Here is a 56401-nt window from a genome sequence, read left to right as displayed (position 1 = left end):
TTTCAATCACCTCTGTGCCAGCAAATACTACATCACTGCTATTTCAATTTACTCACGTTTCATTGAACAAATGAAGAAGATTCCTTCATTCTAGATAACAGGCTACGAGCTATTCGATCGATTTCGTCCATTGTTCTCTCTTCCGGACTGCCGAGATCTATAGAATCAGTCTTCGAAAGTTTGTCCTGTATGATTATTATGTCTGTCGAGAGCCTCGCTGCCTCCGCAGGATCATGTGTAACCATTATCACACTGATTCCCCTCCTCATCCAGATTTTCTGGATGTCTTCCATCAGCCTGTCCTTAATTACAACATCTAGAGAACTGAACGGCTCGTCCAAAAGAATGATATCAGGGTTGAAGGCTAACGCCCTCGCTATATTGACTCTCCTGCGCATCCCTCCGCTTAGCTGAGAAGGATACTTGCTCTTATGCTTCTTCAGTCCAACAAATGAGAGAAACTCAACCGGGTCGCACCCAGGTGAGACAATCGAGATATTCTGGGCAGCCGTCAACCACGGGATTAACCTATCGTCCTGGAATACAAATCCCAAGCGTTTGCTGTCAAGTTCAACAGTTCCGCTATCGGGCTTCAGGATACCGCCGATGATTCTCAGTAGTGTGGTTTTACCGCAGCCGGAGCTGCCGAGGATCGTTAGGAAGAAATCACCGTCTATAGAGTAGCTGAAACCATCAATTATCTTCTCCCCGTCAAACTGCTTATGCAGATCTCTAATTCTTAAGTGCATAGCGGGCACTCCTTCCTATTAGCAGATCTAGAAGCTTCTCGGTAAGTATGCCGAGAATCACAAGGATCAGAGTGTAAGCGAAGACTCTGGTAGTGTTTATTGAGTACTTCGCATCGGACATTGCTCTTCCTATACCGGATGCCCCAACCATGAACTCAGCTACTGCGACTGATTTCCACATGATTCCAACCCCCACTCTCATTGACGACACTATGAAGGGAAAGGCAGAGGAAAGATAGATCTTCCTGAGAACAACCTTCCTGGAGAGCCTGTAAACTTTTGCCATCTCTACCAACTTCTTGTCTACGTTTCTGACTCCCTCTGCAATATTAATTGTGAAGATAGGAAATAGCGTAAGCAATACAATATATACTGGAGAAGAGAACCCTACCCCCCACCAGAAGATCGCCAGAGCAAGCCAGGATACGATAGGAATAGACTGGAGAATCACTACCAACGGTCTGAGCAATTCATACAATACATCGATCAGACCCATAAGAAACCCGGTCACCATGGCCATCCCCAGCGCGAGAAAAAGCCCAATAAAAGCCTTTGAGCATGTTTCGACAATATTCGACCAGCCTCTAGCGCTTGAGAGTATTTTCGTGAATTCCGCTATTGTTTCGCCTGGACCAGGCAATAGAAGGTTGCTTGAAACCAGCAGAGATGCGACAAACCACACCAGTAGAAGAAAACCTACCGAGAGAATTGGCGCAAGCTGTTTCCTTCTAGAAGAAGAGAGCATCTAGATCAATATCACCCGTCAGTTCCTGATCGAGTTCCCGCAGCTTTTCAATGTATATCGTTGTTTCTTCCCTGGCTTTTTCGGAGTCTGCAAATAGAAAGCCTGCTGTATCCATTGCCTTCTGCAGTACAGGAATGGGGAAGCCACCCATCTTTTCTGACACTATCTCCGCAGTCTTCTCCCTATTAGCGAGCGACAGGCTCATGGACTGCTGGTAAAGGAGAAGGAATGATTCGACAACACTTCTATCGAGAGAACCGCTTACGAATATCCCCGATGTAGGAATGTTGATTCTCCTATCGTTGAAGCTTTCCCATAGATCTTCAATCGGCATGGACCTTATTACACTCTGAACACGAGCCTCGGCAAGAGAAGCAAACGGTTCAGGTACAAGTATGAGCTTGGCTTTTCCGCTCGCAAGAAGCTGCACAGACTCGGCGCCGCCTACGTAGACTATCGACACATCTCTTCCGACTTCATATCCACGGGACTCAAGGGCGCCGCGAAGAATGGTGTCTGCTGTCTGACCGGGTGCCTGCAAGGTGTAGATCACCGTTCCTACCAGGTCTTTTATATCATCTATCGGCTTCTCTGTAGATATGAAATAGAAGCCATTCCACATGCTCACTGCCGCGAGCTTAATATCTACTCCAGAAGCTGCCAGCTTAACTCCGACGGTTACGGGAAGAAGGCTTATCTGTGCCCTCCCTGTAACCAGCATTGAAATCGCTTCGTCTACGCTTCTCCACAAATTGATTTCGAGACCCGGGACTTCATTAGAGATATCCGAGGAGAGTAACTCAGCAATTGGAATTAGAGTAGGACCAACTGGATTTATGTAATTGATGCCAAAAGATACGAGGGCTAGAGACACCACTAAAACTGTAATAATGAGTTTCTTCATATAGAACCACCTCCACTAGCAATTATACACTCAATTCGCCTGCCTGACGACGGCTTAACAGCTTTGAAGGCCAAATCGCGAGCCTGAAGCCGAATCAGAACTCTCAGGGCCGATTTCTTCCCGATGAAGGCTAGAATCGCCCTCTATAAGGAGTTTGGTAATTTGAGCTCTGAGTGGTAGAATAATAGCGACATCTCATGCGAAGGGGGGAACAGTATGAACAAAAAAGAACTCATCGCTGAAATCGCTGAGAAAACGGGTGTTACTAAGAAAGATGCTGGAAAGACCCTTGACACAGTGATCGAGATCATCGAAAAGACACTGTCTAAAGGTGATGTTGTGAGACTCGTTGGTTTTGGCACATTTATGGTAGCTTCAAGGAAGGCCAGAAAGGGTGTCAATCCGAGAACCAAGAAGCCCATTACGATACCGGGCGGAAAAGTTCCTAAATTCGTACCTGGAAAGGAACTGAAGGAAAAGGTAAAATAGTGTCGTAGACTCTGCGGCGGCCGGAGTTGCCGCCGCTTTTGTTTTGGAGTGAAAGACTTGAAAGGAATCTGGGTTCTCTTTGTTATCTTCATTATTATTGTGGCTTTGGGTGCTTTCTTGAACATCTACTTTCTCAGGCAGTTTGGCGATGAAATGGTTTCAAGTCTCAGTACAAGGGAAATAGAGAACAAACTTCAGACCATGTCCGAAAGAGTTTCCCAACTCAACCTGAATCTCGACTCACTCTCTTCTCTTGAAGTGAGACAGGATCTTTCGAAGATAATCACCGATTTTCAGGGGATTATTGCAAACCTGAACTCAGTCTCGGCTGCTGTTAGCAGTACTTCCGTTGGGGACTCGTTGACAAATCTCTCAAATGATATGCAAAACATTCGGAATCTTCTCACTTCACTGGATAGAAGAGAGACTCTAGACTACTCGACCCAGATAGAGGGAATAAGAGGAAAGATTGTCTCTCTTGAGTGGCAGCTGGAAGAGCTCAAGTCGCTTGTAGAATCCAGTATGGTTGATGTCAAAAACGCCGTTTCGGGAACTGTTGTCCCTTACAGTACTCGGAGTGAGTTTTACGAGGAAGAGGTTGGAAAAGGTGTACGAATAAGAATTGAATCTGGCTTCAAAGGAAGTAGCATTATCCATGACAGCGATATCCTTATGATTCTGAACGAAATATATGCCTTGAGGGCAACTAAGATCTCATTAAATGGGAAGAGAATAATGCCATATACTTACGTGCGTTGCGTAGGAGCAACTGTTATAATTGATGATGTACCTACTCAAATTTCGCCTATTGTTATTGAGGTGTTGGGCGATTATGATTATTTGGTTTCCGGTCTGGGTCTCTTGAAGGAGTTTTTCAAGGGCAGGGAGATTGAAATGACTTTTCTGCCTCTTGAGTTTATTACCATTCCCGCGGGAGGGGGTTGATTCAGTTGAAAAAGGTTACCCTTCTTACTCTTCTTATACCTGTTTTCGTGCTCTTCACGGGGTGTAACTCTCCGTTCATTACTAGAGATGATTTTCTTGCAAAGATGGATGCTATTGAAGGGAAGATTGACTCTATTGCTCTTAGTCAAAGGAAGATAGTTGAGCTTGAAGATGCTGTACAGGAGCTTGCCTTTCGCATAAACTTTGTTCAAGCAATAGAGCCCACCTATGCAGGCTATGATGAGCTTGAAGCGCTGAGAGCAGAACTTCAGATAATAAAGAATATGCTTGCTGAATCGGTTATAGACTCCGCCTCGTCTGCAGCAATCGTTAAGACGCTCTATGACAAGATCGACGGAGTATTGATCAGCTCGGTAGAAACCAACATAATGACGCGGGAGATCGACGATCTTAACAGAAAAGTCCAGGCCCTAGAATCTCTGAACTCTTCAAGATACACAGAGCTCGTCCAGAGAATCTCCGAAGTGGGTAGCTACGACAGCTCAATTGATGAGGCGAAATTCGAAGAGCTCCTCAGAAGAATAGAAGAGATAAAGAACACTGAAGTTGTTGTTGTTCAACAGGAGCCTGAGCGAGATGACGGGAAATACGAAGAACTCGTGCGAAAGATCGAGCAGCTTGCAGCAAGAACGGATACTTCAGCCATCGATAGCGCAAGATATGATTCGATTGCAAGGAGGCTTGCAGAACTTGAAGAGACTGTTGGATCGGCCGTTATAGATGCAGAGGTTTTCAACGAACTGGTATTGAGGATTGAGGAAATGGACTCCAGGACACGCGAGCTTGCGGTTAATCTGGAGGCTATTGAGCAACAGGAACAGCCTGAACAAAGGGATTATGTGACAATGACCACCTTTCTTGGAGAGATTTCCGATATTCGCAGCAGACTTGGCGCGGCAGCTTACGAGACCATAGAACCAATGTCTTACGTGTCATACATAGTCAAATCGGGCGACAGTCTGTGGAACATTGCACAGGCTTACGGTGTCACAGTAGATCAGCTGAAGGAAATGAATCCTCAGGTCAAGAACTGGGACCTAATATTCCGAGGGGATGAGATAAAGATACCTCTCTCACTGGATAATCTCATGGCTAAGGCATCAATCGCTACTCATTTCGGCTTGAATCTTGGGGTAGACTTTCTCGTTGATTCAATTGAATCGAACTTCGGAAGCTATGATTACGGCTATGCCAACCCGGGAATGGATCTGACCGTCCCGCCGAATTCCAGGATAACCGCCTTTCTTCCCGGTAAAGTTATTCTCTCGGAGCGTGTAAACGATCTTTACGGTGAGATGGTTGTTGTCGATCATGGGAACAACCTTAAGACTGTCTATGCACGCCTGGGAAGCCGAACGGTTATCAAGGGTGATTTTGTAAGGGTTGGAGACACCATTGGATTGGCATCAGATGCAAAGGGAAATCTCCACTTTGAATTCTGGAAGGCAGATGTCCCTGTGAATCCAGCCGATATAATCTTCGATAATGTGGGAACTTTTGAGGTTACAATGTACACTGAGTGGGATGATGCAAAGAATCCGACATCGCCTTCTTTCAAAATGACTGCAAGTGGGGATTTCGTGAAGGGATATCGAACGGTTGCCGCCGATCCCAGCGTAATTCCTCTTGGCTCGATTGTCTATATTCCGTTTTTCTCGTCCTCTCCAAACAAGGGATTCTTTGTTGTTGAGGACACCGGTAGTTCTATAAGGGGTAACAAGATCGATGTTTACACTCATGATTTCAATATCGCGTCGAGTTTCAAAGAAGATCTTCTGGTATATGTGGTGAAGCGCCCTTGAAAAGATCAATGATGCTCTTTCTTCTTTTCATCGTAATTCTTAAAGGTAATGTGCTCGGAACGATCACTTTCGGGCAAAGATATCCCCTTGGAGTTATGCCCTCGAGAATTGTTGAGGTCGAAAACAGCAGCGGAACGTACTACGTTACTCTTGTAAAAGGCGACTCTGAATTAGTTGTTTTCGACGCCAGTTTCAGGCCCATTACGATTTTCGATACTATGAGAAATGACGGAATTAATGATCTCATCTATAGAGATGGGAAACTGTACTGCTTTGGATTCTACAGCGGTAGGCTGGTTGTCGTGGATGCTTCTTTGCATCCGAGTAGATGGAAGAAGATTGATGAGATTCCAACATCGAGCAGACTGATTACGGGATCGTTCATTGATGGAAAAATCGGAATACTCACAAATGACTATGAGTTCCTAGTGCTTGATATTGCTAAGAGAGAGATAATCAAGAGGCACAAACTCCCGGTGATTGGACTCTCTGTGGCAGAGGATTCAGAGCATTTTTTCGTCTCGCTTTTTCACAATTACAATATGTTAACCCGGTCTCACGAAACCGAAAAGGGACTGCTGGTATTCGATGAATGGGGAAATCTGGTAAAGGAAGTGAATATCGGCAAGAGACCTTCATACATACATCTCGAAGGCGATAGGCTCTTTCTTATCTCCTACGTTGAGGAGAGTCTGAAGATACTTTCCAAAACTGATTTCAGCGAAATGCGCACAGTCTACCTTGGCAGGTACCCGAATTTTCCGATAGTCCATAATGGAAAGATATGGGTTGCTCTGACCGGTGAAGACCAGATAATGACTGTGGAACTTTCAAGTTACCGGACGGAGTATTATGACCTAATAGGTCGTGGCCCAATAAAAGTCTTTCATAACGGGGAAAGAATTTACGTTCTTGAGACCATTACTGGAACACTTGAGATTTTGGATAGCAGAGGAAATACGATAGAATATGTAGAGTTAGATGGCTATCCGGTAGATATTGTTTTCAACGGAAAGGAAATCGCTGTTTTGCTTCAGGAAGACTGGCAGACAGGAAAGAACACAGGAGCTCTGCTGGTTCTCAAAGCGCAATAAGTCGGAGGTTTGAATTGGGTTTTAAAAGATTCTGTGAATCGCTCTTTGCTTGTTGATCGTTCTGCTGGTTTCTTCTTCATGTCTGGTTCCCAGAGCTAGATTACTGAAGCAGATAGATCCTCAGGTTGTCACTGAGGGAGAAACTCTTGAATTATTGCTGGCCAGTTACATTTTGTCAGGGAACGCCGAAGATCTGAATTTCCAGGTTTTGGAAGGAGTTGGCGAGATCAAGGGAAGTTATTATCTTTACGCTCCCGGTTATGATGAAGCTGGAGAGTACTGGGTAAAACTACAAGCAAGTAACGGGAGTGATTCAGATTTCAGAAGGTTCAAGGTGACGGTTGTAGATAACAATAGAGCTCCTTCTATAGAAATCGGCGATCTTCAGATTTCAGTCGGCGAGGAAATGACCATAGACTTGAGTGAATAATCGACAGATCCAGACGGTGACTCTCTTACTTATGAGCTAGTAGGCCATTTTGGGCAGATAATTGGAACAGAACTGTTTTTCGACGCAAGAGAAATGCAAGTTGGAGTGTACCAGGTAGAAGTTCGGGTGTCGGACGGCAAAGGGGGCCAGGGGAGCTGCACTTTTCTGGTCACAGTGTTTGACTCGAATCAGCCTCCCAAAATAGTCATTCCTGATTTTACAATCAAAGAGAACGAGACCCTTTCTCTGGACCTTCTTGATTATGCATTTGATCCCGATGGGGATGGGATTACCTTCGCCTTAATCACCGGTGTGGGAATTATTGAAGGCATTCAATACGTCTTCGCTGCCGATTACGAGAGTTCAGGAACTTATGATGTTGAGATCGCTGTAAGCGATTCAGAAGGAGCGTCTTCTTCAGGAAGCTTCGAGATAACCGTAATTGATGTCAATAGACCACCTAGCACACCATTCGATCCTGTCCCCAAAATGGCCGAAACAAGTGTCCGGACAAACACTTCACTTAGCTGGTCATGCGAAGACCTTGATGGGGATCCTTTGTTGTACGATGTCTATCTCGGTAAGACTCCGAATCCTGTCCTTGTTGCTTCAGGAGTTTCCGGAGAGACTTATAAGCCGGTTCACCTTGAGGAGGGAACCCGCTACTACTGGAAGGTCGTTGCTTCAGACGGTGAAGACGATTCAGAGGGCCCTATATGGGAATTCACCACCGTAATCCCACCAGTGATTCTGGGAATTGTCTCCGACAAGGAGTTGATAGTTTCGCCCAAGGTTTCTATTAATGATCAAAACCTGAATATTCCATTGGATTATGTTGCTGAAAGGGATCAGACTCTAGTAGTTGAAATAGATGAACTTCAAGAGTTTGATTATAGAAAGCCTATCGGAGATGATGTTAGGGTCAGCTTTATCGAGTGGGACGACGGGGAGACTTCACCACATAGAGAAATCCTCATGGATCATTCTTTGAAATTAACTGCAAGATTTTCAGTGACCTATTACTTGAATATTGCGACATCTGCCCCAATATGGACAAGAAATACCTGGTGAAGGGTGGCATGATGAAGGGGCCACAGTTGTTGTTACCGCTCCGAAAATCGAGGGGTACACTTTCAGAGACTGGGATCTTAACGAGACTTATGGGATAGTGTGTGGGGAAGTAATCGTTGTCAAAATGGATTGTCCGGTGAATCTAGTAGCAAACTATACGCACGATTGCCCATAGGATCGATACTTCTAGGTCAGACTTAGGTATCTTTCATAAGTGTCCGGAGCAACTGTTGCGATTCTTCGAAAGCCCTTTTCGGCGAGTTTGAGAGCGCCGGCAACGTTGGCTCCGGACGATATTCCGACCATCAACCCCTCTTTTCTGTGAAGCCATTTCATCATAGAGAGAGCTTCTTCGTCCTCAACTGTTATTACTTCGTCCAGCACTGATAGGTCGAGGACATTCGGTCTGAAACCGGGGCCGATTCCTTGAATTTTGTGAGAGCCCGATCTCCCCTGTGAAATGAAAGGCGAACCTGCAGGTTCGATGCCAGCAATATGAATACGTTGAGCTTCCTTTTTGAGAAAGCGTCCAATCCCGGTCACTGTTCCTCCCGTTCCCATGCCGCAAATGAAAGCGTCAAGCTCTCGGTTGACCTGCCGAAAAATCTCAGGACCGGTAGTAGAGAAGTGAAAAAAGGGATTAGCCTCATTATTGAACTGATCAAGCATTATTGAACCGGGATTACTCCGGAGAAAGCTCTTGGCTTCGTCATATGAACCGGATATTCCTTTATCAGCGAGAGTTCTTATCACTTTTGCACCAAAGGCTTCCATAAGCTTAACTCTTTCAATACTTGCCGATTCGGGCATAAAGATAACCGACCCGTAACCTCTAGAAGCGGAAAGCATTGCGATGGCTATTCCCGTGTTGCCACTAGTTGGCTCCACTATGGTCATCCCGTTTTTGAGAGCGCCACTTCTCTCGGCTTCAAGAATCATTCCAAGCACCGTTCTATCCTTTATGCTTCCTCCGGGATTATTTTTCTCAATTTTAAGCATTATCGATGAAGCATCTCCGAGAGATCGAAGCCTAATGATCGGGGTGTTGCCTATTAAAGAATCAACAGTTTTCATTGTCGTGATCCCAGTCTTTCAGATATCCTATGGACTCTCCCCGGTATCCCGGTAACAAGAGAGTCTTGAGGGACGTGTTCAAGCACCACGCTGTTCGCTCCGACTTTAGAATTGTCTCCCACATATATCGGGCCAAGAATCTTCGCCCCCGCCCCAAGTACAACGTTTCGGCCAATATCCGGGTGACGCTTTCCCTTCATCACGTTCTTTGAGCCTAAAGTAACTCCGTGATATATCAGCGTTCCAGTTCCCACTGAAGCTGTCGAGCCTATAACAACGCCCACACCATGATCAATTACAACGCCGCCTTCTATTCGAGCTGAAGGGTGAATGTCCATTGAATAAAGTATCCTTGAAACGTAATGTAAGCCTCTGGCAAGGAACCCAAGCTTGTTTTTCCAGAAAAAAGTAGAAATCCTGTATAGCAAGAGGCCGTGAAAACCCGCAGAGAAGAGAATTATGTGCCATTTACCTGAAGCTGTCGGGTCCTTCTCAAGATAGGCGTCTATGTCCATAGAGATATCTATCATTGTTTGCTTTATGCGGTTCTTCCCTTTCACTGTATCACCCTCAATAGAAATTATTTATTTTAAGTATACCGTATTTATCGGCATTAGAGTTAACGCTTTGTGAAGCTAGTTCGTTTGTGAAACGCTGCAAATATCAACGAGAAGAAGATGGCAATCGCCATACCGGTTATTCCTGTAGCGTTGTACACTCTTACAATCCCAAATGTGCGAATGAGCACCCCGCCAAGTACGGAGCCAAGAAGATAGCTCAGTCCGGTAGTCGACATCCAGTAGATTGTGAGCGCCCTGGTGACTTTGCTGGCTTCAAATCTTGTGTGAATGTAATTCATGACAGAGTAATAGACTACGATGTAGTTTATGCCGTGAAGCATTTGAAGAAGTAGAAAGATGGGAAAAGAAGTCGCCATAGATGTCAAAAACCATCGAAGACCTGTTGCAAAGATTCCTATCACGAGAAGGCGCGTGTTACCCAGTCTCTCAACCAGATTTTCTGCGAAGAAAAGGAAGGGAACTTCCGAAAAAGCCATCAACGAAAACGCGAACCCTGCTGAGGAAACACTGAAGCCCCTTTCACTAGTTAAAACAGGCAGAAAAGTTGATCCGAAGGCTCCAATAGTAATTGATGCGACACCGGCCAGTACAAGCAGGTAAAACTGAAGTGGCAAAGATGATCGATCGGTCTCTTCATCTGTCCTTTTTAGCTTCCGGCCAGTCGGATAGGCTCTACTAACCAAGGCTACTGTAGAAAATGACACTGTGGCCATTATGAAGAAAAAGACAAATCCGTACTTCAATACGATTCCCGAGATAAGGGCGGTAATGGAATAGCCAACCGTTCCGAACAATCTCACGCGATCAAAGCGTTTGCCCTTGTTTCTCAAAGAAGGAACGACCACAGACTCAGCGATAGGTATTATGCTCACAACAAAGAATGAGAAGAAACACATTGCGATCAATGAAGTTTCAAAGGTTGGTGAGAAGAAAACTGCCCAGACAGAGACTGCCGAGACAATAGAGACCATTCCCATGACAGTTGGTCCGCCTGTCCTGCTTGATTGCCTGAACCAAAAAGGATTTGCAATAATTGAGAGGGTAGGAGTGACCGCCATCAGAATCCCGATCTCTATTGCTGAAAAGCCTTTGCCGTAAAAAAGCTGACTAAAGAGAGCGGTGATGCTGAGATTTGAATATATGAATACTTCGGTAAAGATCTCACGGATGCTGGAAGAGGTTCTAAAAAGAGAAACACGCACTGAATATCAAACCTCCTGGTGTAGAATTCTAGTGGGGGTGAATCTCTTGTCGAAAAAACATGCGCTGCTTTTGATGCTTATCATACCACTAGTGGCTCTTGGGAGCACTGGACTTCATGTGATTCTGTCACCATCACTGTCGATTAACAGCTTTCCTGCAGTCAGCAACAGCTACAAGCCAAGCCTTGAAGACCTCAATCGCTATTTGAGTGTTCCTGCAATCTTCTCGGGCGGCATGCAGATTTCCCTGGGGAAGTCAAGGCTGTATTTGAATATGGATCTGAGACAGGAGTTTTCCGATTACTTGATGGGCAACTGGTTCTCGAATCTCCCGCTGTCGACGACAAATTTCCTTCCTTCGGTAGACATGAATTTTCCCAGGCTCGGTTACTTCGAGAGAAGAGATGAGAATTCGCTGATCTCTTTGGGCAGGCGAAAACTGAGTCTTGGTGGTTCTACTTACAGTTTTGTTCTCTCAAATACTCTGCCGTATTTTGATCACCTGTGGATTGAGTTGAATGGAAAAGCCAAATCAGGGGAGTATCTTTATAATTTCTTTGTTATATCTTCCGACAGAACAGTTAGCGGGGGACCCAAGACACTCCTTGGTCACCGGTTCGGATATATGAACGACAATCTCAAGGTCACTTTTGGCGAAGAAAACCTCGTTTACGGTGTCTATCCTGATCTGCAGGATATTGGGCCATTTCTAATCTATCATCATACCTATCAGGATCATTCAAACGTAACTGCAACCATAGCGGCCGAGGTTAAGATTGACCGCGCTATTGCCTACGGTGAGTTTACACTTGATGATTTCAGACTTTCGACGGAGAGTCCTAATTCCAATCCCACGGCCTTTGGTTGGCTTGCAGGTTTTTCATGGAAAATATCTGATGGCTTGCCCTATTCCGGACTGAGATTCACTGAAGCGGAGAACGAAGTCAGAGATCAAACACTTCTGAATAGCGGCGGACTTAGAGTGCGGATGGAACACTACCACGCAACCACCTATCTCTACAATAGGGGTATAAGCATCGGCAAGTTCACTTATCAATACCGGTTCAATGTCTTGCATCTTGATTCTTGGCCAGTTATCACTGGTTTTTTTGGATTTCCTTTTGGACCTGACTCAACGTTGAGCCTTGTCGGCATCGGGTACGAGAGTCAGAATATATCTCTTAGCGTCAAGGCAGAGCTTCTCAGAACTGGCTCAGCCAATATCGATTCTCCTTATGAGCCACCTTTTGACCAGAACTGGTACGGTCCAAAGAAACCGATCAACAGATCTATGATTCTGTCTTTGGAGAGTTTCTTCGCTTACTGCCCAGATACAGCGCTCTTTGCTGGCGGTAAAGTAATTTTCGCCGATCACATTGATTTCTGGATTAACGTGGGTTTCATCAAAGGTTTTTCACTATTTTAGGGAGGTAATTCCGATGAAGAAGATTGTCTTGCTGTTTTTCTTGGTGTTGTCGGTGGCAATTCTTGCAAGCCAGGGTACGTTGATATTCAAGGGTACAGATCAATATGACTTATTTTTGGGCAGAAACTTGATTGAAGGAAAAACTCTCTTTACACCTAATACAGGGATTCCTGAGGGTTTTGCTTTAGTCCAGCTTAAGCAACCCGTTGTGAAGACTTCTCCAGGAACAGAAATCCACTTGAGAGTTACTCCTCAGTTCCTCATCCACAATTTCGAGCCTTTCAAGGAGAAGGGCTGGCTGAAATCCGTGGTTCCTCTTTACTTGAGATACCGTTATGATACTCTTAAGCCCTGGCTTGTACTGGGTTTTGAAAGTGAAGTATCCGACTATATCACAGGGTATATAAATCTAGATATTCCAAAAGACTATCGGAGTTACATTAGTCACGGTGATGATTTTGATTCTAAGCCCTACATGAATTTTCCAGTGGAGTTTTTTGAAGGAAAAATCGAGGCGCTAGATATGAGCTGGCCTACTTTCGGCTATGTATCCTACGCAAATGAAAGCTTCTACGCTTCTCTAGGTAGATATAAACTTACCTGGGGTCCGATGAGAAATGGACTTGCAATAAGCGATGCGTCATCTTATTACGATAATATCTCTTCTTCATATACTACTCCCCTCTGGAAAAACGGCCGGTTCACATATTCTTTTCTGGTCATTACCCCGACTTCTCTCCTGAACGATGAAGAATGGATAAAGCAGGGAAAGGTGTGGGATCTCAATCAAAGAAGACCATACACTGAAGGAGCGAAGACGATCATAGGGCATCGGTTCGATGTCCAGTTTGCAAGCTGGGGAAGGGTCGGGGTAGGCGAGATCAATGTTGTCGGTGGGAAGCACCCGGATTTGAACGACGCCAACCCATTCATCATCTTCCACAATACTTACGGTGAAGATTTCTCCAACGTCATGGCTTCGCTCGATTTTTCTCTAGCGCCGTTTAAGGGAATCGAGGTCTACGGAGAAATCGCCATCGATGACGTTTCGTTCGGTTCGACAGAAGCCGGAGCGCGGGGCAAACCAACGGCCCTGGCTTATGGTGGGGGTCTTAGATACGCGACGGATATAAAGGGAACGTTGCTTCTTGCCTCTGTGGAGCTCTATCATTCAGACACGTGGATGTACAATCGCTGGCAGCCGCTTCTCACATTTACAAACAGAATCTACACAAAGTCCGAACTTCCCGGAAGCAGGGATTTCACGGACTATCCGCTCGGCTTCAAATATGGCCCTGATCTGAACGGTTTTTCTCTTATGGCTAATGCGATAATGACGAACGGGCTTTCAATCTCCTTCGTTTATGATCATTTCAAACAGGGAGAGGTTACTCTTAAGACACCATACTTGAACATGGAAGAACCTGAAGACGACCCCGGTCAGTTTACGAATCCGGAAGATTGGAGTGGCCCCGTCGGTGAGACCGTAAATGCAAATATCATGACACTGAACATAATGATTCCTTACAGGGACTTCACTTTCGGAAGCGATTTCTCGATTTATTTCGGAGGTTATTTCAAGAAGAACGGTGGTTATGACAAACCGATTTTCGAAATAAGGCCTTATGTATCTTACGTTTTCTAGATGAAACTGTGTGCCCATGCGTTGACCGGTACTCAGAAGGGGCGACCAGCTAGCCGCCCCTTTTTTGTACTTGATCAAATAAAGCCAAAGACCAGGAACCCGATGATGAATCCAACTACTAAACCAACAATCAGTCCTTTTGTGAATTTGTCTGGTTTTCTTCCTGGAGTTGGGGATTCTCCTCTTTGACTTTCTTTGTACCAGTCTCTATCGTAGATTCCCAATTGTTTTCACCCCTTTCCTTGAGGACGAAGTCCATCCAGAATCTCTTGACGAATATCAGAATTGGAACGGCAAAAACCACTCCGAAGACACCTAGGAGTTCTCCAAATCCAATTATAGATACAAGAACTATGAACCAGTTGATCTTGACTATATTCGACAGGATTTTCGGAGAGAGAAACCAAATCTCTATCTGGTTTGCGAACACAAGCAGAACAATGGCTCCGACAACCCCCCAAAAACCCTTGCTGACGAAAGAAAGCACTATCATTGGAATGGATGTAAGTACTACTCCCAAATACGGGATGAAATTTGTTATTCCGGCGAGCAATCCGAGGAATATTGCGTTTGGGACTCCGATTATTGCAGATCCGATACCAATAATGGTCCCTACAAAAAGCGCAATGATCAGCTGGCCACCTATGTAGGTCTGAAAATCCTTGTAAAGTGAGTCAAAAAAACTGCCAACCTTATTCTGGTCGCAACCGGGAAAAAGTATTGGCGCGACTTTTTGAATCAAACCGGTTCTGCGAGCAATAACAAATCCCGCTATGATAAGCAGCACAACTCCGGTAATCCATGAAGTTATGTTTGATGCAACGTACTGTCCGATCGTGATCGCTGCATCACTCAGCCACTGAGACGCACTTTCAACGATATCGACTGTAATTTCGGTAACAAAAGGAGGAAGCTTCTCTAACCACTTGTCAAACGCTCCGTCATTGAACAATGAACCTAACTCGGTAGATAGGCTGCTCACTCCTCTTATGGTTATTGGAATAGCCCTGTATATTAGGAAGACCATGAATGTAAGAAGGGCAATACCTGTGATGATCTTGAGAGCTCCTTTAGGGATCTTTCTGCTGACGAACCGTGCCGGTGTATTGATTATTAGCGAGAATATAAATGCCAGGCCTAAGACTCGAGAAGTCATAGGAAAGAGAAAAAGAGTCATGAAGATTGCTATGAAATACCCAAGAACCCAGAATTTTGTTGTCTTCATATTGGCCCTCCGCCGGAGAATAATGGCAAATCTGTTGTATACTCATTATGTATATTTTGGAACTGAGGTGTCCTATGAGAAGAGTATATATTATAGTGATCGTGTTTTTTTTAATTTCTGTGATGTCATTTGGATCAACTCACTCTTCAAGAATACTGTCTCCCGGATCGGTGAAGGCTATGCTGGGTTTCAAAGATGTGGGATTGAGGATCGGCATACTTCCCTTTCTAGAGGCCGGTTGGTTCATCGATGAGGGTTCATACTTCACTCTTGGCTACGATGGCAACTTTCATGTCGCGTCCCGCGTCTCATTTTCTTCACTGGAGGAAGCGAGGGTGGTTGCAGAGTTAGGATATGACTTCAATGTTGTGTATCTGGAAGTTAGCGGCCTGTATGAGTATTCTGCGCCTGACGCATCCTTCCTTGGTGGGCAACTGAAAACAGAAGTATTCTTTGACAACTATTTGAGTACTGTCAGTGCCACTCTGGGAAGATTTCAGAAGGTAGCCGGCGAGACTGAAAAGAAAAGCTACACCTCTGTGGGGTTCTCAGCGAGGAGAAGACTGGATATTGACAAGAAGTTTTACTTTGTAAATATTGAAAGTATTGAACTGGTCGGCACACTGAAGTGGGAAATCAAAGACGATCTCGCCTCTTTCAACCCTTTTCCTGCTTACAGTTTCGTGGGGATACAGCTGAATCTAGGATTTCTTAACTGAGAAGCGAAGTCTTTTCCTGCTCCTTGACAGGAATGGCAATATATGTATCTGCTCCTGTGATGAATAATCCTCATACCGACAAGTTCATGAAAGGAGTTTTGCTATCTCATCTACTTCTTTTTCGTCGGACATCTCTCCATCGACGGACATCTCCATGACCTTACCCGCCATGTAGGTTAAGAGGCGATGGGATACCTTGGAAGCTCTCCTCATGGACATAGAAGCTCCTAGAGCCCTCTCGACTCTATCGTAGAAGTCGGCTCTTGCGTTGATTAGAATCTCTCTTACCCTTTTGTTCTTCATTCCATGAAGCCAAAGATAAACAAGAGAAACCATTATGTCAGATCTTTCGGAATAAAGCTTCAGCACCTCGGCATAGAGATCCCTGGCAATCTCAACGGGTTGCTTAGCTTGATCGATTAGTGGTTCGAGTCTTGGAAGTACGTAGTTGTTCAGAATGTGCCTGGATAGATCTATGAGCATTCCCTCTTTGGAGCGATGGTGATAGTGAATCGCAGCAAGATTGACTTCTGCGATGCTTGAAACCTTTCGGGTACTCAGTCCTTCAATTGTTTCCTCGGCGATCACCTGTATAGCTGCTTCCATAATTCTCTCTCTCGTTTCTTGTCCACGCACTGTCGTCACCCCTTTCAATCATTCGTATAACACATATTATATCACATTGTGTTAGAAAGTGAACGGCAAAGCCGGGAAATACCCGGCTTCTTTTTATGGAATAATCCTTGTGCCCGACTTTCCCCTAAGTGCCAGGTCGACCTTCTCCAGAGAGGTTATTATTGCTTCCTTTCCCGTTCTTGAAGCAAATTCAATTGCTGATTCTATTTTCGGAAGCATGCTTCCCTTTGCGAAGTGACCGGCATCGATCAACATTTTACCTTCTTCGACAGTAACTACCTTCAGTTCTCTTTGGTCTTTCTTTCCAAAGTTGATGTATGCGTGGTCGACACCGGTAAGAATTACTAAGGCATCGGCATCAATCAGTTTCGCAAGCAGTGCGGACGCTCTATCTTTATCGATGACCGCCTCTACACCTTTTATCATTCCCCTCTCATCTCTAGCAACCGGAATTCCTCCACCGCCTGCCGCAACAACAATTGTCCCATCGTTGATCATCTCTCGTATCGGTTCAATCTCCAGCACATCAAGTGGTATCGGAGAGGGAACTACACGACGAAAACCCCTACCCGCATCTTCTTTCACAGTCCAGCCTTTGGTTCTTTCAAGTTCCTTAGCGGTCTTCTCATCATAGAACGGTCCGACCGGCTTTGAAGGGTGCAGGAATCCCTCGTCTTCCTTATCTACTACGATTTGAGTCAGAACGCACGCAATGTCTCTTCTTTTGCCTCGCTTCAGAAGCTCATTGTTCAGAGTCTGAGTAATCAAGTAGCCAATAGATCCCTGAGTCATTGCATCGTTTACATCGATTGGAAAAGGAGGGAATACGTCTTTTGACATATCCTGTTGAACCAACAAGTTGCCCACCTGCGGGCCGTTTCCGTGTGTGATTATCAGTTCATAACCTTCCTCTACAAGATCTGCGAGATAAGAGGTAGTTGAGAGGAGGTTCTTCTCCATAATTTCTGCAGTTGGTTTTTCATTTGGTTTATTTAGAGCATTGCCACCTATTGCAACAACGATTCTCTTCATTTTTCCCCCTATAGCAGTGTGGCTATCATTACTGCCTTAATTGTGTGCTTTCTGTTCTCGGCTTCTTCAAAGACTCTTGATGCGGGACTCTCAAAGACATCTTCAGTCACTTCGTTTCCTTTGACTGCGGGGAGGCAGTGAAGGAAGATCGTCTCCGCCTTTCCAGTTTTTCTCATCATCTCGGCATTTACCTGATAGGGCTTCAAAAGGGCTATTCTTTCCTGCAGCTTTGCTTCTTCTCCCATAGATGCCCAAACATCGGTGTAAACCGCATCGGCATCCATCAGTGCCTTCTCCACGTCTTCAGTAACCTCAACTTTAGCTCCAGACTCTTTCGCAATCTCCCTGCACTTATCAACTATCGCCGGGTCTGTGTGAAGACTCTTCGGGCCGCATGCAACGAAATGCAAACCCATCTTCGCAGAACCTATCATAAGAGAGTTGGCCATGTTGTTCCTGGAATCGCCAACGAAGACAAGCTTTCGACCCTTAAGGCTGCCCAGGCTCTCCTCGATCGTCATGAAATCGGCGAGAATCTGAGTTGGATGGTACAGGTCAGTAAGACCGTTGTAGACAGGGACCCCTGACCACTGGGCAAGCACATCAACTGTCTCCTGTTTGAAGCCTCTGAATGCTATCGCATCAAACATTCTTCCCAGGACTCGTGCGGTATCCTTAAGGTCTTCTTTCACTCCCAGATGAATGTCGTCTTTCGAAAGAAAGACAGCATGCCCACCTTCTTCTCCGAAGGAAGTCTCGAATGCAGTTCTTGTTCGTGTGGAGCGCTTTTCAAAGACAATTGCCAGAGTCTTCCCTGCAAATCTGACGGTTGGTGTTCCAGCTCTCTTCTCGACCTTAACCTGTCTGGCTACATCCAGAAGATAACGAATCTCGTCGCTTGTGAAATCAAGTAGCGTCAAAAAGCTTCTCCCTTTTAAGTTTACGCCCATCTTAACCCTCCTTGTTTTGGTTATCTCTAATATAATACATATATAAGTGCCGGCTTTCAATTGCGTTTATTGGCGCGAGGAAACGTAGGCTAAACCATATCACAACAATGCGGTGTTATGCTTTTGTATGCTAAGGTATGTTACCCTAATTCGGAGGTGCCCGGTGTTCAAGGAGAAGTTGGAAAGTTCAGTAAAAAATGCAATTAGGGAGTTCGCCATTGAAGACGAGACGATTGACTTCAAGATCGAGATGCCTCCTGAGGGATTTGGGGATTTATCGACAAATGTTGCTTTCATGCTCTCAAAGACTCTCAAGAAAAGTCCGAGAGAAATTGCCGCGTTGATTTCGGAGAGTCTCAGCAAGGAGCTAGATTACAGCAGAGTTGAGGTAGCTGGTTCGGGGTTCATAAATGTTGATTTCTCTTCGAAATATGTTTCATCGGTCTTGGAGAACATTCTTCAAACTCCGGATTTCTGGAAAAAGACGGGCGAAACAAGCATTCAACTCGAATTCGCAAGTGCAAATCCAACCGGTCCCTTCACTGTTGGCCATGGTCGTCAGGCAGTATTCGGAGATGTTCTATACAGGGTCTTCTTTTCGAGAGGTTACAGGGTTCAAAGGGAAATGTACATCAACGATGCAGGTAGACAGATAGGGCTTCTCGGGCGCTCTCTTTGGGTAAGGTATAATCAACTCCTCGGTCTGGAAGAGGAGCTTCCTGAAGATGGCTACCAGGGAGGGTACCTAATTGACATTGCGCGAGATCTTGCAGGAGAAGTAGGTGAGCGCTTTAAAGGTGTCTGGAATGACGACTCTGAGAGTTACTTCAAGAAGTACGCTCTTGGGAAGATGCTTGAAGATATTCTTGGAACCTTGAGGACATTGAGAGTGGAATTTGACAACGTGTTTTTTGAGAGTTCGCTAATTGAAGACGGAACTGTGAAATCAGTCATTGAGATACTAGATCGAAAGGGGCTTACATATGAATCAGAAGGTGCAAAGTGGCTCAGAGTCTCGAGTTTTGTTGAAGATGACGATAAGGTTCTAGTCAGATCTAACGGGACAAACACGTACTTCATGACCGATATTGCATACCACTACAATAAGCATCAAAGGAATTTCGAGAAAGTTTTCGACATTTGGGGAGCGGATCACATGGGTCACATACCTAGAATGAAGGCCGCAATGAAAGCTCTCGGAATTGAAGACGATTTCCTCAATGTGATAATTCACCAGTATGTGAACCTGAAGAGAGAGGGCGAAGTTGTCAAGATGTCAACTAGAAGAGGTGAATTCACGACACTCGATGAACTTGTAGAAGCGGTCGGTGTCGATTCGACGAGGTATTTCTTTGCGATGTTTGATCCCGACACTCATATGCTGTTCGATATTGACCTGGCAAGACAGAAGTCCAATGACAACCCGGTATTCTATGTCCAGTACGCAAATGCAAGAATAAGCAACGTCTTCAGGACTGCACAGGAGAAGAGCGTAGCTGTCTCAGGCGATTCTCTAGAATTGCTTGACAGTCAGGATGACAGAAGAATTATAAAACTGCTGACCATCTTCCCTGAAATACTTGATTCAGTAGTTACCGATTACAGGACGAATCGCCTGACTTCCTATCTAGAGGATATATCAAGAGCTTTTCACGCATACTACAACAAAAACATAATTGTCGATCCCGCGAATCCGGCTTTGTCGGGGGCTCGATTAGCTTTGTGCAAGGCGCTTCAGAATATTCTCAAAGGCGGGCTGGAGCTTCTTGGCGTTGAGGCTCCCGACAGCATGTGATGGAAGAACTGAGGATCGAAAAGCTTATCACAGGTGGGTTCTCACTTGCCAGGACAAAAGACGGGAAGGTTGCCCTGCTTGATGCCGGTTATCCCGGAGAAGCTGTGCTTGCTAGCAGAAAGAAGGGAAAGAGCGATTTTCGCCTGATGAAAGTTGAGAAGATCATAACCCCTTCAAATTCAAGAAGAGAGAGACTCTGTAGAAGCTTTCCGATATGTGGGGGTTGTGATTGGCAGACTCTGGAATACCCGGAGCAGCTCTTATGGAAGAAGAAGATCATTGCGGAGCAGTTCGGCAGAGTTGGCAAGATCGATCTAGACGAGTTCGATATAGTCGCTTCACCAAAGGAGATCAATTACAGACTGAAAATGGAGTATGTTTGTTTTCAGGGGAAAAACGGACTCTCTCTTGGGCTTTACAGAAGAAAAAGCAAGTCACCGGTTAGCTGTCAAGGATGCGTATTGGGTCTTGAAGGTTTTGAAAAGGTTAGGGCCTTTATGGAAGGCATTTTGAGAAGAACCTCAGTCAGACCCTATAACCAGGCGAACGGCAAAGGCGAACTCAAGCACCTAATTCTCAGGGGTAATGGAAGCGAGATAATGGCAATACTGGTTACGAAGGGTGAGCATCTCCCTGATGAGAGCAGGTTGGTTCATGAGGTGAAGAATACACTTGGAGAGGTAACTACTCTTGTACATCTCATGAACGCAAATGACAGGGTTGTTATGCGTGGGGTTTCGAGAACGCTTTTTGGGGAAGGTCTCCTAGAACAGGGGCTTTTTGGAAAGAGATTCGAGGTTCCTCCTGCTGCATTCTTTCAGAATAATCTCCAAATAACAGAGTCGATTATTAGGCACATATCTTGCGAACTTGGGTCATCTCAAGGCGATTCACTTCTTGATCTATACAGCGGGATAGGAACCTTCTCCATCACTATTGGCAGCCAGATGAAGAACGTCACATCCGTAGAATCAAATCCAATTTCAGTAAAGGCTCTCAAAGCTAATTCGAACATCAATGGAATGTTCGGCGCTGACCTGATTATGAGCGATACCATTGAATACTTGAAGTCGATCGAGACCCACTTCTCGACGATAATCCTTGATCCTCCTAGGTCCGGAGTCGGCGATGATATTGTGTTGCTCCAAAAGGTTAATCCTTCTACGATATTCTATGTTTCCTGTGATCCGGCTACTCTTGCGAGAGATGTTTCCAGGTTAGTAGAAGCAGGATTCAAAATCTCTTCGATAAAGGCCTTTGACATGTTTCCTCAAACGTGGCATGTGGAGACTGTTGTCCGTCTCGAGAAAGGCTAGCGGCTTGAGGACCTGGTCTTCTTGCAGTTGATAGCCGAAAGAGGAGACTTTTGAGGAAAAGAAAGACGAGTATACTTGCAGAGATTCTCACCGCCCTGAAAATGAGGCACACAAAAAAACAACCATCTAGTTCAATTGGATATGCTTACGAGAATCAAGGTTGGTAGATTTCGAAAAAGAGCATCGCATCTCCAACTCACATTTCGGTACTCGATAGATTTGCCAATCGGATACTCGTTTCTTAGGGTACAATTATCGTTCCGTTCACCTATAATAGGCTGAGAGGTTCTCTGCTTGAAAGGAGATAAGAGATGAGTAAAAGGAGTGGGGGTTCTTCGAGCAGGAGTAGTGGTGGATCATCATCCAGCAGTAGAAGCAGTGGTGGAAGAAGCGGTGGCTCACTTAGCAGTAGTCGGAGTGGAGGTTCCACAAGAAGCAGTTCCAGTAGTAGCTCAGGAGGAAGCACTCCCAGCAGGACAAGCAACAAGAAGCCATCAATAGGGCTCGGCGGTTCTTCTGGAAAAAGGATATCTGCGTTTCCTTTCAGGGTTCCAACTTCAGGTGTAAGAAGACCTGTTTCAACTAGTTCAGGGTCTAGTGCGGCAGCCGGTTGCGCGGGGTGCGGGGGTTGTAGCGGTATCGGATTCGGGGTAATCATAGTCGCAGTTGTGTTAGTCATCCTTGTTTCTTCAGGTGCCTTCTCTTCGTGCGGAAGGACAAACACAAATGTGGAAATAACGAGATCGACTATTGCAAGAGAGCCTCTTCCAAAGGGCTCAGTAAATGAAACTCCATACTATACCGATGAGCTTGGCTGGATAAACAACCAAACGACCCTTCTTGATGAAATGAGGTATTTTTATCAGAAGACCGGAGTTCAACCCTATCTCTTCATTACAGATACGGTAAATGGATCGCACTTCCCCAGGGTTGAGGACCTAGCTGCTTTTGCTGAGAGCCTTTACGATGATCTTTTCACAGATGAGGCTCATTGTCTTCTAGTGTTTTTTGAATATGGTGATGCGTATATGGATCGGTATGTGTGCGGAAGTCAGGCCAAAACTGTAATCGACGATGAGGCTGCGGACATTCTGCTCGATTATATAGACAAGTACTATTACTACGAAGGACTTTCAGATGAGGAATTCTTCAGTAAAGCCTTTAGAGATGCGGCAGATCGAATAATGACTGTCACAAGGTCGCCATGGATTCCGGTGTTCATTATTATAGGAATAATTGCGCTCATCGCGTTGCTGCTTTTCTGGTGGAGCAACGTGAAGAAACAGAAGAATATCGAAGCGAAGCGAACTCAAGAGATTTTGAATACTCCTCTTGAGACATTTGGCGATAAGGAAGTCGATGATTTGGCCAAGAAGTATCAGGAAGATAAAGAAAGTTAGTGTTAGAACATCAGAAACAATAGCACGAGCCATAATGGCTTAATTACAGGAGGACAAAATGGAAATTCTCGACAGGTTCAACGACATCATTAAGTCAAATGTTAATGCTCTTCTCGACAAAATGGAGAATCCTTCGAAGATGATCGATCAGTATCTTCGAGAACTGACAGAAGATCTCTCGGAAGTGAAGCGAGGAACGGCTGGTGTAATTGCAGAAGAGACTAGAACAAAGCGCTTGGTTGACGAGAACATGGGAGAAGTCGCGAAATACTCGGATTTTGCTAAGAGAGCTTTACTAGCGAAAAACGATGAGGATGCCAAAGTCTTCATTGCCAAGAAGCAGGAACTGGAGAATGTCGGGGCGGGCCTGATGACTGCATATGCGTCGGCCCATGAAAACGCCGTGAAAATGCGGCAGCTTCACGACAAGCTGGTTTCGGATATCGAGTCTCTAAAATCGAAGCGAGCGATGATAAAGACGAAAGTAGCAGTAGCTAAGACACAGAAGAAGATCAATGAAGTCAGTTCTGCCGCAGGGAAAACCAAGGGCGTAGTGGACGCTGTGGGAAGAATGGAAGAAAAGGCTCAGAAGATGCTGGATGAAGCAAATGCCATGTCAGAACTCAATACTGAACCTATAGACAAAGCAAAATCACTCGAAGAAAAATACGCCGCCAAGAGTTCGTTCGCGGTTGATGAAGAGCTTGAACAGATGAAGAAGGAATTGGGACTTTAAAGTTTTGGCCTCTGTGCAAGGGATATGGCGGCGGCGAGAGTGTGTCATTTCTCTGAAGGTGTGGAGAAACTACTGGAGCTAACTAAGATTAGATTCATCAGTTGCTTGCATACGATGGTTCTGTTGTTCTCGTCTTTCATGAAGTGCTAGATGAGAGATGCAGCTCATGAATCTGCGCGATGAATAATGTTTTGAGAATCAGAGGCATAGAATATCCCGGGGCCGAACCCGGGACTTTTTTCAGAGTAAAGTCTGTGAGTGAAGCTTTCTTGATAAGAGACTGATGTATGAATTCTCACGGGGTGTCCCGAAGTGACTGAGCTGATTCCCACTCTTCCGGCAGTTTGGCGAGACGTTTCCCCCGTACTGGTGGAGGGTTACTTCTAGGTGTATATCTGGAATAGGAGGATGTGTACTTCTAGCCGCCGCCCTTCATAGAAGTTTGTTCTCAAGAATATGGTACAGTAAACCTGAGGTTTCTATGATTGAGATTCCAGAGGTTGTGGTACTGGCAGATCAGATCAATGAGAGCATGGCTGGTAAGAGAATCAAAGGTATTAAGATCCCGCAAGTCCTGGCAGGTTCTCTTTCTACCTTGGCGACCCCAACGATTACGATACTCTAATGCGCGATTCATACATCTGCGGGGGTAGGGCAATCGGTGGAATGGTTGAAATCATGGCTGACGACAAGCGGATTGTATTCTCCGATGGAGCCATTCCCAGGCTGTTTGATCGAAATGAAGAACCGAATCGGAAGTCACAACTAACAATTGAGTTCAGTGATGGTTCATTCTTGTGCGTAGGCATTCAGTTATACGGCGGACTGTGGTGTTTCAGCCAAGGAGGCTTTGACAACATCTACTATTCAGTTGCACAGGAAAAACCTTCTCCCCTGCACAGTGATTTCGATGAGAGCTACTATTTGAGACTCTTCGAGACTGAGAAGTCCGAGAAGCTCAGTCTAAAGGCATTTTTGGCAACCGAACAGCGAATACCGGGTCTTGGTAACGGCACTTTGCAGGATATCTTATGGACTGCGGAGCTTCATCCAAAGGCAAAGGTGGATTCGCTTTCTTCCGACGATAGGCAAAGGCTATTAAACTCAATAAAGAACGTGCTCAAGAACATGGCCGACAACGGTGGTAGGGAAACTGAAAGAGACCTGTTTGGAAAAGCTGGCGAATACACTATGAAAATCGGAAGAACTACCTATGATGGGCCCTGCCCTAGATGCGGCAGAAACATTGAGAGACAAGATTATTTGGGGGCAAGATCTACTTCTGTCCTAAATGTCAAAGGATATAACGCGTATACCTCTCGTTGGCTAGAGAGATAACTCCTTTCAGTACACGGTTTGCATAGAATTCTCAAATCATGAGCTATACTTATAACGAAAGTAGTAAAGGCGAGGAGGGTTTCAGTTGAGAGATTTTTCTGAGATGATTTCTTTGGCTAAAGCAAGGGGGCCACGAAAGGTAGTTCTTGTTGGTTCTGACGACCGCGAGGCCATCAGGGCTCTTAAACTTGCATCCGATGAAGGAATAGCGAAGCCTTTTCTGGTTGGAGAAAAAGAAAAGACTAGAGCTATTCTCAGTGAAGAGGGACTCTATGGTGAAGTAATCAATGCGTCAACTCCCGAAGAAGCCTGCGAGAAGGGTATTAGACTTGTGAGGTCAGGAGACGCCGACATTGTTATGAAAGGCCTTGTCAAGACATCGACACTGCTCAAGGCTGTTCTTAACAAGGATTGGGGTCTGAGATCGGGGAAAGTTCTGAGCCATGTTGCGGCTCTAGATGTTCCGGTACTTGATAGGGTGGTTTTTGTTACTGATGGCGGTATGGTGATCCGACCAGATTTGGCGACAAAAGTATCGATAATTGAGAACGCGGTCGCCTTTCTGAAGTCCATCGGGTACGAAAGACCAAGAGTGGCATTGGTTGCTGCTGTAGAAGTTGTAAATGAAGATATGCCGGAAACGCTTGATGCTGCGGTTATCTCGAAGATGTCTCAAAGAGGACAGCTCACCGGGTGCGATGTGGATGGACCTCTAGGAATGGATAACGCACTATCGATTATAGCAGCAGAGATTAAGAGGATATCTGGTCCAGTTGCAGGAAAGGCAGATCTGCTTGTTGTTCCGGATATCGTAAGCGGAAACATCTTGGGAAAATCGGCAGTATACCTTGCAGGCGGAACAATTGCGGGGCTGATTCTCGGAGCTGCGGCGCCCATCGTCATTGTTTCCAGAGCCGACTCCGCTCCTTCAAAACTTGCTTCGATAGCTTTGGCCAGTTATTCCATACTTTCTAGTAACAAAGATGACTGAGTCTACTTCTGGCAAGTCGGAAAGCATGAATGACTTAGGTCGCTGATCGGGCGAGAAAGAAGAATCTCGGCTGTTTAACCGTGCTGAAGAGATGAATTCACTTTGAAAGGGAGCGCCTCGAAGAACCGCTTTCCGCTGCACTCAAAGGACACAGCAAAAGATTCAGGTATGCTCTTCCGATCTCTTCACACCGATCTCAAAACGCTATTGAGACTTTTGAGGAGCGTTATCGTCCGCAGATAGCGACTCAAGAAATCTGTAAACAATGTCGTCTGGAATCTCTATGCCCAGCTCCAGATTCTTTTTGTGCTCTCCATGGTAGTCGCTGCCTCCCGATGCAAGCAACCCCAGATCTTCGGAAATCTGAAGAAGCTCGTTTCTTGTCTCTAGATCGTACACCTTGTAGAAAACCTCGATCCCTCTCAATCCGTAGAACATCATTCTCTTAATCATCTCCACTGTATCCTCTCGATTAAGCATCATGGAAATAGGATGAGCAAGGACCGGAATCCCCTTTGCCGAAAGGATAAGTTCAATCGCTGACTTTATTGACAGCCTCTCCTTCTCAACATAGGCAATTCCGTATTTGCCAATGAATCTTTCAAAGGCATCTTCATTTGATTCTGCGTAACCCTTCTTGACAATCAGGCTTGCAATGTGAGGCCTTCCAAGACTCTCGCCCGGAAACGAGCTTTCCAGCTCTTCATCAGTTATATCGATTCCAAGTGAACGCAACTTATAGAGAATCCTTGTATTTCTTAGGTTCCTCTTTAGTCGTATCTGTTCAAGATGTTTTTCGATTGAGTCTTCTGTAGAAACCATTCCGTAACCCAATATATCCAGAGTCTCGTGAAAATCACAACCAATCTCCACTCCTTTTACGTAAGCAATACCCATCTTCGAAGAAAGCTCTGCAGCATCTTTCTGACCGGAAAGCGTGTCGTGATCTGTGATAGAAAGAACAGATATAGCTTTTTCATGAGCCTTCTCAACTACTATCGTAACCGGGTCAGTTCCGTCCGAATGATCGGAATGACAGTGAAAATCAACTACCATTTGTCTACCGCCTTTTCTTGCAATGATGATATTATTCTACTAGAGGTGATCATAATAGAATACTACCTCGGCGAAGGGACGATTTTGAAGAAGCGCTACAGAGTGATCGAGCCATTGGGGAGGGGCGGGTTCGGGCTGACCTATTTGTGCTCGGATTTTCACATGGGAACTAAAGTGGCCGTGAAGGAGTTCTTTCCAAGAGGTGTTGAAAGAGAAAACAACAATGTAAAGCCAGTAGACAGTGATCTGAAGGATGTATATTATGAGAAACTTTCTTCTTTCTCAGAGGAGTTCACTATTCTGTCCAAAATCGAAGATGACAGGGTTGTGAAGGTTCTTGATCTTTTCACAGAAAACAACACCGCCTACTACGTTATGGAGTTCGTAAGCGGAAAGACCTTGAGAGATGCAGTGAGAGCAGATGGGGCAATGGAGGATTCGAGGGCTTATGAAGTAATCGATGAGATTCTGAAGGGAGTCGCATCTATTCACAATAGAGGCTATATTCACAGTGATCTAAAACCAACAAACGTGATGATGACGGACTACGGTAAAATCAAGGTGATGGATTTTGGTGCGGCCTGTCTGAAGGATGTCTACCTTATCAACTCTCTCTCGAAAGTGGTCTCCCTGAGTTATGCCTGTCCTGAGAAGTTCTTTTCGTCCTCGCGTCCCAGTTCTTCATGGGATGTCTATTCTGTAGGAGGGATTCTATACTTCCTTCTTTGTGGAAGAGATCCAGTTCCTTCGACAGATAGAATGAAAGGAATTCCGCTTGTATTTGATGAGTTCACAAGAAAAGCGAGGCGCATTCTAGACAAATCGATGTCTCTGGTTGCAGAGAAGAGATACTCAGACGCAAACGATTTCAGAAGAGCCTTGAAATCAAGGTTTCTTGGGTTTTAGCTTATCTTCTCGCGATGAGGTCGTAGATTTCCACCATCTCGCTCTTTAGATCTGTGAAGACGGATATTTCTTCTAGAAGCTTATGAAACATCCCTTCAACTCTTGACTGAGCACTTTCAATCGATTCAAATGAAAGAATGGTCAGTTTGTCTTGGATTCCGTCTTTTCCCGGAGTCTTTCCGAGTTCTCGCTCTGTGGAGGTTACGTCTTTTATGTCGTCCAAAAACTGAAATAGCTTACCGAATTTTAAGCCTAATCGATGCATCTCATTGAGCCTCTGTTCGCTCTCTACCACAAATGGAGCCGCGAAGCAGAAGCCGAAAAGGGCGCCGGTCTTTGCGGCATGAATTCTCTCCATCTGTTCTCTGGATCTTTCTTGGGGAAACACATCTTCAAATTCGCCTTCAACAACTTTCAGCGAAGTCTCATGCCATAGTTTGATCAAAGTCTGTTTGAAATCACAGTCGAGGTTCAGAGAAGAGAGGAGTCTTTGAGGTAACAACATAAGATAGTCCCCGGCAAGTATGGCTTTGCACTCGCCGAACTTCACATGACTAGAAGGCTGACCACGCCTAATACTGTCGTTGTCTATTTCAGGTAAGTCGTCGTGGATGAGGCTTCCGCTGTGGAAGAGTTCGACAGCCATGCCGGCTGTCATGGAGTTTTCATCTCCAAAAGCCGTAACCTTTGAGAGCTCCCAGATAAGATATGCTCTAAGTCTCTTTCCCCCTGATAGGGGAGTGTAAGAAACGACCTCTTTCAAGGGTCCGGCGACCGGCAACCCATCTAGAAACTGTTCAAGTCTTCGATTGAAGAATGGTATGAACTCAGCTAGTCTCATTATCCTGGTCTCTTCTGAAGTGTTTTTTCAGTTCTTCGATGTCAAGGTTCTCAACGAATTTCTTGAAGCTATCATTGTCTTCTTCTTGACCCTGGTGAAGAGCATCGGCCTGAAGACTGCTCAAATCAATAGAGCTTTCCATGAAAACGGCATCTTCCACGAATATCGGAAAGCCTTTCTTCACTGCAAGCACCAAACAGTCTGAAGGACGCGCATCAATAACATGCAGCTGACCGTTTCTGTCCTGTAAGTGCAAGGAAGCGTAGTATATGTTGTCTTTCACCTGGCCGATAACCGCCTTTTTGAAAGTCCCGCCAAGCTGTAAGACTGTATTCAAGAACAGATCATACGTCAACGGTCTGGGAAAGTCCTTTCCACTCACTGCAAGGGCAAGGGCCTCCGCTTCAAACGGACCTATCCATATTCCAAAGCCTTTGTTTGTCTTTTCGACTTCTAGTATGACTACCGGAGAATTGCTCTGATCAAGAGCCAGACCCCTAAGTCTTACCTGTAACATAAAACCCACCTCAATTTCTAAGTGATTCCAGTGACCCCTTAATTATATTATAGACTGCTTCACTGAACTCTTCCTCGGATTCGAAATCTTCGGGCAAGACCGGTTTACATATCGAAAGAGATATCCTTGACGGAGTTATTAGGAAGCTATTCTTCTTAAGGAGATTTCGTGTTCCGTCCAGGGCAACAGGCAGAACCCTTATTCCAAGCTTAAAGGGTATCGAAAGACTTCCCTCTTTGAATTCCCCAATCTCGCCGCCGGTGCTCCGCGTTCCTTCTGGAAAGAGCAGAATCGTTCCGTCTTCTTTCAGTATCCGGAATATCTTTCTCATTGCTCCTGCGGTCTGCGATTTGTTTCCCCTTTCGATGTACACTCCGTCGAGAGCGCTAACAAACCAATTGATTCCCGGAATCTTCGATAATTCCTTCTTCGCAATAAAAGAGATTTCTGCGTACACATAGCCGGGAATCAGAGGAATGTCGAATGCGCTCTGATGATTTGCTACTATCACCATAGAGCCTGTCTGCGGCACGTTTTCTTTGCCTACTACCTTAACTCTTGAACCTGAAAGAATAAAGGCCGCACGGCCAAACCTCGACACTTCGCGGGATATGAATGTCTTCCGCTCTTTCTTCCCCTTGAGCTTACCTATGAGATTTCCGATGAGAATAACGATTCCCCCGTAAACGTAGATATAAAGAACCCCGATTACGGCTATCCAGATCGTAACGAGCAGACTAAGAATCTTCTTGAGGAACCCCAATGACTCCTACCTCCAATACCTCTCCATTCTTCAACCTGTACATTCTCGACTTGTCAAGTGCTCTTGCACCTAAGTCTTCGAAGTCAAGACCGGCCTCAACCCGGTTGATATCGAATAATCTCGCTTTGGTAGCTGGATTTGAAGGAACAAACACAGTACAACAATCTTCATACGGCAGTATCGATGTACCGAATGTGCCAATTCTCTTCGCCAGTTCTATCGTCTCGATTTTATCGTAAGTAACGAGCGGTCTGAGTACGATCAGCCCTGTCTGTTCTTCTATGACCCTAAGGTTTTCCAGGGTCTGGCTGGCAACCTGCCCAAGGTTCTCTCCTGTTACGATAGCAACTATCCCATTATTCTCGGCAATCTTGCTGGCGATTCTCATCATGAGCCTTCTCTGGCATAGAAGGCTGTATCTCTCTTCAACGTGCTTATGGATAGCAATTTGAGCTTCGGTGAAGTGAACGGAATACATTCTGAACTCCCTGCCCCCGTTGTACAGAGAAAGCGTTCTTGCAAGAGAGAGAACTTTGTCAAAAGCTTTCTCTCCCGTGTAAGGTGGACTGGAGAAGTGAATGGCATCTAGATCCAACCCCCTTTTCTGAGCGAGCCACCCTGCCACAGGACTGTCTATACCTCCAGAAAGCATAAGCATTGCTCTGCCACTTACTCCAACCGGGAGACCTCCGCTCGCGGTTGTCTTTCCGCAAGAAACGAGAACTCCCTCATCTCTTATCTCGATCTCGATTTTGAAATCGGGGTTGTGAAGATCAACAGATGTCTCAGGGATTTTCTCAAGAATCCGCTCACCTACTAAAGGGTTCAGTTCAATGCTCTTAAGCGGGAATCTCTTGTCCAGTCTCCTTGTTTCAACCTTGAAGGTTCTTCTTCCTCTCATAATCTCTTCATGAGCGAGGTCAACGGAAGTTCGATAGATGTCCTCCAGATCATATGAAGTCCATGTGCCGACACTGAAGTTCTGAATTCCGAATGTTCTTGACGCAACTTCTGTAGCAGCTTTGAGTCTCTCGGAGGGTACCGAAACAATGATTCGGCCTCTGATTCTTTCTACTGTGGAGCTTCCAAGCTGTCTCTTAATGTTGTTCACCAGGGTTTTCTCAAACAACTTCCTGTTTCCTTGCTTAAGGGCGATTTCTCCATATCTAACCACTAGAAATTTATCCATCAGACTTCCTCCGGCATCTTTTGATCATGTAGTTATATAATATTCCTATCATACAATCTTCTTTGGGAGGTGTACCTTTACATGAAGAAACTGCTTACAGTTGTATTTTTGATCGTGTGTTCAGTCATGATCCTCGCTTCTGATTATGAGACTCTGTATTCTGAATTCGTTGGAATAAGAGCTTTAGAGAATGTAGAGATGATGTCAGCGTTCATAGGAAAGCTTGAGTTGGAGGACATGGGAAACATAGAGATTCTTACTTTGTTAGCTGATTCGCACAGAGAATACGCGAACTGGATCGAAGACAAGAAATCGAGAGAGACTCATTATAAGAAGGCAAGAGAGCTTGCCGAGAAGGCTATAGAGATGGATGCCTCTTACGGAATGGCGTATTACGTGAAAGGGGCGGCAATCGGTCAGCTGGCACAAATGGCGGGCATAATCCAGTCGATGTTCCTGATAACTGACTTCGACAAGAGTATTGACAAAGCTATGGAACTGATGCCCGACAGCCCGTTTCCGTTTATTGCTAAAGGCATGAGAGATAGGGATACTCCCTGGCCATACCGAAATTACGGAAAGTCGGAAGAACGATTCCTGAAGGCCATTGAAAATGATCCTGAATACATCAACAGCTACTACGAGCTGGCCGTTCTGTATGAAGTATGGAAGAAGAAAGATCTGGCGGCGCAGTACTACAAAAGGGTTGTTGAGTTGGATCTGCAACCGGCTTTTGTTGCTCAAGGACAGGAGTCGAAGGAAAAGGCCCAGAAGTGGCTTGAAGATAACGGTTACTGATGCTTTATAGGATACTTTTCTCGCTTGTTCCGCTTTTCCTGATGCCATTTCTCAATTACCAATTCTTAGACTCGGTGATAGCCGTGTTAGTAATCCTTCCGGGAATGATTCTCGGAAACAAGACGGATCGAGTGGCTAGAATACAGAATCTCACGATGATTCTTTTCTATGTGGTTCTCATATTCGGCTACTTTCATGATACAACCGGCACAATCTACAGAACCGAGGTCATGATTCTGGTTGCGGCTCAAGGTGTGTCTGGCTTTTACGGCTTACTTCACCAGAAAAGACGGCTGGCAGTGGTCTTCTCGCTGGGATACTGGATTCTGGTAGGAGTTGCTATGGGAAGAATAGCTTATTTTCGGCTGGGAAATAGTGGAATCGTTCTTACGGTAGTACTAATGCTGCTAGTTGCTGCGCAGGATGTCAGAAGGATTTTCAAACCTTTGGCTAAGAGCCCTTTTATGCAGGGTGGTGAAGACAGTAATGAGTAGTGCAGGTAAAGTAAGAATCGGAATCGTGCAGTTTAGAGCGTATAACGATGAACCTGGAGAAAACCTTGAGAGAGCGACTAACTACATAGAGAATCTAGTAGAAGAAGAAGTGGATCTAGTGCTCCTTCCCGAGATGTTCAATAGTGGATACGGAACGGACGAGACCACAGTGAACAACGCGATTGAGATGCAAGAAGAAACCGTGGAAGTTCTGTCTGCACTTGCGGATTATAACGATATCGCCATAGTAGGTGGGATGGTCAACAGAAAGGATGGGGCTGTTTTCAATTCCACGGTGATAATGTTGCCGTACCTCGAACCAATCTACTACAACAAGACTCATCTCTTTCGAGACGAGAAAAAGGTCTTCACTCCTGGAAGCGAATTCAGGTCATTCGAGTATTCTGGAGTCAGTTTCGGAGTGCTAATGTGCTACGAAGTAGGATTCCCCGAAATCTCAAGAAAACTCTGTCTGAATGGAGCAGAGATTCTATTGATTCCCTTCGCTTTTGGGAGAGAGAGAAGAACGATTTTCGATGTTGCAACGAGAGCTCGTGCGATAGAAAACGCATGTTTTGTCGTTGCTGCAAGCCAATGTGGAGTCGGTAGATCGATTAACTTCGTCGGAGAGAGCAGAATTGTGTCTCCCTCAGGCGAAATTCTTGTAGATTGCGGTGGTGCAGAAGGCTTCGCTTCTACCGATATTGATACCAAGCTTGTGAAGAAGTACCGGTACAGTGAAACCCGCGATTCACACGGGTATTTTTCTAACTTCAGGGATGACCTTTATCGTTGAAACCCGGTTGACAGGTTCATTCGCATGGGATACAATAAATACCGTCAGTGGGCCGTTAGCTCAGCAGGCAGAGCGATTGATTCTTAATCAATAGGTTGCAGGTTCGATCCCTGCACGGCTCACCAGAAAGTAGTATTAAGTGGAGATCTTCTCCCACCCCCGCCCAAAGGTTGAGGGGTCAATAGCTTGAAAACTGGTTATTGACATGGCGGGTTGTTCCGCCAATTTTTTTATGAGAGGTGATGTAGTATCGTAAGAGGTGATTCAACACCGAAAAACAACGAAATAATGACGAAGACTGTTAGACTCGTTGACATTGACGGAGAACAGCTTGGAGTAGTACAGACAACGGAGGCATTGAGAATCGCAAGAGAAAAAGGACTCGATCTGGTTCTTGTTGCTCCATCAGCAAATCCTCCTGTAGCAAGAATTATGGACTACGGTAAGTATAAATACGAAAAGGACAAGCGCAAGAAGGAAGCAAAGAAGAAGACGAAACAGTCTCAACTCAAAGAAATGAAATTCAGGATCAGGATCGATGAGCACGATTTCCAGACGAAGACGAACAGGATCAAAGAGTTTCTTGAAAAGGGAAGCAAAGTTAGGGTGGTCATAATGTTTAGAGGAAGGGAGATCGTCTTTTCAGATAAAGGGAGAGAGATTCTCGAAAGAGTTGCAGATCAGCTTCAACTAATTTCCGATATCGACCGTCCTCCAAAGTTGGAGGGAAGAGATATGTGGATGATTCTTAAGCCAAAGGCAGCTCCTCAAGGAGGTAAAGATAATGGGCAACAAAGTAAAGATGAAGCCTCATAAGGCAAGTGCCAAAAGATATAAGGTAACCGGTAGTGGAAAGATAATGAGAAACCAGTCTGGAACTGGTCATAATACCGGTAAGAAGAGCGAAAGCAGCCGCCGAGAGGCCCGAAAATGGAAATTGGTCGAAGGCGGATATGAGAAGAAAGTAAAGAAAAGCCTGGGCATTTGACCCTTCTGAGAGGTGAGATTTAGATGCGAGTAAAAGGTGGAGTGAACTCCAAAAAGAAAAAGCTGAAATACTTGAAGGCCGCGAAAGGCTATAGAGGTGCGTTGAGCAGAAGATACAGACTTGCAAAGCAGTATTACATAAGATCGGGAGTCTACGCATATGCTGGAAGGAAGATCAGAAAGAGAGATTTCCGAAAGCTATGGATAACCAGGATAAATGCTGGTGCTAGAATTGCCGGTACGAAGTACAACGATCTCATTCACGGTTTGAAATTGGCCGGTGTGAACATCAACAGAAAGATGCTGGCTGATCTTGCGGTCAATGATTTCGGCACATTCAAAGAGTATTGCGAGATTGCCAAATCGGCACTGAACGGTAACTGAAAGGGGCTTAGGCCCTTTTTTTTTGTGAGGGGATGAGACAATGGAATACTCTGCTAAGAGAATAGGGAAGATGGCCTTCTACGCGAAGACTCCTTCTGGCCATGATATACATATGGATGCAAAGGAAAGTTCCGGAGGCGATGGATCGGCACCGACTCCAATGGAGACGGTAATGGCTGCCTTGATGGGTTGCACTTCAATGGATGTTGTTTTGATTCTTTCCAAGATGAAGGTTACAGATTACGAGTACTGGATTTCTGCAAACTATGAGTATGCGAAGGAACATCCGAAGGTTTTCACGAGTATCGAACTCGTATATCACTTCTCGGGCAAAGATCTGCCGAAGGATAAGATTGAAAAGGCAGTTGTCCTTTCTCAGGAAAGATATTGCTCCGTCTCGGCAATGCTGAAGAATTCGGTAGATCTTACAATGAGGATTGAATATGGGGGCGAAAGAAATTGAATCCACAAGAGATGGCTGAGAGGATGGAAAGCATAAGAGAAAACGTTAAGTCAATAAAGAACAAAATACTAGTGATGTCAGGTAAAGGTGGAGTCGGCAAGTCGACGGTCGCGGTTAATCTGGCGCTGGCTCTTGCGGATGAAGGCTTCAAGACGGGTCTGATGGATATTGATCTTCATGGACCAAACGTTGCCAGGATGGTAGGTCTGAAAAAGCAGCCCGAAGTCGTAGAAGGACAGATTTTTCCTCCCGAAGTTCTACCAAATCTTAAGGTAATAAGCATTTCAAGCTTCGTTGAAGAAGATGCTCCGGTTATTTGGCGTGGTCCAATGAAGACAACGGCGATCTATCAGTTTCTTGGTGATGTTGCGTGGGGAGAGCTCGACTTCCTCGTAATTGACTCTCCTCCAGGTACCGGCGACGAGCCTTTGACAGTTCTTCAGACTCTTCCTGATATAATGGCGCTTATAGTTACTACACCTCAAGCCGTTGCAGTTCAGGATGTGAAGAGAGCGATCAATCTGGTAGAGACAATGCACAGGAACCCACTGGGAATTGTGGAAAACATGTCATATATGAGATGCCCGCACTGTGGAGAAATCACGAAGTTATTTGGAGAAGGTGGAGGGAAGAATCTCGAGACTCTCTTCAGCATCCCCCTTTTAGGGTCGCTCCCCTTCGATCCTACGCTAGTAGGTTTTTCGGACAACGGCAAAAGCATCGTTACTCACATGAGAGGGTCTGAACTTGAAGTCGCATACCGCTCAACGGTGAAAGAGATCGTTAAGAGGGTGAATATCTAGTGGGAAAGTTCAAGAGTATCACGCTTGAATGGAAAGAAGATCGACTGATACTAATAGACCAAAGAAAACTACCTTCAGTTGAAAAGTATGTTGAATGCCAGACCCACGAAGACGTGTATCATGCGATAAGGGATATGGTGATCCGAGGAGCCCCTGCGATAGGAGCAAGCGCGGCATTTGGTTATCTCCTTGGTGCTAAAGAGGTTCTGGCAAGCTCTAAGGAAGTGTTCTTCGACCATATGGATTTGGTGAAGAGAAGGCTCTCAGAAAGCAGACCTACGGCCGTAAATCTTTTCTGGGCTCTCAACAGAATGGAAAAGACACTCAACACCCATCGTGAATTAGATAGAAAAAGGTTAGCAGAGAGTCTTGAGAGCGAAGCGCTTGCAATTGCAGAGGAAGATATTGAGATCAATATGACGATTGGGAAAAACGGTGCAACTGTTGTGAGAGACGGTGACGGAATACTTACTCATTGCAACGCAGGAGCACTCGCGACTGTGGATTATGGAACGGCACTAGGTGTGATGAGGGCGGCCGTGGAGCAAGGCAAAAAGATATCGGTTTATGCCGATGAGACTCGACCGTATCTCCAAGGGGCTAGGCTGACGGCTTGGGAGCTTATGAAATCAGGAATCGATGTTACTCTTATCTGCGACAATATGGCAGGATGGGTTATGAAGAAGGGGTTAGTCGATCTAGTGTTGGTCGGGGCAGACAGGATCGCCGCTAACGGTGATACGGCAAACAAGATCGGAACCTATTCGGTTGCCATTCTTGCTCAAAAACACGGGATTCCCTTCTACATTGTTGCACCGCTGAGCACAGTGGATCTTCTGACCAAAAGTGGTGATGGGATTCCGATAGAGGAGAGAAGCCATCTTGAGATAACACAAATTGGGGATTATCAGATAGCCCCCGAGGGTGTCAAGTGTTTCAACCCTGCATTTGATATTACTCCATCAAGCCTTATAACCGGGATAATTACTGAAAAGGGAATTGCTCGTGCACCATACGATGTTTCGTTGAAGAAGATGTTCGAATAGAATCCTTTAGGAGGTTTTTTGCATGTGGGAATCTTTGGAGAGAACCGATAGACAAGTATTCGATATTATGGTCAAAGAGCTTGATAGACAAAGAAATGGGCTCGAACTGATCGCTTCTGAGAATTTCGTCTCTAAAGCCGTCATGGAGGCGATGGGATCAGTGATGACAAACAAATATGCGGAAGGTTACCCGTCCAAAAGATACTACGGAGGCTGTGTTTTTGTCGACGAGGTCGAGGAGCTTGCACGAGAGAGAGCCAAAAAGCTTTTCGATGCGGGGTTTTCAAACGTTCAGCCTCACTCGGGCTCCCAGGCAAACATGGCTGCCTATCTGGCTATTGCCAAACCGGGCGATACTATAATGGGAATGTCTCTTAGTCACGGGGGCCACCTCACCCACGGATCACCGGTAAACTTTTCTGGAAAGCTTTTCAACGTTGTCGCTTATGGAGTTGATGAGGAGAGTGAGGTAATCGATTACAAAGAAGTCAGAAGGATTGCCCTCGAGTCGAAGCCTTCAGTAATTGTGGCTGGCGGGAGTGCTTATTCTAGAATAATCGATTTCAAGAAGTTCAGGGAGATCGCCGATGAAGTCGGTGCAGTACTGATGGTTGACATGGCGCATTTTGCCGGCTTGGTTGCGGCAGGAATTCATCCCAACCCGCTTGATTTCGCCCATATAGTAACCACTACTACTCACAAGACATTGAGAGGACCTCGCGGTGGAATGATACTTACCAATAGTGAAGAAATCGCCAAAGCGGTTGACAAGATGGTGTTCCCGGGAACTCAGGGCGGTCCGCTGATGCATGTAATCGCCTCGAAAGCAGTATCATTTGGAGAGGCTCTCAGAGATGAATTCAAAGTCTATCAGCAGAGTATTGTCGAGAATACTCGTTATTTGGCGAAGTCTCTTGAAGAGAAAGGTCTAAGGATAGTCTCGGGAGGGACGGACACACATCTCTTCCTGGTAGATTTGACTCCAATAAATGTCACCGGTAAGTCTGCCGAGAAAGCACTTGAAAAGGCTGACATTACGGTTAATAAGAACACAATACCTAGGGAGACAAGATCTCCTTTCGTAACCAGTGGCATAAGAATTGGAACCCCTGCGGTTACTACAAGGGGAATGACTGAGAAGGAAATGCCAATTATTGCGGACTTGATAATCAGAGTCCTTAAGAGCATAGAAGGAGATAAGGGAGAGATATCTCAGACAAAGGTGAGAGAGATAAGCGAAGAGGTCAAGGCTTTGGCTGAGAAATTCCCGCTCTACCCGGATCTGGTCCACAGGAGTGATGCAGGTGTTTGATCAGCTCACGATAGTTAACCATCCGCTCATTCAGCACAAGCTAGGAATAATGAGAGATGATCAAACCGGTCCAAAGGAGTTTAGGGAACTCCTGAAAGAAATCACTCTGTTACTTACTTATGAGGCTACAAGGCATATCCCAACTTTTGAGAAAGAGATAACTACTCCACTCGTGAAGATGATCGGTCAAAGTATCGAAGATAAGAAGGTGGCTGTTGTCCCGATTCTTAGAGCTGGATTGGGCATGGTTGAGGGCGTTCTCTCCCTAATGCCTAACGCATCAGTCGGTTATATCGGCATATACAGAGATCCCGACACGATTCAACCCGTTGAGTATTACTCAAAACTGCCAAAGATCGACGAAACGACTCAGATATTTGTGCTGGATCCAATGCTGGCAACGGGTGTTTCGTCATCTTGGGCCCTTAAACTGGTCAAGAAAGCAGGAGGGAAACAGATCTCTTTGATGTGTTTGATTGCAGCTCCCGAAGGAGTTAGTTTCATACAGAAGAATCATCCCGATGTGAAGGTCTTTACCGCAGCTCTTGATGAAAAACTGAATGATCATGCCTATATCATTCCTGGATTAGGAGATGCAGGTGACAGACTCTACAGAACGAAGTAGGGCTCGGGCTCTTGTTGTCGGCGGATATCTAGAGGATATTGAGGTCTCAGGCAGTGGACACAATGCCAGAATAATCCAGGCTACTGGAGGATCGGGCTTCAATGTGGCAAACTGCCTTTCCTTGTTTGGTGTTGATGTCCTTTTTCTGAGCTGTTTTGGCCCTGGTGAATCGAGCCAATGGGAGTTCAAGTCTATCCCAATTAGATCAGAGTGTTCAAGAGGAAAGTTTCTTTTTAGGAAGAATGAAGTTCTCGCCGTGGAAAAGCCGTCGATAGTCGGTATTGAAGAAGAGCTGATCGGCATTTTGCTAAAAGAGGAGTTTGATCTTATTTACAGTACTCTAGAGATAGGCCAGTCGGCTGCTGCGACGGTGAGCGCCATTAAGTCTCGTTTAAAGGTGCTCGATCCTTCTCCTGGGCACGAATATAGGGGGAACGGAGGACTTTCGTTGTACGACCTTATTCTCGCCAATGATTATATGGCCTTTGACAAGAAAGACAAGAGAGTGATTACTAAGGCATCGTCAAAAGGAGCCTCTTACGGGGGACATGATTACAAACCCCGTAGAATCGGTGAGAGTCGTTTCGGCAGCGGAGATTTGTTTGGAGCGATCTTGTCGATCATGATTCTTGCAGGAAGGACCATCGATGGCGCCATAAGAGAGGCCGTTGAGATCAGCAGCGAGTTCTGCTATCAGGAACGATCGCTAGAGCAGTTCGTGCTTCATAAGAGAGCCGTCATTGATAACTCTATAAGGGGTTGAGCATATGTCTGGGAAACTAACAGTTGTTGCGGGACCAATGTATTCCGGGAAGACTTCGACACTTCTATCCATGATAGAGATATATACACTTGGAAGAAAGAGAATAAAGGTTTTCAAGCCGATAATTGATAACAGATACTCCTCTAATCATGTGGTTAGTCACTCGGGACAGATGGCAGAGGCCATTAACGTGGAAGACTCTTCAAAAATCCGAGAAATCGTTTCACTGGAAAAGGAGAAGCTCGACGCGATTTTCATAGATGAGACTAACTTTTTCGATCAAAGTCTGCTAGAGGTAGTGGAAGAGATAGTATTTAGCGGGATTGATGTCTTCTGTGTGGGGTTAGATCTCAGTTTCAAACACAGGCCTTTTACCGTCACTGCAAGTTTGATGGCGGCTGCAGATGAAGTCGTCAAAAAGAAGGCCGTATGCCACAGGTGTGGCGAGTACAATGCAACCGTTACGCACAGGATTTCGGGTTCGATAGATAGTGAGATAGATGTGGGTGGAATGGAGAAATATATAGCCGTCTGCAGGGATTGTTACAGAGAACTTAATTCATCTGACTAGATAGCACGCGCCGCTTCGATGCCATAATCTTCTTTAGAAGAATGTTTAGCCTCTTCGCCATTTGGCGGTTGATAGCATTGCTTAAGAAATTATTTGCAAGTATATAGGTGAATTAAGTATATTGATATTAGTGTGGTAATTAAAAATTAATATAAGTAGATGATAATCGCAGTTGTTGTTCAGATAAGTTCAACATTCTTGCGCCGGCCCGTTGTATACTTTTCAGGCTGCGGAGGTGTTTAGATGTTTGAGAATCTCCAGGACAAACTTGGCAGAGCATTTAAGCTGCTGAGTGGAAAAGGAAGGATCTCGGAAAAGAATATAGAAGACGCCGTTAAGCAAGTTAAGCTGTCGCTCCTAGAAGCCGATGTCAACTACAAGGTTGTCAAAGAGTTTATAGGAGGGGTAACAGAAAAGGCTCTTGGTGAAGAGGTGCTGAAGTCTTTCACACCGGATCAACAGTTCATAAAGATCGTTAGGGATGAGCTGATCAAGATGCTTGGTGAGAAGTCGGTTCCGTTGAGGCTTTCTAGTCAGCCTGCCATAATCATGATGGTAGGTCTTCAGGGCAGCGGAAAGACGACGACTACTGCCAAGCTCGGTGCTCTACTGAGAAAGGAAGGCAAGAAACCTCTCCTTGTTGCAGCAGATGTTTACAGACCGGCTGCTATTGATCAGCTTATTCAGCTCGGAAAGCAGATAGATTTGCCCGTTTTCACCGGCGAAAGAAAGAATCCGGTGAGAATTGCTAAGGAAGCGGTTCAGCAGGCAGTAAAGAATATTAACGATGTGGTAATTCTAGATACGGCCGGACGGCTTCATATAGATGAAACAATGATGAGTGAACTCAGAGAGATCGTTGCCACGGTCAAGCCCGACGAGATCCTAATGGTTGTTGACGCGATGACTGGTCAGGATGCAGTGAATTCTGCAAAGGCATTTAATGAAGCGCTTGAGCTGTCGGGGTTCGTTGTGACGAAGCTAGATGGAGATGCCAGAGGCGGAGTGATTCTATCGATACGGCATGTGACGGGCAAACCGGTCAAGTTCATAGGGATTTCCGAGAAGCCCGATGGGATTGAGACTTTCTATCCAGACAGAGTGACCGGTCGAATACTTGGCATGGGAGACGTACTATCACTAATAGATAAACTGCAGTTGAACATAGACGAGGAAAAGGCAAAAGAGATGGAAGAGAAGTTTCTCAAGAACAAGTTCGATCTTGAGGACTTTCTAAACCAGCTTAAGGAAGTGAAGAAGCTGGGTTCCATAGCAGACATCATGGAAATGATTCCCGGAGCACCCAAAGACGTGGATCTTGCGGGAAGCGAGAAAAGCATGAAGCGAACGGAAGCGATTATAAGCTCAATGACCTCGAAAGAGAGGAGAAACCCCAAGCTTCTGAACTACTCAAGAAAACAAAGGGTTGCAAGAGGCAGCGGTACGACTATCCAGGATGTGAACAAGCTCTTGAAGTCATATGATCAGATGAGAAGCATGATGAAGCAGTTTGGAAAGAAGGGAAAGCTGTTCAAAAGTATGAAAGGATTTCCATTTTAGATAGTAAAGAATCAGGAGGTGTACGCAAAGAATGGTAAGAATAAGGCTAACAAGAATGGGTAGAAGAAACAGGCCGTTTTACAGGCTTGTCGTGGTAGATTCTCAGAAACGTAGAGACGGAGCATATATTGACTCTCTAGGTTTCTATGATCCCATAAGGGATCCGGGAATCATGAGTGTTGATGTCGACAAGGCTGTAGAATGGATTATGAAGGGTGCGCAGCCAACGGAAACCGCGAGATCTATTCTCGCAAAGTTTGGAGTTATGAAGAAGGTTCATGAACTCAAACTCGTAAAAGAGTCAGGAGAGAAAACGGAGTAATGAAGGAAGTGCTTGAACATATTCTGAAGGGAATAGTTAGAAACCCTGATCAGATTGCCGTAGATCAGACAACTGACGAAAACGGAAACACGGTCTTTGAAATAAGTGCTGCAGAAGAAGATGTCGGCCAGATAATCGGAAAAGATGGCAGAACCATAAAGTCAGTGAATGTTCTTCTCAATGCTCTCGCAGGCTCGTCGAAGGAGAGTTTCATCCTAAAGGTGGTTCGATGAGCGATTTGAGAGGCGGCCTTTCTGAGGACATGATCCCTGTGGGAAGGATAGTCAAGCCACACGGTCTTCGGGGCGAGATGAAGGCCAAGATTTCTCTAGAAGACGAAGAAGTGTTCAGAGGTATCGAGGATGTCTTACTGTACAACGAGAAAACGGGATCTCAGCTTAGAGTATCTTTAGACGGAGTCAGGAAAGCAGCGAAGGGATGGATTGTACACTTTGACGGTGTTGACTCGATGGTTCAGGCAGAGAGGTTTGCGGGCTTCCACATATATATCGAAAGGCAGGCCTTGCCTGAACTTGGAGAAGGAGAGTATTACTACTTCCAGATTCTTGGTTGCAGTGTCTACGATGAAAAAGGTCGACTTATTGGTATGGTGAACGACATCATCGACACCGGCGCAAACGATGTTATGGTTGTTGTTCGAGATCAGAAGGACTTAACCGTGAAGGAAGAGCTGATACCTCTAATAAAGGATTACATTGTCGAGTTGAATGTAGATGGGAAGACTATAGTTGCGAAGACTATGGAATTTGAAGAGGTTAAGTCTGGATGAGAATCGACGTCTTGACGATCTTCCCACGGCTCTTTGAAACGGTTTTCAGCTGGGGAGTCATATCGCGAGCAATAGAAAGAGAGATTATATTCTTTAGAGCCATCGATATAAGAGATTTCACGGAGGATCGTCACAGGACCACCGACGACTACCCTTTTGGAGGGGGAAGCGGTCTAGTAATGAAGGCCGAACCAATTCTGAAGGCAGTTGAGAGTCTGTCCGACGAAGGAACCAAACCCTACGTAATCTATGCATCTCCTCAGGGTAAGGTCTTTGACAATAACAAGGCTCAGGAACTAAGTAGGTTAGAAAGTATTGCCTTCATCTGTGGTCGATATGAGGGAATAGACGAAAGAGTTATGAATGTAGTTGACGAAGAGCTTTCGGTGGGAGACTTCGTACTTAGCGGTGGAGAAGTTCCTGCAATGCTCATGATAGAGGCTATCTCAAGATTTGTGCCCGGTGTGGTGGGAGATATGGAGTCGGTGATAAACGATTCATTCTTCTCTGAACTCCTTGATCATCCTCATTACACAAGACCGAGAGAACTGAACGGTATGAAGGTGCCCGACGAGCTCCTTAGCGGGAATCATGAGATGATAGAGATTTACAGAAGGATCGAGAGTTTGAAGAGGACTATGGAGAGAAGACCGGATGTCTTTTTGAAGCATGATTTCGATTTGACGGATAAGAAGGCCTTGCTTGCGCTCTTCAAGGAGCTGAAAAGAGATGCTGAATAACATATACCTTGCTCTAATTCACTACCCAGTTTTGGGTAGGCATGGAAATATCGTTTCCAGCGCGGTTACTAATCTCGATGTGCACGATATTGCCCGAACATGTAGAACGTACAACATCAAGGGCTACTTCGTAGTGAGCAATCTTCCCGCGCAGAGAGAAATAGTAGATAATGTTCTTAATTACTGGCTTGAGGAGTTCGGAAGAGAGTACAATCCTAGTAGAAGTGAGGCCCTTACTGTTGTTAAGAGGGCGTCGTACATCGAAGACGTTATTGAAGAAATCGATAGGATTGAGGGTAAGAAACCGGTTCTTATATTCACTTCGGCCAAGAAGGGAATAGACAGACTAACTTATGAGGAAATGAGGAAGGTTATCATATCAAGTGAGAAACCTCATCTTCTTCTTTTTGGAACAAGTTGGGGCTTGCCCAAGGAAATTGAGAAGACTTGCGACTATTCGCTTGAGCCGCTGAGAGCAGATTCGGATTTCAATCATCTCTCGGTCAGGGCGGCGGTTGCGATAATATTAGACAGATTAATTCACGAGGATACAATAGAAGTTAGGAGGGATTAAGATGGATCAGTACATAAGATCTCTGGAAAACGAACATTTGAGAGAAGATCTTCCACAGATTGGCCCGGGCGATACTGTACGGGTAAGCGTAAGAATAAGAGAAGGGAACAAGGAAAGGATACAGGCCTTTGAAGGTATTGTTATGGGCATCAGGGGCAGTGGAACGGGCAAGTCGTTTACTGTTAGAAGAGTGGGGGCTGCAGGAGTTGGAGTAGAGAGGATTTTCCCATTTACAAGTCCTTCTCTTGAAAAGATTGAGGTTCTGAGAAGAGGAAAAGTTAGGAGAGCGAAGATCTACTACATTAGAGACGTGCAGGGTAAGGTAAAGATAAAAGAGAAAAGGGACTGAGGCCTAGTGTCTGCTAAGAAGTCGGAAAAGGCCTCTGACAAAAAAGGATCGCGCTTTCTCCACGAAGTGAAGGAGTGGGGAAAGGCGATTCTTTACGCGATTGTCTTTGGAACGATAATTCGTCTGTTTGTTTTTGAGACTATGCTAGTTCCGACGGGTTCTATGATACCTACCATAAATCCTCCCGCCAGGTTATTTGTGGAGAAGATTACATACGAATACAGACAGCCTGATTACGGAGATATCGTCGTATTCTGGACACCTTACGTAGACATCGAGTCTCAGAAGTATCTCAGGGCCTTCGACAAGTTTATGGATTTCTTCGCACCCGCAGAATACAGGGGCCACGTGAAATACGTGAAGCGGTTGGTTGGAAAGCCCGGTGATGTTCTTGAACTCAAGAGGGCTCCGGACTATACTGCGGCTAATCCAGTTTACCAGCTGTACGTTAATGGAGACATTCCTCCTTCGCTGGAGGAAAGGCGTTATGTCAGGGAAGGGGTCTTTTATGATCCGATGTTCTTCTTTGGGTTGGCTCACCCGGATGACCCTTCGGTGAGGTTTTCACCATATTACAGACTGTATCAGGCATACAAGGGGCTTATTGAGTACGCGGAGTTTTACGATACGGTGTTGGAACCACTCGGTCTGGAAAAGTATATTCGGCAAGATCCTGCAACGGGAGAAGTAAAGGTTATTGTTCCGGAAGGGTTTAGATTCATGATGGGGGATAACTCTACCAACAGCTTTGACAGCAGGTATTTCGGTTTTGTGCCAGAGGAAGCTATAATTGGGAGTCCTATGCTCACAATATGGCCATTATCTGATTTTGGGCCATTAAGAAAATAACCGGGGAATCCCCGGTTCTGGCGGAGGCGGTGGGACTCGAACCCACAAGGGGCGTCAACCCCACCGATTTTCAAGACCGGCTCCTTAGCCAATTAGGATACGCCTCCACTTAGCTGATTATACCTCTTCGAAAGAGCAGATTCAAGGGGTGTTGATCTTGAGAGACGTACAGAATGAGAGAGACAAGAGAAACATCAGAATCAACATGGTCGGGATAAAGTCAATTGAATATCCCATCGTGGTTTTGGATAGGGAATTTGGAACACAGCATACGGTAGGCAATTTCGATCTCTTTGTGGATCTCCCGACGGATTTTCGAGGCACACATATGTCGAGATTCGTTGAGGTTCTTGAAAGACATCACAAGAAAATCACGCCGAGAAACATGGAATCGATTCTGAACGACATTAGAGATTCACTTAGGGCAGATGTTGCGCACATCAAGGTGCAATTTCCATACTTCATAAGAAAGAAGGCGCCTATAAGCGGCAGTGAGAGTTTCAGCTCGTTTGGCTGTTCGTTTTCCACAACGAAGGATGGAGAGTTCGATTTTGTGCTCGGAGTTAAGGTTCCGGTGATGACTGTCTGTCCCTGTTCTAAAGAAATCAGCGATAGAGGAGCTCACAATCAGAGAGCCGAGGTGTTCGTTTCCGTTCGAATGAACTCGCTCGTATGGATAGAAGAGATAATCGAGTATGTCGAGAAATCTGCGAGCGCTCCGATCTTCTCTCTTCTCAAGAGAGAAGACGAGAAATACATTACCGAACACTCTTTCGATAACCCCCGATTTGTTGAAGACCTTTCTCGGGAGGTAGTTCTGTTTCTGCAAGAAGATGACCGCATCGATTGGTATAGAATCGAAGTAATAAGCCAGGAGTCAATTCATAATCACGAGGCTTACGCTTGCATAGAAAAGGAATAGCACATGTGTTTCCTGAATGAGCAGATCGACTCGCCTAGTCGCATCAAACTAACAAGGCTTCTGGAGCTAATAACATCTTCTCAACACAACCTTACGTCTGTTAGGGACTTCGAGAGAGCTACGATTGTACACGTGGAGGATTCTCTAAAACCATTCTGCGGTTCAACATTTAGGGGTCGCTTCGTGGATATTGGAAGTGGCGGCGGGATTCCCGGTCTTGTCTTGGCAATTGCCTTTCCAGAAGCGGAATGGGTGTTGGTAGACTCTATTGCGAAGAAGACAAAGGAGATAGAGAGATTTGCCCATGAGCTGGAACTGAAGAACGTCGTTGTGAAAACAGCAAGAGCGGAGGAATTGGCGCTGGAAGAAAGAGAGAAGTTCGATGCTGCGTTCATGAGAGCTGTCGCCAGATGTGATACTTCTTTGGAACTGGCAACTCCTCTTGTGAAAACCGGAGGCATCGTATATCTTTACAAAGGACCGGGATGGTGTGAGGAGAGGGTATTCTCGCGCGTTGCTGAAGAGAAACTAGGTCTTGGCCTGTTGCAGGAGAAGGAGTACTGTCTATCAGACGGATCTATCCGGTTCATGATAGTCTATGCAAAGAAGAGAGAGACCCCAGATGGGTTTCCGAGAAGGTGCGGAATGGCTTCAAAGTCTCCTTTGGGAGGTTCAAAGTGACTGCTGAAAAAGGGAAGCTTTGGATTGTGGGAACACCTATAGGAAATCTAGAGGATATGACCATAAGAGGAAAGAAAATTCTGGAAGAGGCAGACCTGATTCTCGCCGAAGACACTAGAAGGATGAGGTCTTTGCTTTCTTCTATGGGAATAGATAAGAAGGTTGTTCTGTCTCTGAACATGCATAATCAGGACGAGAGAGTTCCGTTAATAATTGATCGTCTGAGCAAGGGAGAGCAAATAGCGCTTTCAAGTGATGCCGGTATGCCTGTGATCTCGGACCCGGGAGCTCATGTCGTCAAAACTTGTCGTGAGAGAGGCTTCGAAGTGGATGTTGCGCCCGGCCCATGTGCTGTTTCATGTGGGCTCGCGATAAGCGGCTTTCCGGGGACTCACTTCACTTTTCTTGGGTTTCTGCCAAGAGGCAAGAATCGCAGAAGGGTTTTCAGGAAGATTGCTCAGGGTCTTTATGGAGACGGCGTCATCGTCTTCTTCGAGTCTCCATTTCGGCTCGTAGATACCTTAGGAGAGCTTCTTGAGATAGTTGGCGATAGGGAGGTCTTCGTTGGGAGAGAGATGACTAAACTCTTTCAAGAGAGTTATTTCGGCAGTCTTTCTGACGTAGTCGAGAGATTCAAGGCGACCGAGCCAAAAGGGGAGATAACCGTAGTTCTCTCTGGAAGGGAGAATAATGATGCTTGAGATGATGAGAAACTTCTTCAGCCTCACCCCTGCCATAGCGGTGGCCATAATCTCTCACGAGTACTCTCGTTTCATAACCGCGAAGAGATTCGACGCGGTGAAACCCGAATGGGGAGGACCCGGATTCATAAGAAGGATAGACCCTGTAGGTCTGCTCATGTACTACTTCTTCAAATTCGGCTGGTCTCGACCTTTCCCTGTGAACTACTGGAAGCTGAGAAAAGCCGGATATTTCAAGGGTATACTCACGGCGATTTCTGGTTCTATTGCCAATTTCTCGATCGGTCTTATTGCCGGTCTAGTTTTCTACCTTTCGGGTCTCCACCAGTACTCCACGTTTATGCCGGAAGCCGTCAATTCATTTCCATTGAGCTACATCGCCGATGTAGTGTACTGGATGATGGTAATTGATCTCAATACAGCCTTGTTCAACCTAATTCCAATTCCGCCTCTTGACGGAGCAAACATTGTTACAATGATTGTTCCGGAGAACCAGGTCAATTGGCTGGTGAAATATGAACTGTACGGAATACTTACACTTCTAGTGCTTTCACTTATGGGCATAATACAGCTAGTAATGTGGCCGATAACGCAGTTCATTCAGCTACTGGCGAGGCTGATTGCTTAAGTCCTTTCATTTTGCAGTCGAGAGTCAATCATTTGAACTGCTTCGGAAAGCGCGCTCTTAAGGTCACCTTCGTATTTGAGGGTGAAGCCGGAAGCTTTCTGGTGACCTCCACCGCCAAATGCAACGGCAATCTCACTGACATCGAAGTATTTCTTCGATCTAAGTGAAACGTGTGCCTCACCTGAACGGGCTTCTGAAGCAAAAAGAGCTACTTCTACGCTCTCTACTGATCTCAATTCTCCAACGAAACCCGTGAAATCATCGTCTGTAAGTGAATACTTTTCAAAATCAGCCAGTGTCAGATATGAGTAAGCAAATCTGTTGTTTGAAAGCAGCGTGATGTTATCAATAGCATCTCTTTCAAGAAACAGCTCCTCAATCTTTCGGGTCTCGAGAATCGCTGTTGCCACGAAATCGGGATCGGCTCCCAAACTAACAAGCTCAGCAGCAGCTTGAAATACCGAGCTGTCCACGTTTGAGTATCTGAAGAATCCCGTGTCTGTTGCAATCCCTAAGTAATTCATCAACGCAAGATCCCTGTCATATTCAATATCCATAAGCCTCAGAAGATCGAGAATCATTTGAGCTGTCGACGAGTATGAAGGGTCTACCCAGCATTCGTTTGCGAAGTATGTGTTTGTTGCATGGTGATCGATCACTATCGAAGGAACTCCCATTCTGAGGAAGTTTTCAAACCTTCCGATTCTGTCCGGTGATGATGCGTCAACCACGATAATCAAGTCTGGCTTAGGAATCTCCTCGTCAAAACCTTTGATCCTTTCTATCCAGGGAAAGACTTTGAAGTTCGGTGAAATTTTCCAATCAATTGCGGGTGTGGCTTTCTTCCCGAATCTTTCAATACCCACCGAAAGCGAGACCACGGAAGAAATGCAGTCTCCGTCGGGCATTATGTGGCCAGCTACAAGGATGTTTTCAGCTTTTTGGATACATGAGACAACACTGCTTGCTTTTCTGATCATCATTTGCTCTCCAACAATGATTCGATGGCGTATCGAACTATAGAACTGAACTTTGGTCTGATTCTTCTGGCCGTGCTAACAACATCGGCATGGGAGAGTTTCTCCTTCAGGATTCCCGATGCCATATTCGTAACGCAGGATAGAACAAGAAGCTTGATACCGCAGTGCCTGGCAGCGATTACTTCTGGTACTGTCGACATTCCAACGAGATCTGCTCCGAAAAACTCAAAGGCCCTTATCTCTGCCGGAGTCTCATAATTTGGACCAAGAGCCCAACAATAAGTTCCCTCCTTCAATTCTATCCCCGTGTTTTGAAGACGGGTTTTCAAGTCCGCCAGCCAGAGACTGTCTACGATTTCCGACATATCTGGAAATCTCACGCCATATTGCTCGTAATTGACTCCCCTGAGAGGATTTCGAAAGCCGAAATTCACTACATCAGTCACTGCGACGATATCTCCTGGAGAGAAGCTTCTATTTATGCCCCCCGCAGCATTCGTAATCAACAGATGTTCTATTCCGAGCTCCTTGAACAAATACACCGGAGAAGTGACATCTCTGATGTTATGACCCTCGTAGTAGTGAAATCGTCCCTCCATTGCTACAACGGGAAGACCATGAAAGTATCCGAAGACCAATCTTCCAGAATGACCTTCAACGGTTGTTTTAGGAAATCCCGGAATTTCAGAATACTCTATTGCTATTGGTTCGGAGAAGTGTTCCGTCAGATAGCCAAGGCCGGATCCGAGAATTAGTGCCGCCTTTGGAGTCATTTTGATTCGTTCAGTTACCTCTTCTTTCATCACTTCGAATATATTCATAGAAAACCTCCGAAAGTAAAGCCATTCAAATTATTATATAATAATGAATGCTTTTGGGAATCGAGAGCCGTTTGACTTTGAAGCTCTCGGTTAATATAATTGTTCCGATTTTCAGAATTCGAAGGGAGGAAATCCTTTGACGGCCGATGAAGTTTTCGACAGAGTGAAGAACATAATTTCCGAGAAACTTGGAGTCGAAGAAGATGAAATCGCTATGGATTCCAGTTTGACAGAGGATCTCGGAGCCGATTCTCTCGATCTGGTCGACCTGGTGATGGCATTTGAAGATGAATTCGATTTTAAGGTCGAAGATGAGCAGATTGAGAGCATCTCTACGGTGGGAGATATTGTGGAAAGTATCAGCAAAGGTCTGGGAGTTGAAGACTGAGTCTTTCAAGGGGGCTTAAGGCCCCCTTAATGTTGAGTGGAGTGGTATCGATAGATAGAGAATTCAGAGTATCAAAAGAAAACTTCTATGAGAGATTAGACAGGTTCTTGAGAAGGGAGCTCTCAGACCTGAAGTTGTCATCTATCTACAAGTTGCTGAGAAAGGGAAATGTGAAAGTCAATGAGAAGAAAGTCAAGGATGGCTCCTTCAGGCTTGAGATAGGAGATTTAGTTCGAGTAGCTTTTTCTGGAGATCCTTCAAGACTGAAGCGTCTTAGAGAATCGCGTGAACTGATTCCTCACGAGATTCCCCTTAAGATACTATTCGAAGACGATTCAATAATCGCGGTCGACAAACCGGCGGGGATATCCGTTCATCCCGGAAAAGGCATCCAGATTGTAACGTTGGTCGAGGGACTCATGGCATATGGAGAGGCAAGAGGTTTCTTGCCGCGGCCCGTCCACCGGCTCGATAAGCATACCTCAGGAGTGATAGTCTTCGCCAAATCTCCAGAGTCGGCTAGAGAGTTGTCATCACTGTTTAGGCTGCGAGGAATGGAAAAGGGTTACCACACGCTTGTGAAAGGAGTGCCGGAAGCTAAAGGAAGACTTGTTTCCGAGAGAGAGAAACACACTGAGTCATTGACGTTCAGAATTGAAAAGAGTTTTGCCTCGGTTTCACTATTGTGGATAGATCTTCACACAGGGAAGAAGCACCAGATACGTCGTCAGCTGAGCGAAGCCGGGTATCCAGTTGTTGGGGACGATGTCTATGGAGACAAATTGTTCAACAGGGAGTTCAAGAAAGAGACCGGGCTCAGAAGATACTTCTTGCACTGTTCGAGACTCTCCTTTATTTGGGAAGGTGGAAAGACGATCGAGATTCTTTCGGGACTTCCCGACGACCTTGAGAAGGTGTTGGTCAAACTCAAATGAAGTCAGCCCTTCTGCTTTTGACGGTCATTCTCATTTCGATCTACGCATTCAGTCAAGTGGAGATCAGGAGAGAGATTGAAGAAGCAAACGCTGAACTCTCACAGATATACGGCTTTTCGGTCAAGTATAATCTTACGATTCTCAAAGGCGAAGGCCATGAGCAGCCAGCAGCAATTGATGATAATGGAATCTACCAGATCTTTCTTTACACGACTTCCTATAGATCCGGAGTCGCAAGACATGAACTCGCACATGTCTATTTCTTTGAGTACCTTAGGAGCATCGGCTTCACTCCTAATGAGATTCCTGTATGGTACCATGAATTAATGGCGGAAGGCTTTCAGAGTCTTCATTCGAGGACGAGAATTCCGATACTCAGAGTTGCCTTCTATGATTTCACAGAGTTTGACAGAAGGTACCCTAATAAGGATGACCAATCTGTTTTCTATGGAGCTGTTTCGAGCTTCGCTGGATACATTCTGGAGAGGCATTCATATATTGATCTGACGAGCGTCGCAGAAGAGTTCTTACAAGAAGGGGATATGAGTGCAGCCTTTTCGAAGGTTTTTGGATCGAGTCTAGGGTCTATGATTCTAAAGTGGAGACTTATCTTCTTGCTTCCATATTCTCCATTTCTCATCGGTGTAGTATTATTTCTTTATCTTCTGATTGGGAGGAGAGACAAGTATTGGCGGAAGTTCCCGTTAGACCTAGAAAGCCTCAGAGAAGACGAAGAAACGAAAAACAGAAGAGCGCACTAAGACTCGGCAACGGTATAGTCGTTGTTGCCTTCATTTCCGGATTGCTTCTGTCTTTGTTCTACATTCCCTGGAGAGTTTCCCTGGATTTCAACTACAACGATGCTGTGATAATTACAGAGAAGGCGGTAGACGCAGTCCCTTCAAAGCAGCTGATTTACGTGGAAGATCTGGAGAACGTCTCGAATTTGGAGTCTTCGGTTATTCTGGTGGATCTGAGAGACGACTGGCATAGGCTGGAGGAGATATTGGCTCTGCAGATCCCGATGATCCTTACTGGAGTCTCCCCTTACACAGTCTCGGAGCTTGCATCGATTCTTGACAATCACTTCGCATACACGGGATACATGGAGTTTGACGAAAGAGGCCATTATGTCCTTGATGTGCTGAGGGCAAGGGAGAACAAATCTCTGGTGTTTCGAGTGCACAATCTGAAGAAGAAAGAGTATCCAAACTATGATGTTGACAAGGCAGTGACCAGGTACCTTAGAGCTGTCAGAGAAAGGAGCATTGATGCACTTCTCTTTTTGACTCCCGACAATGATTTTGACTATGATGAGCTGGTATCTCAAGTTTATGGAGTACTCGACGGCATGGGATTCGCTTCGACCGAATTAGTTTCTCCAAGGACTGGTTCATCCAGGTTCGCCTTGCTGGCATCCCTGTTTGTGTTTGTTCTCCTGTTATCTGTCAGTCCTTTGCTTGCAGCTGTTGTCACAGCGTTGTTCGTGTTGTTTCCAACTGTTGGTCTTCCCGCGGCCGCTGTCTTCGGTGAGTTTGCCATATATCGGAGGGTTTCTTCCTTGAAAACCGGGGTGATCAAGGGTCTCCTTCTTTTCTTTTCCTTCTCGATTTTCCTCGGAATAGCAATCAACGCCTCGATGGTAGGTGCCTCCTATCAGAATGGACTGGAGCTCTTCAGAGGCGTGAAGATCTCATTGGTAGCCCTCCCCTTCTGGCTTTTTGTCACTGGTTTTGGTAGAAGCGTTTCGAAAAAGGTTTCTAGGGGAGATATACTTGTCGTTCTTCTTGCAGGGCTGGTAGCCGTCTATTACATCCTTAGAAGCGGGAACTTCTCTTTTGTGCTTGATGTGGAAAGAACAATGCGAGACTATCTTGACAACGTCCTCATAGTCCGTCCGCGTTTCAAGGAATTGCTCGCATATCCGCTTCTGGCAGTGATGATTCACTTCTCTTTTGATCTCAAAGGGAAACTCGGACCGATAATTGCTGCAGGTGGATCACTTGTAACTGTATCTATAGTTAATACCTTCTGCCACGCTACTGTTCCTCTGTGGACAGGCCTGCTGAGAAGTGCGTATGGTTTAATCTTCGGTACAGTGCTTTCACTTCTAATAATCGTGATCATCAAAAAGTATAATAGATCAAGGGACATCGCTAACAACTTGTTGAACGTGTCTGATGAAGACAAGTCTAATTAGTATCTGATATGGGAGGGATAGTCTATGAAGAAAACAATACTGGTTATTCTCAGTTTTTTCTTGGCAGTATCACTATTTGGGATTGTAACTTATGACATGCAGAAGGTAATTATTGTACCGGAGCAGCCGCAGGGGGGGCTGGAGGTTTCCATTTGGCTTGACAGAGATAACGGTTCTCTTTACTATTCAGGCGAAGAGGTTAAGACTTACTTCAAAGTCAATAAAGATGCATATATAGCGATATACGATATCACACCAAATGGAGAAATCCAGCTGATATTCCCTAACGGTTATGATCGCAGCAATTTCGTCAAGGCTGGAGTGACCTACACTCTTCCAACGGAGAACGCCACGACGAGATACCGTCTTCAGTTGACGAGTGAGACAGGTGGAGGAAAGGAGATCTTTCAGATTGTTGCATCGACGTCTTCCCTTGGATTTCTTGACGATTTGATGGTGAGAGCTCTGGCAGGAGATATCTTCCCCAAGGCCAGTTCAGGGGCGGAGGACTTCGTAGTTTCAAAAGTAATACCTGTTATTGATAAGCAGGAGTATGCCGTTTCCACTGCTTGGTTCTATCTCGATGTGATGCCCAGCACAGGACGAGCGAGGATAACAACAACTCCTTCAAACGCAACAATTTATGTTGACGGTAAAATGATAGGTACCAGTCCGATAAACATTGACCTCGACGTGGGCAATCATATTGTTACTGCGTATATGAGCGGATACAGTAAAGAAACGAGGCAGTTCACTATCGAAAGTGGGAGAACGCTGGATGTAAGACTTGATTTGCAGAAGTTAGCAAAAGAGTATCAATTCTCTCTTGTCACAAATCCAAGCGATGCAACTGTGCATATTGATGGCAAGCTTGTAGGAAGAACACCCCTGAATGTCACCTTGGAAGAAGGCACGAAGAGTATCAGCGTTTCTAAGGCTGGATATCAGACATACACAGAGACTTTTGTCCTGAATCGTAACATTTCCAAGTCTATCACTCTGACTTCTATGGTTCAGAATTATCAACTGTCGGTAATAACGAGTCCTTCAGGGGCAGATATTTATGTGAATAACGCTTACATTGGGAGATCCCCGTTAAGTGTGACTCTGGAAGGCGGAACAAAGAACTTGAGAATTGAGAGATCGGGATACGAGACATACACTGAAAACTTCATTCTTGATCGCTCGATTTCGAAGTCCATTACCTTGACTCCTCAAGTGAAAGAGTACAGATTGAGCGTAACGAGTTCACCTTCCAACGCCCTTGTCTACATAAACGGAACATATCAAGGCAGAACCCCGCTTACTCTTACCTTGAGGGAGGGATCTTACGCCATCAGAGTAACCGCAGATGGCTATGAAGATTTCTCTACTAATGTAACACTTGCTAGTGATAGACAAGTAAGTGCCACTCTTTATGCAAAGAAGGCCAGACTGACAGTAGAAACAGAGCCGACAAATGCATCGGTTTTTGTAGATAACGTTTATGTGGGCAGATCTCCGCTATCCGTTGATCTTGATGCGGGGAGGCATACGATCAGAGTAGAGAAGTCTGGCTATATAACGGACAGCAAAGATGTCAATCTCGCTGCCGGAACCAGTTCATCGACGAAAATCACTCTGATTGAAGAAAGGCCGGTTGCCAGGATTACAATTTCCTCTGATCCGAGCAATGCGAGAATCTTCATTAACGGAAAAGATTATGGTAGATCAAACAGGGTAGTTGAACTTGATCCAGGATATTATGAAGTAGTGCTTGTTCTGGACGGATATCGCGTGTCGGTTACATATAGATACTTTGGCAAGGGAGATCACAATCTCTCCTTCAACCTTTCAAGAATCGACTGATATCTTCTCCTGTTACCCGAATAACCGGGACTCAAGTCCCGGTTATTCTTTTTCTGTCTGTCTCAGATAGGTATATCCACTTTCCGGGGCTCAATCGATCGGGAAGGTAATATGCGCCGATCCTGTTTCGGTGAAGGTTTCTCACCTTGTTTCCTACTGCCAGAACGAGTCTCTTGACTTCGTGATACCTGCCCTCCGTCAGTACAATTCTCAGATGAAAAGAATCTAGTTCTTCAACTGATACCGGCATAGAAAACTCTTCATCGCCTATTGAGACTCCTTGCGAGAGAAGTGAGATCTCATCTGAAGTAATCTCATTGACAGTCTCTACGAAATACTCCTTCTCGACCAGCTTGTTCGGCGAAATCACGTTGTGAATGAACTCGCCGTCGTTTGAGAGTATTACAAGTCCTGTTGTGTCTTTATCAAGCCTTCCGGCAATGGACAGTTCGGCAGAAAAGACTTCATCTATCAGGTCGAAGA

At 45.4% G+C, this 56401-nt stretch carries 66 protein-coding genes and 2 tRNA genes (2 of these 68 only partly in view); 48 read left to right on the top strand and 20 right to left on the bottom strand.

Going from position 1 to position 56401, the window contains the following annotated elements; translation table 11 throughout:
- The 4 genes in view from B3K91_RS07955 to B3K91_RS07940 are tightly spaced (at most 58 nt apart) and all read right to left on the bottom strand, a layout consistent with a single transcriptional unit that may run on beyond the window.
- On the bottom strand, position 1 holds a 1-nt sliver of the coding sequence (locus tag B3K91_RS07955) for a YceD family protein (protein ID WP_103133829.1). The gene continues 536 nt to the left of window position 1, outside the view; a 1-nt sliver of its 537-nt coding sequence is all that appears in the window; only part of the start codon is in view: it crosses the left edge, with 1 base visible at position 1; the stop codon falls past the left edge of the window.
- 58 nt (positions 2–59) lie between these two features.
- Positions 60–749, bottom strand: coding sequence for an ABC transporter ATP-binding protein (locus B3K91_RS07950; protein WP_099829061.1), 690 nt, complete (start codon positions 747–749; stop codon positions 60–62).
- A complete protein-coding gene (locus B3K91_RS07945) occupies positions 733–1494 on the bottom strand; it encodes an ABC transporter permease (protein ID WP_214078705.1) in 762 nt (253 codons plus the stop codon). Before B3K91_RS07945 ends, B3K91_RS07950 begins: the two co-directional genes overlap by 17 nt.
- A complete protein-coding gene (locus tag B3K91_RS07940; RefSeq protein ID WP_292588281.1) occupies positions 1478–2398 on the bottom strand; it encodes an ABC transporter substrate-binding protein in 921 nt (306 codons plus the stop codon). The genes B3K91_RS07945 and B3K91_RS07940 overlap by 17 nt, the downstream gene beginning before the upstream one ends.
- A gap of 216 nt (positions 2399–2614) precedes the next feature.
- On the opposite strand from B3K91_RS07940, the gene B3K91_RS07935 reads away from it, so the two are divergent.
- From B3K91_RS07935 to B3K91_RS07910, 6 genes are all read left to right on the top strand, one after another.
- Entirely contained in the window at positions 2615–2887 is a 273-nt protein-coding gene (locus tag B3K91_RS07935) for an HU family DNA-binding protein (RefSeq protein ID WP_103133832.1), read from the top strand.
- 48 nt (positions 2888–2935) lie between these two features.
- Positions 2936–3832, top strand: a complete 897-nt coding sequence (locus tag B3K91_RS07930) for a DUF881 domain-containing protein (protein ID WP_292588286.1) — start codon at positions 2936–2938, stop codon at positions 3830–3832.
- A 5-nt stretch (positions 3833–3837) separates the two neighbouring features.
- Complete coding sequence (locus B3K91_RS07925) at positions 3838–5655, top strand: peptidoglycan DD-metalloendopeptidase family protein (RefSeq protein ID WP_292588288.1); 1818 nt, start codon at positions 3838–3840, stop codon at positions 5653–5655.
- Positions 5652–6749: a hypothetical protein gene (locus tag B3K91_RS07920; RefSeq protein WP_292593117.1), complete on the top strand. Its 1098-nt coding sequence runs from the start codon at positions 5652–5654 to the stop codon at positions 6747–6749. The genes B3K91_RS07925 and B3K91_RS07920 overlap by 4 nt, the downstream gene beginning before the upstream one ends.
- 49 nt (positions 6750–6798) lie before the next feature.
- On the top strand, positions 6799–7179 hold the full coding sequence (locus B3K91_RS07915) for a hypothetical protein (RefSeq protein WP_292594537.1): 381 nt from the start codon (positions 6799–6801) through the stop codon (positions 7177–7179).
- A gap of 126 nt (positions 7180–7305) precedes the next feature.
- A complete protein-coding gene (locus B3K91_RS07910) occupies positions 7306–8250 on the top strand; it encodes an Ig-like domain-containing protein (protein WP_292594534.1) in 945 nt (314 codons plus the stop codon).
- Between the two features lie 186 nt (positions 8251–8436).
- Here the strand turns inward: B3K91_RS07910 and cysK are convergent, their stop codons facing one another.
- From cysK to B3K91_RS07895, 3 genes are all read right to left on the bottom strand, one after another.
- Positions 8437–9324, bottom strand: a complete 888-nt coding sequence (gene cysK, locus B3K91_RS07905; protein WP_292593122.1) for a cysteine synthase A — start codon at positions 9322–9324, stop codon at positions 8437–8439.
- On the bottom strand, positions 9321–9854 hold the full coding sequence (gene epsC / locus B3K91_RS07900; RefSeq protein ID WP_214060725.1) for a serine O-acetyltransferase EpsC: 534 nt from the start codon (positions 9852–9854) through the stop codon (positions 9321–9323). Before epsC ends, cysK begins: the two co-directional genes overlap by 4 nt.
- Positions 9855–9943: 89 nt before the next feature.
- Positions 9944–11107: an MFS transporter gene (locus tag B3K91_RS07895; protein WP_292593126.1), complete on the bottom strand. Its 1164-nt coding sequence runs from the start codon at positions 11105–11107 to the stop codon at positions 9944–9946.
- 46 nt (positions 11108–11153) lie between these two features.
- On the opposite strand from B3K91_RS07895, the gene B3K91_RS07890 reads away from it, so the two are divergent.
- On the top strand, positions 11154–12533 hold the full coding sequence (locus tag B3K91_RS07890; protein ID WP_292594531.1) for a hypothetical protein: 1380 nt from the start codon (positions 11154–11156) through the stop codon (positions 12531–12533).
- Positions 12534–12546: 13 nt separating this feature from the next.
- On the top strand, positions 12547–14178 hold the full coding sequence (locus B3K91_RS07885; RefSeq protein WP_292593130.1) for a capsule assembly Wzi family protein: 1632 nt from the start codon (positions 12547–12549) through the stop codon (positions 14176–14178).
- Between the two features lie 130 nt (positions 14179–14308).
- Here the strand turns inward: B3K91_RS07885 and B3K91_RS07880 are convergent, their stop codons facing one another.
- Positions 14309–15403, bottom strand: coding sequence for an AI-2E family transporter (locus tag B3K91_RS07880; protein WP_292593132.1), 1095 nt, complete (start codon positions 15401–15403; stop codon positions 14309–14311).
- A 74-nt stretch (positions 15404–15477) separates the two neighbouring features.
- On the opposite strand from B3K91_RS07880, the gene B3K91_RS07875 reads away from it, so the two are divergent.
- Entirely contained in the window at positions 15478–16122 is a 645-nt protein-coding gene (locus tag B3K91_RS07875) for a hypothetical protein (protein WP_292593134.1), read from the top strand.
- Positions 16123–16206: 84 nt separating this feature from the next.
- Here B3K91_RS07875 and B3K91_RS07870 read toward each other — a convergent pair whose 3' ends face one another.
- From B3K91_RS07870 to argF, 3 genes are all read right to left on the bottom strand, one after another.
- Positions 16207–16758, bottom strand: coding sequence for a TetR/AcrR family transcriptional regulator (locus B3K91_RS07870; RefSeq protein ID WP_099829074.1), 552 nt, complete (start codon positions 16756–16758; stop codon positions 16207–16209).
- Between the two features lie 93 nt (positions 16759–16851).
- Positions 16852–17790 carry a carbamate kinase gene (gene arcC, locus B3K91_RS07865; protein ID WP_214061357.1) on the bottom strand — a complete coding sequence of 313 codons (939 nt, stop codon included), beginning with the start codon at positions 17788–17790 and terminating at the stop codon, positions 16852–16854.
- 8 nt (positions 17791–17798) lie between these two features.
- A complete protein-coding gene (gene argF, locus B3K91_RS07860; protein WP_292594528.1) occupies positions 17799–18740 on the bottom strand; it encodes an ornithine carbamoyltransferase in 942 nt (313 codons plus the stop codon).
- Between the two features lie 163 nt (positions 18741–18903).
- Between argF and argS the strand changes: the two genes are divergently transcribed.
- The 7 genes from argS (at position 18904) to B3K91_RS07825 (ending at position 26316) form a co-directional block, all read left to right on the top strand.
- Positions 18904–20535 (top strand): arginine--tRNA ligase, encoded by a 1632-nt coding sequence (argS, locus tag B3K91_RS07855; protein WP_214061359.1) that lies wholly within the window; start codon positions 18904–18906, stop codon positions 20533–20535.
- Complete coding sequence (gene rlmD / locus B3K91_RS07850; protein WP_292594560.1) at positions 20535–21851, top strand: 23S rRNA (uracil(1939)-C(5))-methyltransferase RlmD; 1317 nt, start codon at positions 20535–20537, stop codon at positions 21849–21851. The genes argS and rlmD overlap by 1 nt, the downstream gene beginning before the upstream one ends.
- Before the next feature lie 311 nt (positions 21852–22162).
- Entirely contained in the window at positions 22163–23251 is a 1089-nt protein-coding gene (locus B3K91_RS07845; protein WP_292594526.1) for a hypothetical protein, read from the top strand.
- A gap of 58 nt (positions 23252–23309) precedes the next feature.
- Complete coding sequence (locus B3K91_RS07840; protein ID WP_292594523.1) at positions 23310–23987, top strand: PspA/IM30 family protein; 678 nt, start codon at positions 23310–23312, stop codon at positions 23985–23987.
- A gap of 481 nt (positions 23988–24468) precedes the next feature.
- Positions 24469–24612: a hypothetical protein gene (locus B3K91_RS07835; RefSeq protein WP_292588316.1), complete on the top strand. Its 144-nt coding sequence runs from the start codon at positions 24469–24471 to the stop codon at positions 24610–24612.
- A complete protein-coding gene (locus B3K91_RS07830; RefSeq protein WP_214060473.1) occupies positions 24612–25325 on the top strand; it encodes a hypothetical protein in 714 nt (237 codons plus the stop codon). Before B3K91_RS07835 ends, B3K91_RS07830 begins: the two co-directional genes overlap by 1 nt.
- 85 nt (positions 25326–25410) lie before the next feature.
- Complete coding sequence (locus tag B3K91_RS07825) at positions 25411–26316, top strand: bifunctional enoyl-CoA hydratase/phosphate acetyltransferase (protein ID WP_292588318.1); 906 nt, start codon at positions 25411–25413, stop codon at positions 26314–26316.
- A 204-nt stretch (positions 26317–26520) separates the two neighbouring features.
- Here B3K91_RS07825 and B3K91_RS07820 read toward each other — a convergent pair whose 3' ends face one another.
- A complete protein-coding gene (locus B3K91_RS07820; protein ID WP_292588319.1) occupies positions 26521–27372 on the bottom strand; it encodes a PHP domain-containing protein in 852 nt (283 codons plus the stop codon).
- 84 nt (positions 27373–27456) lie between these two features.
- Here B3K91_RS07820 and B3K91_RS07815 point away from each other — a divergent pair, with 84 nt between their 5' ends.
- Positions 27457–28278, top strand: a complete 822-nt coding sequence (locus B3K91_RS07815; protein ID WP_292594519.1) for a serine/threonine protein kinase — start codon at positions 27457–27459, stop codon at positions 28276–28278.
- 1 nt (position 28279) lies between these two features.
- Here B3K91_RS07815 and B3K91_RS07810 read toward each other — a convergent pair whose 3' ends face one another.
- The 4 genes from B3K91_RS07810 to thiI are packed head-to-tail and all read right to left on the bottom strand — an operon-like array spanning position 28280 to position 31588.
- Positions 28280–29119, bottom strand: coding sequence for a polyprenyl synthetase family protein (locus B3K91_RS07810; protein WP_292588323.1), 840 nt, complete (start codon positions 29117–29119; stop codon positions 28280–28282).
- On the bottom strand, positions 29106–29636 hold the full coding sequence (locus B3K91_RS07805; RefSeq protein ID WP_214061547.1) for a bifunctional nuclease family protein: 531 nt from the start codon (positions 29634–29636) through the stop codon (positions 29106–29108). Before B3K91_RS07805 ends, B3K91_RS07810 begins: the two co-directional genes overlap by 14 nt.
- A 10-nt stretch (positions 29637–29646) precedes the next feature.
- A complete protein-coding gene (locus B3K91_RS07800; protein ID WP_214078724.1) occupies positions 29647–30399 on the bottom strand; it encodes a lysophospholipid acyltransferase family protein in 753 nt (250 codons plus the stop codon).
- Positions 30374–31588 (bottom strand): tRNA uracil 4-sulfurtransferase ThiI, encoded by a 1215-nt coding sequence (gene thiI / locus B3K91_RS07795; RefSeq protein WP_292588328.1) that lies wholly within the window; start codon positions 31586–31588, stop codon positions 30374–30376. The genes B3K91_RS07800 and thiI overlap by 26 nt, the downstream gene beginning before the upstream one ends.
- 81 nt (positions 31589–31669) lie before the next feature.
- On the opposite strand from thiI, the gene B3K91_RS07790 reads away from it, so the two are divergent.
- The 22 genes from B3K91_RS07790 to lepB all read left to right on the top strand — a co-directional run bounded on the left by B3K91_RS07790 (position 31670) and on the right by lepB (position 45814).
- Positions 31670–32386, top strand: a complete 717-nt coding sequence (locus tag B3K91_RS07790) for a tetratricopeptide repeat protein (RefSeq protein WP_214059999.1) — start codon at positions 31670–31672, stop codon at positions 32384–32386.
- On the top strand, positions 32386–32880 hold the full coding sequence (locus B3K91_RS07785; protein WP_292588331.1) for a hypothetical protein: 495 nt from the start codon (positions 32386–32388) through the stop codon (positions 32878–32880). Before B3K91_RS07790 ends, B3K91_RS07785 begins: the two co-directional genes overlap by 1 nt.
- The gene (locus B3K91_RS07780) at positions 32873–33676 is read left to right on the top strand and encodes a carbon-nitrogen hydrolase family protein (RefSeq protein ID WP_214059997.1); all 804 of its coding nucleotides are present in this window, start codon (positions 32873–32875) and stop codon (positions 33674–33676) included. The genes B3K91_RS07785 and B3K91_RS07780 overlap by 8 nt, the downstream gene beginning before the upstream one ends.
- Before the next feature lie 49 nt (positions 33677–33725).
- Positions 33726–33801: transfer RNA gene (locus B3K91_RS07775), tRNA-Lys, on the top strand.
- A 124-nt stretch (positions 33802–33925) separates the two neighbouring features.
- Positions 33926–34492 carry a translation initiation factor IF-3 gene (gene infC, locus B3K91_RS07770; protein WP_292588531.1) on the top strand — a complete coding sequence of 189 codons (567 nt, stop codon included), beginning with the start codon at positions 33926–33928 and terminating at the stop codon, positions 34490–34492.
- Positions 34461–34664 carry a 50S ribosomal protein L35 gene (gene rpmI / locus B3K91_RS07765; protein ID WP_214059995.1) on the top strand — a complete coding sequence of 68 codons (204 nt, stop codon included), beginning with the start codon at positions 34461–34463 and terminating at the stop codon, positions 34662–34664. Before infC ends, rpmI begins: the two co-directional genes overlap by 32 nt.
- Before the next feature lie 23 nt (positions 34665–34687).
- Positions 34688–35047 carry a 50S ribosomal protein L20 gene (gene rplT / locus B3K91_RS07760; RefSeq protein WP_214059994.1) on the top strand — a complete coding sequence of 120 codons (360 nt, stop codon included), beginning with the start codon at positions 34688–34690 and terminating at the stop codon, positions 35045–35047.
- Positions 35048–35087: 40 nt separating this feature from the next.
- The gene (locus B3K91_RS07755; protein WP_292588335.1) at positions 35088–35510 is read left to right on the top strand and encodes an OsmC family protein; all 423 of its coding nucleotides are present in this window, start codon (positions 35088–35090) and stop codon (positions 35508–35510) included.
- Positions 35507–36313 carry an Mrp/NBP35 family ATP-binding protein gene (locus tag B3K91_RS07750; RefSeq protein ID WP_180979882.1) on the top strand — a complete coding sequence of 269 codons (807 nt, stop codon included), beginning with the start codon at positions 35507–35509 and terminating at the stop codon, positions 36311–36313. The genes B3K91_RS07755 and B3K91_RS07750 overlap by 4 nt, the downstream gene beginning before the upstream one ends.
- On the top strand, positions 36313–37359 hold the full coding sequence (gene mtnA / locus B3K91_RS07745; RefSeq protein ID WP_292588339.1) for an S-methyl-5-thioribose-1-phosphate isomerase: 1047 nt from the start codon (positions 36313–36315) through the stop codon (positions 37357–37359). Before B3K91_RS07750 ends, mtnA begins: the two co-directional genes overlap by 1 nt.
- Positions 37360–37381: 22 nt before the next feature.
- Positions 37382–38671, top strand: coding sequence for a serine hydroxymethyltransferase (gene glyA, locus B3K91_RS07740; RefSeq protein ID WP_103133856.1), 1290 nt, complete (start codon positions 37382–37384; stop codon positions 38669–38671).
- Between the two features lie 49 nt (positions 38672–38720).
- Complete coding sequence (gene upp / locus B3K91_RS07735; RefSeq protein ID WP_349682107.1) at positions 38721–39296, top strand: uracil phosphoribosyltransferase; 576 nt, start codon at positions 38721–38723, stop codon at positions 39294–39296.
- Positions 39265–40059 carry a carbohydrate kinase gene (locus tag B3K91_RS07730; RefSeq protein WP_292588345.1) on the top strand — a complete coding sequence of 265 codons (795 nt, stop codon included), beginning with the start codon at positions 39265–39267 and terminating at the stop codon, positions 40057–40059. Before upp ends, B3K91_RS07730 begins: the two co-directional genes overlap by 32 nt.
- A 4-nt stretch (positions 40060–40063) precedes the next feature.
- Positions 40064–40630, top strand: coding sequence for a thymidine kinase (locus tag B3K91_RS07725; protein ID WP_099829096.1), 567 nt, complete (start codon positions 40064–40066; stop codon positions 40628–40630).
- Positions 40631–40873: 243 nt separating this feature from the next.
- Positions 40874–42190 (top strand): signal recognition particle protein, encoded by a 1317-nt coding sequence (ffh, locus tag B3K91_RS07720; protein WP_214078733.1) that lies wholly within the window; start codon positions 40874–40876, stop codon positions 42188–42190.
- A gap of 31 nt (positions 42191–42221) precedes the next feature.
- Complete coding sequence (gene rpsP / locus B3K91_RS07715) at positions 42222–42512, top strand: 30S ribosomal protein S16 (protein WP_214078734.1); 291 nt, start codon at positions 42222–42224, stop codon at positions 42510–42512.
- Positions 42512–42745, top strand: a complete 234-nt coding sequence (locus B3K91_RS07710; RefSeq protein WP_099829099.1) for a KH domain-containing protein — start codon at positions 42512–42514, stop codon at positions 42743–42745. Before rpsP ends, B3K91_RS07710 begins: the two co-directional genes overlap by 1 nt.
- Positions 42742–43302: a ribosome maturation factor RimM gene (rimM, locus tag B3K91_RS07705; RefSeq protein WP_292588351.1), complete on the top strand. Its 561-nt coding sequence runs from the start codon at positions 42742–42744 to the stop codon at positions 43300–43302. The genes B3K91_RS07710 and rimM overlap by 4 nt, the downstream gene beginning before the upstream one ends.
- Positions 43299–44042 (top strand): tRNA (guanosine(37)-N1)-methyltransferase TrmD, encoded by a 744-nt coding sequence (trmD, locus tag B3K91_RS07700; RefSeq protein ID WP_292588353.1) that lies wholly within the window; start codon positions 43299–43301, stop codon positions 44040–44042. The genes rimM and trmD overlap by 4 nt, the downstream gene beginning before the upstream one ends.
- Positions 44032–44616, top strand: coding sequence for an RNA methyltransferase (locus B3K91_RS07695; protein ID WP_214060766.1), 585 nt, complete (start codon positions 44032–44034; stop codon positions 44614–44616). Before trmD ends, B3K91_RS07695 begins: the two co-directional genes overlap by 11 nt.
- Position 44617: 1 nt before the next feature.
- Complete coding sequence (gene rplS / locus B3K91_RS07690; protein ID WP_099829103.1) at positions 44618–44965, top strand: 50S ribosomal protein L19; 348 nt, start codon at positions 44618–44620, stop codon at positions 44963–44965.
- 6 nt (positions 44966–44971) lie between these two features.
- A complete protein-coding gene (gene lepB / locus B3K91_RS07685) occupies positions 44972–45814 on the top strand; it encodes a signal peptidase I (protein ID WP_214060765.1) in 843 nt (280 codons plus the stop codon).
- 18 nt (positions 45815–45832) lie between these two features.
- On the opposite strand, the gene B3K91_RS07680 is transcribed toward lepB, so the two are convergent.
- A tRNA-Ser gene (locus B3K91_RS07680) sits at positions 45833–45921 on the bottom strand.
- 50 nt (positions 45922–45971) lie between these two features.
- Between B3K91_RS07680 and folE2 the strand changes: the two genes are divergently transcribed.
- The 4 genes from folE2 to B3K91_RS07660 are packed head-to-tail and all read left to right on the top strand — an operon-like array spanning position 45972 to position 48746.
- Positions 45972–46736 carry a GTP cyclohydrolase FolE2 gene (gene folE2, locus B3K91_RS07675; RefSeq protein ID WP_300980214.1) on the top strand — a complete coding sequence of 255 codons (765 nt, stop codon included), beginning with the start codon at positions 45972–45974 and terminating at the stop codon, positions 46734–46736.
- A 3-nt stretch (positions 46737–46739) separates the two neighbouring features.
- Positions 46740–47417, top strand: coding sequence for a 16S rRNA (guanine(527)-N(7))-methyltransferase RsmG (gene rsmG, locus B3K91_RS07670; protein WP_214060763.1), 678 nt, complete (start codon positions 46740–46742; stop codon positions 47415–47417).
- Complete coding sequence (gene rsmI, locus B3K91_RS07665; protein ID WP_214060762.1) at positions 47414–48118, top strand: 16S rRNA (cytidine(1402)-2'-O)-methyltransferase; 705 nt, start codon at positions 47414–47416, stop codon at positions 48116–48118. Before rsmG ends, rsmI begins: the two co-directional genes overlap by 4 nt.
- Positions 48108–48746 carry a site-2 protease family protein gene (locus B3K91_RS07660; RefSeq protein ID WP_292588360.1) on the top strand — a complete coding sequence of 213 codons (639 nt, stop codon included), beginning with the start codon at positions 48108–48110 and terminating at the stop codon, positions 48744–48746. Before rsmI ends, B3K91_RS07660 begins: the two co-directional genes overlap by 11 nt.
- Here B3K91_RS07660 and B3K91_RS07655 read toward each other — a convergent pair.
- A complete protein-coding gene (locus tag B3K91_RS07655; RefSeq protein ID WP_214060761.1) occupies positions 48743–49726 on the bottom strand; it encodes a DHH family phosphoesterase in 984 nt (327 codons plus the stop codon). The two genes, B3K91_RS07660 and B3K91_RS07655, sit on opposite strands and share 4 nt — an antisense overlap.
- Positions 49726–50547 (bottom strand): purine-nucleoside phosphorylase, encoded by an 822-nt coding sequence (locus tag B3K91_RS07650; RefSeq protein WP_214060760.1) that lies wholly within the window; start codon positions 50545–50547, stop codon positions 49726–49728. Before B3K91_RS07650 ends, B3K91_RS07655 begins: the two co-directional genes overlap by 1 nt.
- Before the next feature lie 136 nt (positions 50548–50683).
- Between B3K91_RS07650 and acpP the strand changes: the two genes are divergently transcribed.
- The 5 genes from acpP to B3K91_RS07625 are packed head-to-tail and all read left to right on the top strand — an operon-like array spanning position 50684 to position 55918.
- Positions 50684–50935, top strand: coding sequence for an acyl carrier protein (acpP, locus tag B3K91_RS07645; RefSeq protein ID WP_099829110.1), 252 nt, complete (start codon positions 50684–50686; stop codon positions 50933–50935).
- A gap of 29 nt (positions 50936–50964) precedes the next feature.
- On the top strand, positions 50965–51870 hold the full coding sequence (locus tag B3K91_RS07640; protein ID WP_292592157.1) for an RluA family pseudouridine synthase: 906 nt from the start codon (positions 50965–50967) through the stop codon (positions 51868–51870).
- Positions 51867–52631: a hypothetical protein gene (locus B3K91_RS07635; RefSeq protein WP_292592156.1), complete on the top strand. Its 765-nt coding sequence runs from the start codon at positions 51867–51869 to the stop codon at positions 52629–52631. Before B3K91_RS07640 ends, B3K91_RS07635 begins: the two co-directional genes overlap by 4 nt.
- Positions 52559–54070: a DUF5693 family protein gene (locus B3K91_RS07630; RefSeq protein WP_292592155.1), complete on the top strand. Its 1512-nt coding sequence runs from the start codon at positions 52559–52561 to the stop codon at positions 54068–54070. Before B3K91_RS07635 ends, B3K91_RS07630 begins: the two co-directional genes overlap by 73 nt.
- Positions 54071–54094: 24 nt before the next feature.
- On the top strand, positions 54095–55918 hold the full coding sequence (locus B3K91_RS07625; protein WP_292592154.1) for a PEGA domain-containing protein: 1824 nt from the start codon (positions 54095–54097) through the stop codon (positions 55916–55918).
- Between the two features lie 31 nt (positions 55919–55949).
- Here the strand turns inward: B3K91_RS07625 and B3K91_RS07620 are convergent, their stop codons facing one another.
- Positions 55950–56401, bottom strand: the 3' portion of a protein-coding gene (locus B3K91_RS07620) for a pseudouridine synthase (RefSeq protein WP_292592153.1). It continues 286 nt past the right edge of the window; only the last 452 of its 738 coding nucleotides appear in the window; its start codon lies off the right edge, out of view; it ends in the stop codon at positions 55950–55952.

The sequence above is a fragment of the Mesotoga sp. UBA5847 genome, from assembly GCF_002432735.1.
In the GTDB taxonomy this organism is placed as follows: domain Bacteria; phylum Thermotogota; class Thermotogae; order Petrotogales; family Kosmotogaceae; genus Mesotoga.
Note: the sequence above shows the minus strand (reverse complement) of the source record. Positions and strands in the feature narration are given on the sequence as shown.

Coding starts and splice junctions, on each gene's coding strand:
- arcC (WP_214061357.1), bottom strand. CDS start 17,790: ATGAAGAGAATCGTTGTTGCAATAGGTGGCAATGCTCTAAATAAACCA.
- B3K91_RS07660 (WP_292588360.1), top strand. CDS start 48,108: ATGATGCTTGAGATGATGAGAAACTTCTTCAGCCTCACCCCTGCCATA.
- rpsP (WP_214078734.1), top strand. CDS start 42,222: ATGGTAAGAATAAGGCTAACAAGAATGGGTAGAAGAAACAGGCCGTTT.
- B3K91_RS07845 (WP_292594526.1), top strand. CDS start 22,163: ATGAGTAAAAGGAGTGGGGGTTCTTCGAGCAGGAGTAGTGGTGGATCA.
- B3K91_RS07805 (WP_214061547.1), bottom strand. CDS start 29,636: ATGTTACAGGTAAGACTTAGGGGTCTGGCTCTTGATCAGAGCAATTCT.
- ffh (WP_214078733.1), top strand. CDS start 40,874: ATGTTTGAGAATCTCCAGGACAAACTTGGCAGAGCATTTAAGCTGCTG.
- B3K91_RS07640 (WP_292592157.1), top strand. CDS start 50,965: ATGTTGAGTGGAGTGGTATCGATAGATAGAGAATTCAGAGTATCAAAA.
- trmD (WP_292588353.1), top strand. CDS start 43,299: ATGAGAATCGACGTCTTGACGATCTTCCCACGGCTCTTTGAAACGGTT.
- B3K91_RS07940 (WP_292588281.1), bottom strand. CDS start 2,398: ATGAAGAAACTCATTATTACAGTTTTAGTGGTGTCTCTAGCCCTCGTA.
- argF (WP_292594528.1), bottom strand. CDS start 18,740: ATGGGCGTAAACTTAAAAGGGAGAAGCTTTTTGACGCTACTTGATTTC.
- B3K91_RS07835 (WP_292588316.1), top strand. CDS start 24,469: ATGATTGAGATTCCAGAGGTTGTGGTACTGGCAGATCAGATCAATGAG.
- B3K91_RS07755 (WP_292588335.1), top strand. CDS start 35,088: ATGGAATACTCTGCTAAGAGAATAGGGAAGATGGCCTTCTACGCGAAG.
- B3K91_RS07885 (WP_292593130.1), top strand. CDS start 12,547: ATGAAGAAGATTGTCTTGCTGTTTTTCTTGGTGTTGTCGGTGGCAATT.
- B3K91_RS07730 (WP_292588345.1), top strand. CDS start 39,265: ATGCAGGTGACAGACTCTACAGAACGAAGTAGGGCTCGGGCTCTTGTT.
- B3K91_RS07780 (WP_214059997.1), top strand. CDS start 32,873: ATGAGTAGTGCAGGTAAAGTAAGAATCGGAATCGTGCAGTTTAGAGCG.
- B3K91_RS07820 (WP_292588319.1), bottom strand. CDS start 27,372: ATGGTAGTTGATTTTCACTGTCATTCCGATCATTCGGACGGAACTGAC.
- B3K91_RS07725 (WP_099829096.1), top strand. CDS start 40,064: ATGTCTGGGAAACTAACAGTTGTTGCGGGACCAATGTATTCCGGGAAG.
- thiI (WP_292588328.1), bottom strand. CDS start 31,588: ATGGATAAATTTCTAGTGGTTAGATATGGAGAAATCGCCCTTAAGCAA.
- B3K91_RS07695 (WP_214060766.1), top strand. CDS start 44,032: ATGCTGAATAACATATACCTTGCTCTAATTCACTACCCAGTTTTGGGT.
- cysK (WP_292593122.1), bottom strand. CDS start 9,324: ATGAAAACTGTTGATTCTTTAATAGGCAACACCCCGATCATTAGGCTT.
- B3K91_RS07635 (WP_292592156.1), top strand. CDS start 51,867: ATGAAGTCAGCCCTTCTGCTTTTGACGGTCATTCTCATTTCGATCTAC.
- B3K91_RS07655 (WP_214060761.1), bottom strand. CDS start 49,726: ATGATCAGAAAAGCAAGCAGTGTTGTCTCATGTATCCAAAAAGCTGAA.
- epsC (WP_214060725.1), bottom strand. CDS start 9,854: ATGATAGATATCTCTATGGACATAGACGCCTATCTTGAGAAGGACCCG.
- rimM (WP_292588351.1), top strand. CDS start 42,742: ATGAGCGATTTGAGAGGCGGCCTTTCTGAGGACATGATCCCTGTGGGA.
- B3K91_RS07625 (WP_292592154.1), top strand. CDS start 54,095: ATGAAGAAAACAATACTGGTTATTCTCAGTTTTTTCTTGGCAGTATCA.
- B3K91_RS07950 (WP_099829061.1), bottom strand. CDS start 749: ATGCACTTAAGAATTAGAGATCTGCATAAGCAGTTTGACGGGGAGAAG.
- rplT (WP_214059994.1), top strand. CDS start 34,688: ATGCGAGTAAAAGGTGGAGTGAACTCCAAAAAGAAAAAGCTGAAATAC.
- rplS (WP_099829103.1), top strand. CDS start 44,618: ATGGATCAGTACATAAGATCTCTGGAAAACGAACATTTGAGAGAAGAT.
- rsmG (WP_214060763.1), top strand. CDS start 46,740: ATGTGTTTCCTGAATGAGCAGATCGACTCGCCTAGTCGCATCAAACTA.
- B3K91_RS07790 (WP_214059999.1), top strand. CDS start 31,670: ATGAAGAAACTGCTTACAGTTGTATTTTTGATCGTGTGTTCAGTCATG.
- rlmD (WP_292594560.1), top strand. CDS start 20,535: ATGGAAGAACTGAGGATCGAAAAGCTTATCACAGGTGGGTTCTCACTT.
- B3K91_RS07710 (WP_099829099.1), top strand. CDS start 42,512: ATGAAGGAAGTGCTTGAACATATTCTGAAGGGAATAGTTAGAAACCCT.
- B3K91_RS07945 (WP_214078705.1), bottom strand. CDS start 1,494: ATGCTCTCTTCTTCTAGAAGGAAACAGCTTGCGCCAATTCTCTCGGTA.
- B3K91_RS07785 (WP_292588331.1), top strand. CDS start 32,386: ATGCTTTATAGGATACTTTTCTCGCTTGTTCCGCTTTTCCTGATGCCA.
- B3K91_RS07840 (WP_292594523.1), top strand. CDS start 23,310: ATGGAAATTCTCGACAGGTTCAACGACATCATTAAGTCAAATGTTAAT.
- B3K91_RS07880 (WP_292593132.1), bottom strand. CDS start 15,403: ATGAAGACAACAAAATTCTGGGTTCTTGGGTATTTCATAGCAATCTTC.
- rpmI (WP_214059995.1), top strand. CDS start 34,461: ATGGGCAACAAAGTAAAGATGAAGCCTCATAAGGCAAGTGCCAAAAGA.
- B3K91_RS07810 (WP_292588323.1), bottom strand. CDS start 29,119: ATGAGACTAGCTGAGTTCATACCATTCTTCAATCGAAGACTTGAACAG.
- B3K91_RS07875 (WP_292593134.1), top strand. CDS start 15,478: ATGAGAAGAGTATATATTATAGTGATCGTGTTTTTTTTAATTTCTGTG.
- upp (WP_349682107.1), top strand. CDS start 38,721: ATGAGAGATGATCAAACCGGTCCAAAGGAGTTTAGGGAACTCCTGAAA.
- B3K91_RS07650 (WP_214060760.1), bottom strand. CDS start 50,547: ATGAATATATTCGAAGTGATGAAAGAAGAGGTAACTGAACGAATCAAA.
- B3K91_RS07830 (WP_214060473.1), top strand. CDS start 24,612: ATGCGCGATTCATACATCTGCGGGGGTAGGGCAATCGGTGGAATGGTT.
- B3K91_RS07935 (WP_103133832.1), top strand. CDS start 2,615: ATGAACAAAAAAGAACTCATCGCTGAAATCGCTGAGAAAACGGGTGTT.
- glyA (WP_103133856.1), top strand. CDS start 37,382: ATGTGGGAATCTTTGGAGAGAACCGATAGACAAGTATTCGATATTATG.